The sequence below is a fragment of the Companilactobacillus pabuli genome (assembly GCF_014058425.1).
GTDB classification, from domain to species: Bacteria; Bacillota; Bacilli; order Lactobacillales; family Lactobacillaceae; genus Companilactobacillus; species Companilactobacillus pabuli.
Genome location: NZ_CP049366.1, coordinates 1,614,802 through 1,672,472, shown reverse-complemented (window position 1 = coordinate 1,672,472; position 57,671 = coordinate 1,614,802). Strand labels below are relative to the sequence as shown.

Sequence of the window (57,671 nt, the reverse complement as noted above, 5' to 3'; positions counted from 1 at the left end):
TTTAGCGATTTCTTGATAATTTTTATGTACCAATTGTTCCAAATTGATGTTTAATTTTGATAATTCTGGATAGACAAAAAGCCCACCGTCATCAGAGAATCCTTTCTTAATTGCTGCTTTGGCAGGTAGTTGCACCTGATTGTCACGTGTACTTGTATAATTTTTATTCATAATCATAACTCCTTGCTTTTCGAATATCTATATAGTAGACTGTTCATAAATTAAAAACAAGTGTTTATTGTTGATAGACACAAATAAAAGAAAACAGGAGGTTAAACCTATGAAAATTGCAATCTTAGGATTTGGTACAGTAGGAAAAGGCGTATATGAAATAGTTAAGAAGGCCAATATGCAAACCCAAAACCTCTCTGTAAGTCACATTTTGATTAGGAAAAATAAAGCTCGGACAATGTCAGAGATGACAGATGACATGTCGAAAATTTTAAATGACAAGGACGTTGATGTTGTTGTCGAAGTAATGGGTGGTATCGAACCAGCTCATGAATATATCTTGGCAGCCTTAAATCATGGTAAGAATGTTATTACAGCTAATAAGGCTGTCGTAGCTATTTATTTGAAAGAATTTACAGAAGCAGCTGAAAAAAATCATGTGAAATTTTACTTTGAAGCTTCTGTCGGTGGTGGTATTCCTTGGATCCAGGGGCTGGAAAAAGCTTTACGCATTGATAACGTTAATTCGATTTCTGGTATCTTCAATGGTACAAGTAATTTTATTTTGGATCAGATGAGTAAAAAAGGGCAATCATTTATTGAAGTATTAAAAGAAGCTCAAAAACTCGGCTATGCTGAAGCTGACCCAAGTGCTGATATTGATGGATATGATATTGCCAACAAGTTGTGTATCAGCGCAGATATTGCTTATGACATTGATATTAAAAATCATCAAAAGCTACCTATTTTTGGAATTAGAAATATTACTTGTGAAGATGTGAAGTATTTCCAAAAACGTGGTCTAGCAATTAAATTGATTGGTCGTTCACATCAAAAAGACAACAAGTTCGATTATGTGGTCGAACCAGCACTATTTTTGGATCAGACTTTGGAAGCTAATACTCCCGATAATTACAATTTGATTTCTTTAAATGGGGAGACAATTGGCAAGCTCGACTTCTTTGGTCAAGGAGCAGGAATGTTACCAACTGCTAATGCAATCGTCCAAGACATTTTGGATGTTAAGGAAAGAAAGAGTCATTTGAAACGTGACTTTGATAAACGAATGGAATATTGTCCAGATTTAACTAAAGGTGATTATCTCTTGCGTACAAAAGTTGATGTCAGTGATTTATTTAAAGACTATCAAGTTTCAAAAGAAGGTTCATATCTAGCTGTTCATCAGATTCCGGTTGGAATGATGCATAAATTAATGAAATTAGTTTTACAAAAGGATAAGACAGCTTTCATGGTCAGCCTTCCAGATCAGGAGGTTGCCTAATGAAAGTTGCAAAATTTGGAGGAAGTTCAGTAGCTGATGCTGGACAATTTAAAAAGGTCAAACAAATCATTGAAGCAGATTCTGATAGACAAATAGTTGTTGTCAGTGCTGCTGGTAAGAGTGTTAGTGAAAAAATCAAGGTTACTGATCTTTTGATAAAAATGGAACAAGCTATTAATGAAGGTAATGACTTTTCTAAGTTATTCTCAAAGATTAGTTCACGGATTTTAAAAATTAGAGATGATTTGAACCTGAATCTCGATATTGAAGCGGATTTAAATGAAATTGCTAAGCATTTAAATGGTTGCTCTCATGATTATTTGATTTCTCGGGGCGAGTTTTTGACAGGTAAGATGATGGCTGAATTCTTAGGTTATTATTTCGTCGATGCCAAAGATATTTTGATTTTTGATGGTGATAATTTAAACTACGAACTATCTCGTCAAAAACTATTAGTAATTTTACAAAATCATCAAAATATTTTAGTTCCTGGTTTTTATGGCAGCAACGAAGATGGTTCAGTTCATCTAATGCCAAGAGGTGGTAGCGACATAACTGGGGCAATTTTGGCTAATTTGGCTGATGCTAAATTGTACGAAAACTGGACTGATGTCTCGGGAATCTTAATGGCAGATCCGCGAATCGTTGATCATTCAAAGAAAATTGACGTTTTAACTTATGAAGAATTACAAGAGTTGTCATATATGGGTGTCGGTGTTTTCCAAGAAGAAGCCGTGCGTCCAGTACGTCAAAAAAATATTCCAACCGAGATTCTCAATACTAATTGTCCTAGTGCTGGTGGAACTTTAGTTGTTGCTAAAGAGAAGCATTTGAACAACAATATCGTAACGGGAATTGCTGGTAAAAAAGATTATATAGTCATTACTATTAAAAAATATCGTTTGAGTAAGCATTTGGAAGTATTGCAAAAGGTATTAGCTGTTTTTCAGAAACAACACATTTCAATTGATTCAACTCCTTCGGGAAATGATGGTTTTAGTTTCTTATGTCAACGTGGAGATATTGGCAATAAATTAAAATTGATCATTCAAGAATTGAAAGCTAATTGTGGCGTTGATGCAGTTAATGTCCGTGAAAATATTGCTTTAGTAGCCGCTGTTTCATTGAAATTAAGTAGTCGTCCAGCCATTGCAGGAAGAATTCTTAATTATTTAGATGAAAGTCTAATTAAAGTGAAATTTGTGTTCCAAGATGGTAGCGATATTAAAGTAGTCTTTGGCGTTAACAATGAAGATTACGAGAAAACAATTGAAAAAATTTATCATGAATCAATTAATTCAATCACACAAAAAATTTCTGCATAGAAAAAGCTCTCAAGGTCATGCCTTGAGAGCTTTTTTTAGTGATTTTGAGTTGAATAAGTGATTGAGTTGGCCAAAAATTCTTTGTCATCAGGATCTGCTCCAACACGTTTATCACTGTCTAATTTCTTGATTTGTTCCATTTCTTCAGGTGTTAAGTCAAAGTGATAGTCGAAAAGATCGATATTTTCTTTGATACGACTTTCGTGAGTTGATTTAGGAATGATTATTTCACCACGTTGAATATGCCAGCGTAGGACAATTTGGGCAGGTGTTTTGTGATGATTTTCAGCTATTTCTTTAATTACTGGATCATCAATGACTTTATTTAAGCCACCACCTAATGGACTCCATGATTCATGAGCAATGTGTTTTTCTTGTAAGTACTCGTGGAGATCAGTCTCTTGTAAATAAGGGTGCGTTTCAATTTGGTCGACCATAGGAGCAATCGTAGCCTTTTCCATTAATTGTTCAATGTGATGAGCTTTGAAGTTAGAAACCCCGATAGCTCTAACTTTACCTTGTTTATAAAGATCTTCCATCGCACGCCAGTTTTCTTCAAAGCCTTCAGCTGGCCAATGAATCAAATAAAGATCCAAATAATCTAAGCCCAATTTTTGTAAAGAATTGTTAAATTGAGCAATTGTTGCATCATATCCTCGAACGTCGTTCCAAATCTTAGTGGTAATGAATAAGTACTTTCTATCAATGCCACTTTCTTTGATAGCTTTGCCAACAGCCGTTTCATTATCGTAAAAACTAGCTGTATCGATGTGACGGTAACCACTTTGGATAGCCCATTTGACACTATTTAGCACTTCATCGTCTGACATTCTAAATACGCCTAGACCTACTTGGGGAATCATTACACCATTGCTTAATTCAATATAAGGAATATTTGTCGCCATAAATTTACCTCCTATGTTTTTTCAAAAACTATTATAGCCCATTTATTTGTATAAAAAATGTATAAAGAATGTAAATGTTATATCTGATTATTTTACAGAAAATATATTTTTATTTTACATTCGTTTGTTACTCTTATGTTGCTCGAAAAAAACAAACAGAAAGTGGGATTTATCTATGAAAAAAGGGCGATTATTAACCGCTGTTTTAGGGGTATTTTTACTACTCGCAGGGGTATTAACTGGATGTTCATCTAACAGTTCAGCATCACAAAAAGCTGGTAGTAAGGATAATAAGGAGATCACAATGGTCTTCTATCCAAATGAATCAGCTAAGAACTTCACTGCTTCACGTAAAGCTTTACAAGAAGAATTACACAAGGCTACAGGTAAGAAGATCAATATTCAAACAACAACTGATTACAACGTGGCGATTGCTGCTATCGCTTCAGGTAAAGCACAATTAGCATTCATGGGTGCCGATGGTTATATTCAAGCACATGCACAAAACAAAAAAGTTGTTCCTTTGCTTCTACAATCAGGTCCAGATGGAACTACAAAGGGTGCAAGTTATCGTTCATATCTAATGGTTCAAAAAGATAAGGCCGATCAATACAAAAAAGATGGCAAGTACAATATCGACAAGATCAAGGGTGAAAAGATTTCATTCGTTTCAGCTAGTTCAACATCAGGTTTTGCCGTACCAACAGACGAAATTGCTAAGCATTTCAAACTAAAGAACAAAGATGAACTATCAGAAGGTGGCAAGTTCTTCAGTAAAGTATTGTATGGAACAACTCACCCAGGTTCAGCTATTAACTTATTAAAGGGTGACGCTGACGTTGCTGCATTTGATGATGGTGATTTGACACCATTCTTGAAAGTTACAGAAGGTAGTTACGATAAGGTTGGTTCAACATTTACAGTTCGTGATGATGCCGATGCACCATTTGCTGAATTCAAAGGTAAGCAATTAGTTAACCTATCAGTATTACCAGTTCAAAATGGACCTTTCGTAGTAAACTCAGGTGCATTAAGCAAGAAAGATATTGATGCAATTACAAAACGTTTCACAACTAAAGAATTTACAGAAACAAAGGGTCTATTCTCAGATGGTAAGGGTAAGACACCAACACTATGGCAAAAGAAGAGTGACAAGACAATTCTTCTAAAAGTTGATGATGACTGGTACAAACCTACACATGAACTAGTTGGTAAATAAGAGAGGTATCTTATGTTAGAGGTTAAGAATTTACAAAAGAGTTACGAGAAAGACAAGCCAGCTTTGACAGACATTTCTTTCGACATTAAACCGGGGACTTTTGTTGCGATTATTGGTCCTTCTGGCGCTGGTAAGACAACAATTTTAAGAAGTTTAAATCAATTGATCAAAGATGATGACGGTCAAATCCTCCTCGATGGCAAGGATATTCGCAGTGCTAACAAAGAGCAACTACGTAAGTTTCGCCGTCAAATCGGGATGGTTTTCCAAAATTATAATTTGGTTGAAAGATTGACAGTTATTGAAAATGTTTTACATGGTCGATTAGGTTATAAGTCAACTTTGGCGGGTGTTTTTGGTAGATATACTCAAGAGGAAAAAGAAGAAGCAATGTCTCTTTTGAAAAAAGTTGGTTTAGAGAATTTTGCTTTAAAGAGATGTTCCGAATTGAGTGGTGGTCAAAAACAACGTGTTGGGATTGCCAGATCATTGATTCAACATCCAAAGGTTATTCTCTGTGATGAACCGATTGCTTCTCTGGATCCGGCCTCTGCACAAAATGTCATGGAATTACTTAAGAGATTGACTGATGAGTACAACTTAATTTGTATAGCTAATTTGCATCAAATCAATATGGCAAAAAAATATGCTGATCAAATTATTGGCATTAGAAAAGGACATTTAGTTTTTGATGAAGATGCTGATTTATTGTCAGAAGATATTTTGAGGACTCTTTATGATCAAGATATTACAAAGGAGCTTGAATAATGCAATCTCCTACAAATTTTTTAAAACACAAAGGATGGCATCAGACAGCGATAATCGCAATTATTGGCGGTACTTATATATTCGCTAGTTGGATTTTGAGCTTTGATAATTTAGCTGGTTTTACTGCAATTCCCAGGGCTTTTGCTTGGTTAGGGGTTAATTTCAAACCAACGGCTAGTTCAACAGAATTCCTACCTAAAATATGGCAAAAATTGCTACAAACTGTTCTTTTAGCAATTTCTTCTACGGTAGTGGCATCAGCTATTTCCATCTTCGTGGCTCTATTAGGATCCAAGGTTACTGGAATCAACGGAACGGTTCAGACAATTGTGCGAGGAATCGCATCTTTCTTTAGAAATATTCCGTTAGTAGCTTGGTCTATGATTCTTTTGTTCTCATTTAAGCAGAGTGATTTTACTGGTTTTCTAGCACTTCTATTGCTATCGATTGGTTACTTGATCCGTGCTTTTATGGAAATTATTGAGGACGAAGCTAGTGAAACAATGTTGGCTTTAAAAGCTACTGGTGCAAGCTACTTCCAAGTTATTTTTCAAGCAGTTTTGCCACAAATCTTACCAAGTATTTTAAGTTGGATTCTTTACATGATTGAAAATAATGTACGTGATGCGACTTTGGTTGGTATTTTGACAGGTACAGGAATTGGTTTTATCTTTGATGTTTACTTTAAGAGTTTTCGATACGATGCTGCCGGAATGACTGTTTTAGCAATTATTATTGTTGTTATTGCTTTAGAAACTATTTCCAATCAAATTAGGAGGGTGATTTTATGATTAATGCAGACGAACAAATTATTCAACAACCTAATCCACCCAAGTCTCCTGAGATCAAGTTGCATGAGAATAGTTTATCAAGAACAATGATCGTGGTAGTTTTTGCTAGTTTAGTAATCATTACTGGCTATACATTGATGCATTTAGACGCAGCGGGCATTCAATTGAACACTGCTTTTAAAGAATTAGCTACAAATTTGCAACAAATGTTTTTACAGCCTAGTGCCGGAACTGATGGCTTTACGCCTTTATTGCAAGCTTTGGCTGGCAGTGTTTTACTTTCGATTCTAACAACGATTATTGGTGCAGTTTTTGGATTCTTCTTTGCCGTTCTGGCATCTAAGAATTTAACTAACGCATACTTAGGAGCCGGAATAAGAGTAGTTATGGCGGTTGTGCGAGCAATTCCAACTATCATCTGGGCTTTGATCTTTTCTATTATTTGTGGACTGGGTACTACAGCTGCAGTTTTAGGCTTGAGTTTTCATAGTGTGGCTTATTTAACTAAGGCGTATTCAGAAAGTATTGAAGGAATTGACAAATCGACAATTGAATCATTAAAAGTAACCGGAGCAAAATTTTGGGTCGTTGTCTTCCAAGCAATTTGGCCTACAATTATTGCCTCATTCGTTTCATGGACGTTCATTCGTCTAGAAATCAATTTTGCTAATGCGATTGCTGTTGGTGCTGCCGCCGGTGCCGGTGGAATTGGTTATCAACTGTTTGTCGCTAGTGGGATGAGTTTTGATTTCCACGAAACAGGATTGATCGTTTATCTAGTTATTTTTGTAACGTTTGTACTTGAGTTTATAGCGGTTAAAATTCGTCAGATGTATTTAAACCGTTAATTAGGGAGAAGATTTTATGATTGAAGCAGTTATATTTGATTGGGCAGGAACGACCGTTGATTATGGTAGTTTGGCACCTGTCATTGCCTTTAAAAATGCCTTTAAGAATGCTGGTATTTCATTGACAGACGATGAAATCCGTCGTGATATGGGGATGGCTAAATGGGATCATATCGGCAAGATATTGGAACTAGAAGATGTCAAACAACAATGGAAAAAAATGTATTCTAAATTGCCAATGGATGATGATCGTAAGAAAATTTACGAAGATTTTCAACAATCGTTGTTACATTATTTGAGAGAAGATACTGACTTAAAAGCTGGTGTTTTGAAAACTTTCAATTATTTGAAGGAATATGGAATCAAGGTTGCCACGACAACAGGATATACTGCTGAAATGATGAAAATCGTTCAAGAAAAGGCTGCTGACCGTGGCTATACCCCTGAGTTAGTGGTGACGTCAGAAGATGTTGACGGGGTTGGCAGACCATCACCAGCAATGATCCAATTCATTATGAAAAAGTTCAATATTAGTGATCCTAAAAAAATTATCAAAGTTGGGGATACTTTGGTAGATATTAAAGAAGGTCAAAATGCTGGCGTCAAAACAGTTGGGATAGTTGAAGGAAGCAGTTTGATGGGATTAACGCAGGTTGAATTCGATGAGTTGAACAATGAAGAACAAATCGCTAAACGTAACGAAGTTAAACGTAAATTTGAATCAGTAAATGCTGATTTTGTGATTGATAGCATTTTGGATTTAGTCCAAATTGTAGAATATTTAAATGAATCGATGGATAAAAAATGGTAGAAAAAAATTATTTACTCTTAACTCCTGGACCCTTAACAACCAGCGAAGAAGTAAAGCAAGCAATGGACTTTGATTACTGTACTTGGGATGATGATTATAAAAAAATCACTCAATCATTTCGCCATTCGCTTTTAGAAGTTGCACAAGTAAGTGACGAAGAGTATACGGCAGTCCCTATCCAAGGTAGTGGTACTTACGGTGTCGAATCAGTAATTAGTTCTACAATTTCAGATGATGATACTTTATTGATTGCCATGAATGGTGCTTATGGTAAGCGTATTGGAGAAATGGCAGATATATACGGTATCAATCATGTTGATCTAGTCGTTGATGAAAGACAACCAATTACTTTAGAAGCAGTTACAAAATGTTTGGATGCTAATCCTGACGTAACTCATTTTGCGATGATCCACTGTGAAACTACAACTGGAATTTTGAATCCGATTGAAGATATAGTTCCTTACGTTAGTGGCAGAGGAGTAACAACAATTGTAGATGCTATGAGTAGTTTTGGTGGCATTCCAATTGATGTTAAGGCTAATAAGATTGATTATTTAATCAGTAGTTCTAATAAATGTATCCAAGGTGTACCAGGATTCTCATTTGTGATTGCCAGAAAAGAAGTTTTGGAAAAAGCTAAAGGGATGGCAAGAACTTTATCCTTAGACCTTTATGGACAATACATTGAAATGGAACGTAACAATGGTAAATGGAGATTTACTTCACCAACTCATGTTGTTCATGCTTTCTATGAAGCTCTTAAAGAACTAAAAGAAGAAGGTGGCGTACAAGCTCGTCATCAACGTTATGAGAATAATCAAAAGCATCTTGCTAGGGGAATGGAAGAACTTGGATTTAAAGTTTTGATCGATGAAAAATTCCAATCACCAATCATTACATCTTTCATTTATCCAACCGAAGATTTTGATTTTCGTGCATTCTATCAACAATTAAAATCAGATGGCTTTGTGATTTATCCGGGAAAAATATCACAAGTTCCTACATTTAGAATTGGTAATATCGGTGAAGTTTATGATGAGGACATCACCAAGTTGCTTCTTGCAATTAAAGAAATTACTGAATAAATAAAAAGGGCTTGGCAAATTGCCAAGTCCTTTTTATTCAACCGGTATATCAATTTTGGATTTTTCTTCGAAATATCGTAGATACAGTAATTCACTGCTTTCCCACCAAGCTCCAGCAAGTAGAGCACTACCAATTACATCAGTAGGAAAATGTCCATGTAAGTAAACTCTAGAAATAGCAACCAATATCAACCAAAGAATCAAAATAGTTTTATAGATCCAATTAAATGATTGATTCTTCAGGTAAGGCAAGATGAACAAAATGATAGCTAAGATGACTAAAGTAGTACCAAAGACGTGACCACTAGGAAAACTATATCCAGTTGCAGGAATGATTTTTCCTGTGGGGCGAGTTCTTCTGACAGTAATCTTTACTAGGAAAGCAATAATGTTACCTGATATTAAAACGAATCCTAACCACAAAGCACTTTTTCTGCGTTTAACAAACCACAGGAAAACCATAATGATTATTAAATAAAGCACATCCATTACGGGTTTACCTAAAAATGTGATAAACTCAAAAATCTTGTTGTTAGTGCTATTAGTGATGTTGGCTAATAAATTTTGGATTGAATAATCAAAATTCGAAGTGATCTGACTGTTAGTTACAATCATCAGTTCTAATAAAAAGAATACGATGATATAACTGAGAGCAAACCATTTTCGAGAGGAATTTTTTTTGAATATCAAAATAAGCGCTCCTTTTTCCTTAAGCCTTGATTGTAATATGTTTTTCATTATAATAAAAGTTTTTTATTATAAAATTTGAAATAATTTCCTCAAATTATGATTACATGATATAATCAGTCTTACTAAAAAGGAGGCTTAAAATGCTCACATTAATGGCAGCCAGCTCAAGTAGTTCGGCACCTTTATTAATTGCTATTGGAGTGGCAATTTTAGTTATCATTTGGTTATTTATCAAAACCGGAATTGCTTTACTTCATCATCCAATAATTGGAATTATCTTGATTCTTTTAGGGGTATTAGGATTATGGAACTACTTAATTATTGGTATCGGGGTAATTGTAGGTGGGATAGTTTTCTTAGTCATATCACAATTCTTTAATAATTAATTTGGAGCAGGACAAATTGTCCTGCTTTTTTTAATCAAAAAAATATCGTTTAAAAACACTTAAATCTATATTAAAGATGTGAAGGTGAAAAAATGTTAACGATATTAATTGGTTTGATAATTGGAATTGGGTTACCGATTCAAACGAGCATTAATTCTCGACTAAAATTCTCAGTGGAATCACCCTTTGTAGCTTCATTGATTTCATTTTCCTTAGGAACATTGTTTTTAGCACTTATTACGATATTGATTGATAAGTCACTGTTCTTTTCCTTAAATTTATTTGAAAAAGAACCAATTTGGTTATGGCTAGGCGGTTTGCTGGGAGTGATTTATTTAACATCCAATATTCTATTGTTTCCTAAACTTGGCAGTGTGCAGACTGTGATCATGCCAATTTTAGGACAGATAATTATGGGATTAATAATTGATAATTTTGGATTATTCGGTTCACCAGTTCAGCCATTGAAATGGAATAGAGTTATTGGAGCAGTATTGGTAATTGTTGGTGTGATTGGAGCGGTATCCATCAATCAAATCATTGTGTATCGTCATAAGAAATTTTTACCTGATAAGGCAAATAATCTTTGGATTTATCGGTTAATTGGAATTGTGGTAGGGATGTTTAGTGCCACGCAAACTGCTATCAATGGACATCTAGGAATAGTTTTAAAATCTTCGGTTAAAGCAGCTTTTATTTCATTTTTTGTTGGGACAATTTCTCTGATTATCATCGTTACAATAATTCATCCGCGTTTGCATTTTCAAAAAAGCAAAGAGACCCCTTGGTGGATTTGGTTAGGGGGATTTATTGGGGCATTATTTGTTTTAGGAAATGTTTATTTGGTACCAAAAATCGGTACTGGTTTGGCAGTGGTGATTGTCTTAGTAGGATTAATTGTCGGCAGTTTGTTGATAGATCAATTTGGCTGGTTTAATTCAACTAAGAATCCCATTACTTTTGCTCAAATAGTTAGTTTATTAATTATGATTTTTGGTGTAATTACTATCCGACTTTTGTAAGTAACAAGTTAAAAAATTAACAAGAAAGATTATTTGATTTTTTAACAGAAGTATTCGATGATAGCGTTTACAAGGGTAGACAATAAACCCATTAAAAAAAGAGGGAAAGTGTAATTATGACAAAAATGATAGCTGGACAAGCTTTGGTAAAAGTTCTTGAAGATTGGGGCGTTGATCATATTTATGGCGTACCTGGCGGTTCCATTAATCATACTGTTGAAGGTCTATATTTAGAAAAAGATAAAATCAAATATATTCAGGTTCGTCATGAAGAAGTCGGTGCTATTGCCGCTTCAGCCGATGCCAAATTCACTGGAAAAATTGGTGTTGCTTTTGGTTCAGCAGGTCCTGGTGCCACTCATCTATTTAATGGTTTGTATGATGCCAAGATGGATCATGTTCCTGTATTAGCTTTGGTAGGACAAGTTCCTCAAGAAAATATGAATACTAATTACTTCCAAGAAATGGATGAAGGACCTATGTTTGAAGATGTGGCAGTTTACAATCGTACCGTAACCACATCAGAACAAATCCCTTATGTAATCAATCAAGCAATTCGTGAAGCTTACCGTCAGAATGGTGTAGCAGTGGTAATTTTGCCAGAAAATTTGACGACTGAAGAAATTGATTATGTACCTGCTAAAACTCCTAAAATTGTTAAAAATAATTACTCACAAAAAATTGATCAAAAAGATATTGATAACACTTTGAAACTACTCAAAGAAGCTAAGCATCCACTAGTTTATGCAGGTCGTGGTTTGTTAGGTGCAAAAGAAGTTTTAACTAAATTCTCAGAACAATTCAATATTCCGGTGATGAATACTGTTCCAGCAACTGGAGTAATCAGTACTGATCATCCTAATTTCATTGGAACTTTTGGACGATTAGGAAGTAAATCAGGTTTTGAAGCTTTGCAACATACAGATTTGATTCTCTTTATCGGTTCAGAATTTCCATTTGCAAGATTTTGGCCTGAGGGTGTCAAAATTATTGACGTTAATAATAATCCTTACGATATTGGAAAGACAGTCGATGTTGACTATGCTGTAATTGCTGATGCTAAGAGTTATTTACAAGCTTTGATCGATACTAAAGAAACTTTGCCAACAAGCACTTGGTTAAAAGCTAATCAAGAGAACAAGGCTAACTGGGATAAATGGTTGGATAAATTAGCCGAAGATGACAGTCAAGGTTTGAACCCAGAAACTGTTACCAAGAAAATTACCGAAATGGCTGGTCCTAATGATACTTATGGTGTTGATACTGGTAATGTTTCCGAATTTGGTGTTCGCGGATTGCCAATGAATCATAATCAACGTTTTGCCTTGTCAGGTTTATTTGCCACAATGGGCTTTGGTCTACCTGCGGGATTGGCTGGAGCTTTGAGTGTGCCTGAAGGACAAGCTTGGACATTGTCAGGTGACGGTGGTTTCTCAATGGTCGCACCAGATATCATTACTGAAGCTAGATATGGATTGCCAGTAATTAATGTAGTTCTTTCAAATGAAAGATTAGGTTTTATTTACTATGAACAAGTGGCCTCTAAACAACATTTGTATGGAGTTGATTTAACTGGTGCTGATTGGGCCAAAGTTGCTGAAGGTTTAGGTGGAATTGGATTCACTATTAAATCCATCAAAGATGCTGATGAAGTTTTTGCCAAAATCAAAGAATTACAGGCCAGTGGTAACAAGAAACCAATCGTAGTCAATGCTGTTATCAAACAAGATGATCCAGTTGCTACAGCCTTTATGCCACTAGATCCAAAATTGTATGGTCAAGAAGCTGTCGATGCCTATGCTAAGAAGTATCACATTGATGTTAAAGAACAACCATCTTTGGGAGAAATTCTAAGAGCTCAAGGCGATAATGATTAAATTGAACTATCAGAATTACTAATAAACAAGTAAAATAAAAGATGAGATACTTTTATTTCGTCTTTTATTTTTTTTACGAGGTATTTATATGGATATTAGTAATATAGAGGATTTAAAAAAGGCTATTGATAATAGAGAAAGCGGCTTTGAAGTAGGGCAATCTGCTTTTGAATTTTGTGATGAAATTCATCGTGAACAAGTAATGGGTAGCGGCGCTGAATGGTCGATTGCTACAACAGCTGGTTGGATGGGACTAGTAACTGGATTTAATCACTGGATCCATCGTAAGTTTATGAGTGAAGCGAAGAAGCAGCGTGAAGATATGAAACACATTATTATCAAAGAATACATTATTAAAAAGACTGACCAAACTGACAAGTATGAATTAGTTTTGAGGAAATAAAAAATGGTAGCATATTCAAACTTAATTGAATGGCTACCATTTTTTTAACCAAAATTACCAGAAACATAATCTTCAGTGGCTTGCATTTTAGGTTTAGTAAAGACATTTGCGGTCGTATTGTATTCAATAATATGACCTAGATGTAGAAAAGCAGTGTAGTCACTAATACGAGAAGCTTGCTGCAAATTATGTGTAACGATAATAATCGTGTAATTTTTCTTCAAAGTTTCTAGTGTTTCTTCAATTTTTGAAGTGGAAATTGGATCCAAAGCACTGGCTGGTTCATCCAATAGTAAGATATCAGGATGCATGGCAATCGAACGAGCAATGCAGAGACGTTGTTGCTGACCACCTGATAAAGCCAAAGCACTTTTATCAAGATCGTCTTTTACTTCATCCCAAAGTGCCGCATCTTTTAAACTTTGTTCCAATCGTTGTTCCAGAATCTCTTTTTTATTGATACCGGCGTTTTTCAAAGCAAAAGTGATATTTTCTCGAATTGATTTGGCAAAGGGATTAGGTCTTTGAAAGACCATTCCAACATGCTTTCTAACTTCATAAACGTTGATTTTTGGTGAATTGATATTGAGATTACGGTACATTATTTCACCATCAACGCGAGCACGTTTATCATTCATACGATTTAGGCAACGTAAGAACGTTGATTTACCACATCCGGAAGCACCAATCAGAGCAGTGATTTCGAAACGTGGGAATTCAAGATTAGCATCAAAGATAGCGTGATTGTTACCATAATATACTTGTAAATCTTTAGTTGTAAGTGCCTTTTCTTCTGCAATATTAGTTATAAAGGATTCGTTTAAATTGTATTCTTTCAAAAATGAGACCTCATTTCGTAGCAGTAATTTTTTTGTAGAGTTGGTTTCCTAAGAAACGAGCACCTAGGTTAAAAATCAGAATAACGATAATTAATACGGCAGAAGAGGCGCTAGAAATCAGGTGAGAATCAGGAGTGACACTCTCAGTATTAACTTTCCAAATATGGACTGCTAAAGTTTCAGCTGGACGCATAGGATTCAAAAAACTCGTACTGGAGAAGATGTTCCAATTGGTGTAATCAACAGTAGGAGCACTTTGACCAGCAGTATAAATCAAAGCGGCAGCTTCACCAAAAATTCTTCCGGCACTAAGAATCAAACCAGTTAAAATACCAGGTAAAGCAGCTGGTAAAACAATTTTAGTAGTAGTTTTCCAATTTGAAAGTCCTAGAGACATTCCAGCTTCTCTTTGTAAATCGGGTACACTACGTAATGATTCTTCAATATTTCTCGTTAAAAGAGGCAAATTGAAGAAGGTTAAAGCGATTGCCCCAGAAAGAATGGAGAAACCAAGATTTAATTTGATAACAAATAGCAAGTAGCCGAATAATCCAACTACAACGGAGGGCAGAGAACTTAAAACTTCGACACTAGTTCTAATCAAATCAGTGAACCAGTTGTCTTTGGCGTATTCAGATAAGTAAATTCCTGCTCCTAAACCAATTGGTAAAGAAACGATGATTGTAAGTACTAATAAGTAAAGAGAATTGAAGAGCTGGTCTCTAATTCCACCACCGGCACTAAAAGATTGAGCAGCGGAAGTTAGAAAATGCCATGAAATATCGGGAACACCATTGAAAAGAATGTACCCCAAAATGGCGACTAGAATTAAAATAACTGCCACGACTAAAGCATAGATAATGCCCGTGGCTAGATGATCGTATTTTTTAGCATTCATTTAGAAACGACCTCTCTTTCCAATGAATTTAACTAGCATATTTAAAATCAAAGACATCAATAACAGAATTAGAGCTAATGACCAAAGTGCGTTGTTGGGCAAAGTTCCCATAACTGTATTACCAATATCAGTAGTTAATTTACTAGTCAAAGTTGATGCGGGTGAAACTAAGTTTTTAGGCAATAGAGCCGCATTACCGATAACCATTTGTACGGCCAAAGCTTCACCAAAAGCTCGTGCCATTCCAAAGATAATAGCTGTCAAAATACCCGGAACAGCAGCTCTTAAAACAACTTTATAGATAGTTTGCCATCTAGTTGCTCCAAGGGCTAGTGAAGCTTGACGATAGAAAAGTGGAACGGAGTTTAAACTATCAACTGATAGAGAAGTTATCGTAGGTAAGATCATGACGAAGAGGACTAGAGTACCTGAAAGAATACCAAATCCAGTTCCACCAAAAATATCTCTAATAAAAGGAACGATAACTGACAAGCCGATGAATCCATAAACGACAGAAGGGATACCAACTAGTAATTCGATAACTGGTTGAAGAATCTTACTGCCTCGTTTGCTGGAGAATTCAGCCATGAAGATTGCAACTCCTAAAGCAAACGGCGTTGCTAATAGTGCAGCTAACAAAGTGACACTGAAAGAAGTAACAATCATTGGTAAAGCACCAATATCGGGATGTCCTTTAGCATCGGTGGCACCAGGATTCCAATTTGTTTTGGTTAAGAAATCAAAGACGTTTACATGATTTTGTGTAAAGGTAGCTAAACCTTTAGAAGCGATAAAGTAAAGAATACAAGTAACTAATAAAATTATTAAACCAATACAGACGTAACAAATTCCTTTACCAAAGTAATCTTGGAAGGTGGCCTTAGATTTTGTTTGTAATTTTTTTTGAATATCATCCATAGGGAGAACCTCCTATATAAAAATATAAAAAAAGAACCTCGACCAAGATTGGGCAAGGTTGAAGTTCTCTTTTTTCAGTTATTTAACGTCACTAACTGTTCCTTTAGAATCTTTTTGAACCTTCATATTGTGAATACTGATGTAACCCATGTCTTTAACAAGTGAGCTTTGAACATCTTTAGAATTCATGTAGTCTAGGAACTTAGCAGTAGCACCTTCAGCTTTACCGTTAGTGTACATGTGTTCATATGACCAGATCTTCCACTTGCCTGATTCAACATTTTCGTCAGTAGGTTGTACTTTATCGATTGAGATTGATTGTACTTTATCAGTAATGTATGAGAATGCTAGATAACTAATAGCACCTGGTGTACTTTCAACAATCTTTTGAACGGTACCATTTGAATCTTGTTCTTGTGATTTAACAGCTTCGGCACCTTTTAGAACAGCTGCTTCGAATGTTGCACGAGTACCACTACCTTTGGCACGGTTAACAACAGTGATTTTTTCATCTTTACCACCAACTTCTTTCCAGTTAGTGATCTTGCCAGTAAAGATTTGTTTTACTTGATCCATTGTCAATGATTTAACGTTTGCATCTTTATTAACTACTGGAGCCATACCAACAACAGCAACCTTGTGGTCAACAAGCTTCTTAGCATCGATACCGTCTTTTTCTTCAGCAAAGATATCTGAGTTACCGATTGTAACTGATTTGTCTTGAACTTGACTCAAACCAGTACCAGAGCCACCACCTTGAACAGTGATATCAACTTTGCTGTTACTCTTTTGGAAGTTAGCAGCAGCTTTTTCAACTAGTGGTTGTAAAGCAGTTGAACCAACGGCTGTAATCTTGCCTGATGTTGTGTTGCTATCGCTCTTTGAAGTAGCACTGGTTTTGCTATTCCCATTACCGCAACCAGTTAGAACGAGCATTAAAGCGGCGAAACCTAATACCAATGAAATAATAGTTTTCTTTTTCATTTCTAAAACCCCTATTCAAATTCGTATTGATAAAATCATTTACCTAACACTTATAAAGATAAAGGTGACGTGTATATATAATGTTTATTTAGTGTAAAAGTTTTGTAAAGTTGTGAAAAAAATATACATTTGCTTTGTAGACTAAAAAGGTGACCTGAGACGGCAAATAATGCAATATAACAACATTTGTAAATGTATATATTAAAATACAATATCAAATTTAGCTAATGTAAATGACCACCATTATTTACATTGCTATAATCAAGTTGTGATGTAGCTACAGTTAGTGTTTGTTTCAGGAAACCTCATGTAAAGATTCCTTAGTATTGTAAAGATGAAAAATGCGATATTAAGGATTTGGAAGGAAGTCGAGTACATGCAACCGCTAGTATTGTTGAGTAATAAACTACTACTATTTATAGAAATCAATCGAAGCTTTAATAAACAAGGTTGGTTTTTACAAAATATTACTGATCCCGAAGAAGTAGAAGAATTAGCCGAAAAGGAAGAAATTGCAGGCCTATTATGGGATTTCACAATTACGGATTTGAATAGTTCGATTAAGATTTTGAAGTCTTTGCGTAATAAGATTTCTGGTCCCATCATTGTTTTGGCTCCGGCAAAAGATAAAAAAAGACGTTCTTTGTTTTACAACATTAATATTGATAGCTTCATCACTAAACCATTTGAATATCCCGAATTGGTTGCTAAAGTTAAGCAATTGTTTTGGGTTTATAACAAGTTCTCTATTAGAAGAGAAAAGCATCCAATTAAAAAAAGCTCCAAAAAAAACACTATTAAATATAATGATATTGTGATTGATTTTAAGCATTATCGTGTCACACATAATGGCTATGATATTGGTCTGACACCTAAAGAATTCAGTTTGTTTTGGTATTTGATCCAACACCGTGGCAAAGTAATGAGTCGAGATCAACTCTTAGAAGGAGTATGGGGATATGATTCGATAGGTTCTAGTCGAACGGTTGATATCCACATTAGTCATTTGCGTGATAAGTTGGCAGAGAAATCAAAATCGCAAAATTGCATTAAAACAGTTCGAGGTTTTGGGTACGTTTTGGATAATAAGTATCCGTTAGTATCTGAAAGCTAAAAAAGCGTTCGCTATAAAATTTTAGCGGACGCTTTTTGGTATTATCTATTAATTTTTAAACGGATCATTTTGTCGATTTCAGTAATCAAGAGGACTACTGCACCTGCGACGATTGCCATGCCCCATTCGACTAAACCGATATTTCCAGTATAGAAGATTTTTTGCATGAATGGTACGTAAGTTAAGAACAATTGTAGTAGTAACATCAAGCCAACGAATACGAAGACTTTGGAGTTAGAGAAGAGTTCTTTTGATAATGCGAGTTTTGGAGTTCTGATGTTAAATAGGTAGAAAATCTTACCTAAGATTAAAGTGTTGACCATGGTTGTACTTGAAATAGCATCACTGACACCGATGTTATTGAGATAAGTATCGATGATCAAACTGACTGCTGCAATCAGAATCGCTACGTAAGTCATTTGGAAAATATCGTGGCGATTCATCAATTTACTACCAGTTTTACGCGGTTTACGAGTCATGATGCCTTCTTCAGCCGGTTCAAAGATCAAAGCAAATTGAATGGTAATAGCTGATACCATATTGATCCATAGCAATTGTGAAGGTTGCAATGGAATTTCTTGTTTTGTCAAGATGGCATAAGCTACGATCAAACCTTCAGAAAAGGAGATAGGTAGCAAGTACAAAATACTTTTCTTGATATTGTCGAAAATTCGACGACCTTCTTTAATTGCAGAAGACATTGTGGCAAAGTTATCATCTGTCAAAATCATGTCGGCAGAATCTTTAGCAACGTCAGTTCCCTTGATACCCATGGCGACACCGATATCGGCACGCTTTAAGGCAGGAGCATCATTGACACCGTCACCAGTCATAGCAGTAACTTTGTTGTTCTTTTGTAAGGCTTCGATGATTTCTAGTTTGTTACTTGGAGTAGTTCTAGCAAAGACTTGGTTCTTATCAGCAGCAATGATTTTTTCGTCGTCTGATAAAGCATCCCATTGAACACCAGTAATAGCGTTTATTTCGTCAGCTAAACCAAGTTTTTCACCGATAGCCTTAGCAGTAATGGCGTTGTCACCAGTAATCATTTTAACTTGAACACCGGCAGTACGCATAACTTTCAGTGATTCGATTACTTCTTCACGAGGTGGGTCTATGATTGCCACGACACCTAAGAAATTCAAGCCATCGACAATCATTTCATGGGTAACTTTGTCAGTTGTTGGGGCTTGTTTTTCGTAACCCACGGCAATGACACGTTTACCTTCAGCGGAGAATTGTTGGATTTTTTTAAGCCAGTAATCGTAATTGAAATTAGGATCTTGTTTCTTAGCCATATCCAAAAGCTTATCTGGAGCACCTTTAACAAAAAGTGTTCGTTGATTGTCTTTATCCTTAACTAATTTACCGATATAACGGTAGTCGGAATCGAAAGGTAAAATATCAACTTCTTCATATTCAGGCTTTTGTTCAAAATCAAATACTTTATGATAAAGCGTCAAGAAAGCACCGTCAGTTGGTTCACCATTGATGATCCACTGGCCATTTTCATGTGACAAATTAGTATCGTTAGCATAGTATCCAGCTTCTAAAAAGAGTTTTAGTTCTGGAGTAATTTCTACGGGTTGATTGTTTTGAGTGATTTGACCAGTTGGTTCATAACCAGTTCCACTGACTTGTAGTTCTTGGTCGCCGATTAAAATGTCAGTCACAGTCATTTCATTTTTCGTTAAGGTACCAGTTTTGTCGGTTGCAACGACGTCAACAGAACCTAAAGTTTCAACTGCAGGTAAAGTTTTGACGATGGTATTTTGTTTCTTAGCCATGTCACTGACACCCTTGGCCAAAATAACGGAAGTAGTAGCTGGCATACCTTCAGGAATTGCACCAACCATCATAGCTACAACGGCTAAAGCTAAAACAGGCAGAGCATAAGTATCAAAGACTAAACCAATGATAAAGATCAAAATTGATGCAGCCACGATGAAGTAGGAAACCTTAGTACCTAGACCGTCGATAATTTGCATCAATGGAGTTTTGCGTTGCTTAACGGAACTCACTTCAGTCGAGATTTTACCAATTTCAGTATCTTTGGCTGTGGCAACAACTACACCACTACCACTACCGTTAGTTACAGCGGTCGAAGCAAAAGCCATATTGAGTTGATCAGCTAAAGCAATGTTTTCACTATCAAGTTTGGAATCGATTTTTTCAACCGAGTTAGATTCACCAGTCAAAGCTGATTCTTGAATACGTAGATTATCAGAGTCGATGATTCGAAGGTCGGCTGGAACATTATCACCAGCTTCTAAAAAAACTGTATCGCCGACAACTAAATCTTCAGCTGGAACGTCTTTTCTTTGACCATCACGATAGACAGTCGCTTCGATCGACAACATTTGTTTAATTTTTTCTAAGGCATCTGAAGCATTGGATTCCTGATAGTAACCAATGATAGCGTTGATAACAACTACCAGACCGATGATGATCGAGTCAGAATAGTGACCCATCAATAACGTGATAATGGTAGAGGCAATCAAGACGTAGATGACCATATTGTTGAATTGACGCAAGAAAATTTTCCATTTTGGAGTTTTCTGCGATTCTAGTTTGTTAGGACCATTTTGAGCTAAACGTTTCTTAGCTTCGTCACTTGTAAGTCCTTGTTTGAAATCATTTGTGTTATATGTTTCTTTTATTTCGTTAAATCCTATCTGATAGGGTTTAGTTTTCATTGACATCTCCTAGTTTTTTGAGTTAAAAAAAGCGCATTGCTATAAAAGTAATGTGCTAAACTCAGCAACGGATGCGATAGAAGAAATATATAAGATTCGTTTTCAGTTAAAGTTCACTCCCTCAATTATCTGTATCAATAAAGATATCAGGTTCAACTATATCATGTCAATATTAGAGTTTCTTTAAGAGTATTAGTTTTAGGAATTCGGGATATACCAATCAGAAATTAATCTAGTCCAATTGTATGCTGAAAACGTTTAACTAGCTTACATGCAAGAAAATAAGCATAAAACTATTGCAATTATCAATGTAGACCAGTATTGTTGAATTCGTTATAAAATTCTTTTTATTTGGGGAGGAAAATAGGAAAATGAAAACCTATCTTCAAAGAATGGGTCGATCCCTTCAATTGCCGGTTGCAGTTTTGCCTGCAGCAGCTTTGCTTGAAGGAATTGGTCACTGGCTTCCACAAAATTGGGGCCTAGCACAATTCCTCCAAGTTGGTGGATCTGCCATTTTAGGGCAGTTAGCATTGTTATTCGCTGTTGGATTATCACTTGGGATGTCCAAAGTCAAAGATGGTGCGGCTGCTATGGCTGGGGTAGTTGCTTATATAGTTCCTACCTATGTGTTAGCACCAAATCAAGTTGCACTATTATTAGGAATAAAAGTTAGTGCTGTTAATCCGGCTTTTAATGCAATTGCCGGGAATGTCTTTATTGGCATTATTGCTGGACTGATTGCTGCAGCTTTATTTGATCGTTTCCATGAGACAAAATTACCGATGGCTTTGTCATTTTTCAGTGGAAAACGTTTAGTGCCAATTTTAGCCACGCTAGTAATGTTATTAGTTTCAGTCGTTCTATTATTTGTTTGGCCGGTATTGTATGATGCTTTGATTTCATTTGGTAAATTCATCGTTAACTTAGGCTGGATCGGCGCTGGTTTGTTTGGATTCTTCAACCGTTTGTTGATTCCAACTGGATTGCACCAAGCCTTGAATCAAGTCTTTGAATTTAACATTGCCGGTATCAACGATATTGGTAATTTCTGGGCTAATAAAGGAACCAAGGGAATTACTGGTATGTACTTAGCTGGATACTTCCCAGTTATGATGTTCGGATTACCTGCAGGTGCTTTAGCAATCTATAAAAATGCTTTGCCAGAGAAGAAGAAGACTACAGCCGGTTTGATGTTAGCTGGAGCGTTTGCTTCATTCTTCACTGGTGTAACTGAACCTTTAGAGTTCTCATTCATGTTTGTTGCTTGGCCACTTTATGTGATTCACGCTATCTTTACAGGATTATCAATGGCGTTTGCCGCCTTTATGCATTGGACAGCTGGATTTACATTTAGTGCTGGGTTAGTCGATTATATTTTGAGTTTCCACATGCCGATTGCTAACAAACCTTATATGTTATTAGTTCAAGGTTTAGTTATGGCGGTAATTTATTACTTTGGTTTTGACTTTGCAATCAAGAAGTTTAATTTAATGACTCCTGGTCGTGAGAAAACTGTCGATGATGCACCAGTTGAAGAAGTCGCTACTTCAGATTCTGATGATAAATATATGATTATGGCTAAGAAAGTTTATGCTGGAATCGGTGGTCACGATAATATTAAAGTGATCGATAACTGTACAACTCGTTTACGTCTACAATTAAATGACACCGGAGATGCTAATAAATCTCAAATTATGGATGCCGGTGTTTCTGGAGTTAATGTTCTAGATAAAACAAATATTCAAATTATTGTCGGAACGGAAGTTCAATTCGTAGCTGATGATTTGAAGAAATTGTTCGATCAAAATGCCAAAGTTGAAGCTGTTGATTCAAAACCAACTGAAGCAAAGGAAACAACTACTGATAGTGATGTTAAATCTGGACAAGTCGATACTTTCTATAGTGTTGCTAATGGACAGGTTGAAGATATCGAAGAGGTTTCTGATCCGACCTTTGCTCAAAAGATGCTTGGTGATGGTTATGCAGTTATTCCAAGTGATGGCAAAATTGTTGCACCGGTTGATGGTACGATTGAAAGTATCTTCCCAACTAAGCACGCTTTAGGTATTAAAACGGATAGTGGTTTAGAAGTTTTGGTGCACATGGGAATCGATACAGTTCAACTAAAGGGCGAGCCTTTCGATATTAAAGTCGAAGCTGGCCAAAAGGTTAAACATGGCGATCAATTAGCTCAAGTAGATTTGGATAAGATAACTCAAGCTAACAAAAAGACTGATATGATGGTAATTATTACTAACATGCCAAATGTCGCTTACTTGAAGTATCAAGTTTTGGACCAAAAGACAGAATTGAATCAAATTGTTTTAAAGTCAACAACTAAATAAAGAGTTTTTTCACCCTTCATAATTCGCTTAAAAGCCTACGGAATCTAGTTTCCAAAGGCTTTTTTTATTTGTTAAAAATGATTTTTGCTATTGACTAAAACGTTTTCAACTGTTAGATTATGTTTGAAATGAACATTAACAAACACGGGGGAAAAGTATGAGTACATTAGAAGATTTCCAAAAAAAGAATCCAGATTACAAGATCCTCTCCATTGATGATCCTGATTTTAAGAAATACGGTAAAGTTTATACTAAATACGATATTAGTGAAGTAAAAGACTACATGGACAAGAATGTTAAGATCTCAAGTCCAAGTAACTTCTACACACCATCAAATAAAGATCTCGAAAAAATTCCTGCAATTCAAGAAATGGGCAAGGACATTTATGCATTTATGCCAATTGAAGCTGGTGAATGCACTGGTCAATCAACTAACTTCTCAGCTATCGAATATCACCAAGGTAGCGAAACAAACATTATGTTGACCGATGTCATCATGGTTTTAGGACAACGTTCAACACTTGATACAAAAGGTGAGTACAGTCCCTCAGAAGATGGACAAATTTTCTTTGTTCCTGCAGGGACAGTTGTTGAATTTTATAGTACAACTTTGCATTATGCACCAATCAAAGTTCATGATTCAGGTTTCTCAATCATCGTTATCTTGATTAAAGGTTCAAATGAAGAATTGCCTGCTGACTTTAAGAGTGACAACAAACGTATCGTTAAACAAAACAAATTCCAATTAGTTGATCCTAGTCGTAAAGATAAGATTGCCATTGGTGTTGAAGTTGGTTTGACAGGTAAGATGATTGAAATGACACCTTTAGATAAGTAATTTTTCTAAGATTTAGCTTAATTACTCAAAAAACGCAAAAGAACCTTATTGGAATTGCAGTTGTCCGTACTGCATCTAATGAGGTTCTTTTTTAATTTGAGAAAAATAATGAAGTATCGTTCACAAAAAAGTGAAGAAATGTATTTACTAAAAAAATAAAAGGTATAGTCTACATCATGTTACACACAAAAAACATGTGAAAAATCTTGAATTGAAAAAATTATACTTTATAAACTAAATTGAAAATGCTGATATAAAAGGGTATAGACCCATAAAACTATGAAAATGTTGAAAAGAGAGAAAGGTTTTCAAATGTCACAAACTGCTTAAAATTATTCCTAAAAAAATACAATTGGTTTTGACCATTTAATACCTATTTTTCAAATAACTTGATTTAATAGCTTTAAATTAAGGACCAAAAAGCCAAAAACTATATTGTTAATTTTATAACAAAAGTTTAAATTTGTTTTTATTTGCTTATTTTTGTTAAAAAGGCTGTTTTTTTTCTGAAAAAATGATATTATGTAAGGGTTCACATGAAGGGTGAGCTCTATTAAAGCGGTTTATTTAGAAATTATTCTATTTTTATTGTCAAAATGATCATAAATAGGTGGTCAAAGTAAGCGCTTTAATGACATAAAAATAAAGGAGGATTAAACATGGTTGGAATTGTTATTGCAAGCCATGGTGACTTTGCCGACGGTATCAAGATGTCTGGTTCAATGATTTTCGGTGAACAAAAAGATGTTCAATCCGTTACATTGCAACCAAGCATGGGGCCTGATGACCTTAAAGCAAAATTGGAAAAAGCTGTTTCAGCTCTTGAAGATCAAGAACAAGTTTTGTTCTTAGTTGACCTTTGGGGAGGAACACCTTTTAACCAAGTAAATGGTTTGTTCGAAGCACATAAGGATAAGTGGGCTATCGTTGCTGGTCTAAACTTACCTATGTTGATTGAAGCTTATGCTTCACGTATGTCAATGAATTCTGCACATGAAATTGCTGCACATATCATTGAAACAGCCAAGGAAGGTGTTAAGGTTCGTCCAGAATCTCTACAACCTAAAGAAGCTAAGGCTGCTCCAAAACAACAAGCTGTCTCAGGTGGTAAACCTGGTAAGATGAAGTACGTTTTGGCACGTATCGACTCACGTCTATTGCATGGTCAAGTTGCTACTGCATGGTCTAAGTCAGTTTCACCAACACGTATCATTGTCGTTTCAGATAATGTTGCTAAGGATGATTTGCGTAAACAATTGATTATGCAAGCCGCCCCAGTTGGTATTCACGCACACGTTATTCCAATTGATCAAATGATCAAGATTGCCAAAGATGACAAACACTTTGGTGGCGAACGTGCACTATTGCTTTTCGAAACACCACAAGATGTTAAGAGAGCTATTGACGGAGGAGTTCCATTGGAAACAGTTAATGTTGGTTCAATGGCTCACTCAGTTGGTAAGGTTCAACCTAATAAAGTTTTGGCTTTTGACCAAAATGATATTGATACATTCAAGGATATGGAAAAAGAAGGCATCAAGTTTGATGTTCGTAAAGTTCCTACAGACTCAGAAGATAACCTTGATAATATCATGAAGAAAGCTCAAGACGAGTTGAACAAAAATTAATATATATTCTTATAGAAATAAAACGGAGGATTAATAATCATGCAATTAAATGCTATTCAGATTATTCTTGTCGTTTTAGTATCATTCCTAGCTGGTATGGAAGGTATTTTGGATGAATTCCATTTCCACCAACCAGTTATCGCATGTACTTTAATCGGCTTAGTTACGGGTCAATTGATCCCTTGCCTTATCCTTGGTGGTACATTACAAATGATCGCTTTAGGTTGGGCTAATATCGGTGCTGCCGTAGCACCTGATGCTGCTTTGGCAGCTGTTGCTTCAGCTATTATTTTGGTTCTAGGTGGTAAAGGTCAAGCTGGTGTTGGTTCAGCTATTGCTATTGCTGTTCCTTTGGCTGTTGCTGGTTTACTACTAACAATCCTTGTTCGTACTATCGCAACTGGTATTGTTCACATCATGGATAAAGCTGCCGAAGAAGGTAACTTTAGAAAGATTGATATGTGGCAATATATTGCTATTTGTCTACAAGGTCTACGTATCGCTATTCCTGCCGCAATGATTCTTGCTATCGGTGCTGGTCCTGTGAAAGCATTGCTAGATGCTATGCCTACTTGGTTGACAGATGGTTTGTCAATCGGTGGTGGTATGGTTGTTGCTGTTGGTTACGCAATGGTTATCAATATGATGGCTAGTCGTGAAGTATGGCCATTCTTCGCTATTGGTTTCGTACTTGCTACAGTTACAGACCTAACACTTATCGGTCTTGGTACTATCGGTATTTCTATGGCGCTTATCTACTTGAAATTATCTAAATCAGGTGGTAATGGCGGTTCATCAAATGGTGGTGGAGGAAACTCCAACACAGGTGATCCAGTCGGCGACATCATAGATAACTACTAAGAGGGAGGAACTCATAAAAATGGCAGATCAAGTTAAAATTTCTAAAAGAGATAGAATCGCTGTTTGGTGGCGTTCAACATTCCTTCAAGGTTCATGGAACTACGAACGTATGCAAAATGGTGGCTGGACTTATTCATTAATTCCAGTATTGAAAAAATTATATAAGACAAAAGAAGATCGTGCTGCTGCATTGAAGCGTCACATGGAATTCTTCAACTGTCACCCATACTTAGCTTCACCTATCCTAGGTGTTACTATGGCCTTGGAAGAGGAACGTGCAGGCGGTGCTCCAATCGATGACGTTACTATTCAAGGTGTTAAAGTTGGTATGATGGGTCCTCTAGCTGGTATCGGTGATCCTGTGTTCTGGTTCACTGTTAAGCCAATTATTGGTGCCCTAGCTGCTTCACTTGCTATGACTGGTAATATTCTTGGACCAATCATTTACTTCGTTGCATGGAATGCTATTCGTATGGCCTTCATGTGGTATACACAAGAACTTGGCTACAAAGCCGGTTCAAAGATTACAGAAGATGTTTCTGGTGGTGTTCTACAAGACATCACAAAGGGTGCTTCAATTCTAGGTATGTTTATTCTAGGTTCATTGATCAACCGTTGGGTTACTGTTAAGTTCACACCAACAGTTTCAACTGTTAAGCTAGATAAGGGTGCTTACATTGACTGGTCACATCTACCATCAGGTGCCCAAGGAATCAAAGAAGCTTTGATTCAACAAAAAGCTGGTCTTTCATTGACAGCTCACAAAGTAACAACATTGCAAGATAACTTGGATCAATTGATCCCTGGTTTAGCTGCTTTGCTTCTAACATTATTCTGCATGTGGTTACTAAAGAAGAAAGTTTCACCAATCGTTATTATTCTTGGCTTGTTCGTTGTCGGTGTTGTCCTACACGTACTTCACGTTATGTAATAATTCGAAACTTTCATTTTGGGGTGAACTCTTTGGAGTTCAGCCCCTTTTTTGATAATAAATAAGTTCAGACGTATAATACGATTCAGGAAGTTAAAGGAGTAGATTTTAGATGGTTGAATCAATCAATACGAAAGCAGATCTAGTTGAAAAAGCTACCTCTCATTTGGGAATGACCGATTATGGCAAAATCATGATAGGGGATAAGGGTTTTGAATTTTATGACGATCGTGACGTTAATAATTACATTCAAATTCCTTGGACTGAAGTAGATTTAGTTATTGCTTCAATTATGTTTGGTGGCAAGTGGATACCACGTTTTGCACTTCAAACTAAGAAGAATGGAACTTTCTCTTTTTCTTCACGTGATCCAAAAAAAGTTTTACGTGCAATTAGGGTCTACATCGAACCGGACCGTATTGTACGTTCATTGAGTTTCTTCCAGGTTGTGGCACGGGCATTCAAGCGTAATCCTAATAAGAAGAAAAAAAAATAAAAAGAAATAGAGATAATTAAGAACATTATTGAATGTGTAGTCAATTGCTACATTTCTAATAATGTTCTTTTTTATGCCAAAAGGTATATTTTGTAATAAATCAAAACTTAATTTTGGAAAAAGTGACTAGATTGTCTTACTTTATAGATAGTAAAAAGACAATCTAGGTGGTTGAAATGGATAGAGAATTGAGTTTTGAAAGAAAAATCAGTTTTGAACCATTATTGATCAGTATCTTTTTTGGCATAGTTGTAACATTTATTGTCTATGCTATTTTTCCGATGATACCGATTTTTGCTTTAACGGCTGGAATTTTAGCTTTTGGAGTGGATAGTTTGGTGATTTTTCCTAGGTCATTAGTAAGGTTCTATGATTATTGGAGTATCGGTGAAACTGGAATTTATTATTCCGATTATGACACTTGGTCGAAACAACTACTGGCAATTTTTTTACCGATGAACAATCGATTAAAGGAGATTCCCTTTGAGCAAATTAGAAGTTTTGCAGTTGTTGATGACAGGAACATTATGAATACTCAGAATCCTAATGGTGGTAAGTTAAATAATTCTTTGGTCCGCAAGACACATAGTTTGATTGTTAGTACCGATAATAAAAATATTTGTTTACACTGTGCTTGGACGAGTAGTAATCTTCCGGTATCTGAAAAAGAGTTAAGAAGATTAATTAGTTTTTTAAATTCAAAAATGTAAAAAGGCGAGTGCCCTGTTGGGATGCTCGTCTTTTTTTAAACAAACAAATTTTTGAAATACGGCTTTGAAGGGTAAGCTCTACAAGGAAGATAACAGTGTTTTCATGCAGAACAAGTATTTCAACAATCAAAGAATACTTTATAGAACGCGTTTCATGTCAAGCAATTTTTCTATATAATTTACTTAAAAGAAATTAAAGGGAGTTTATATGAAGTTATTCAAAAATAACATTACAAAAATCATCATTGCAAGTTTGATTTTTCCTATTACTTTGACAGTTATCGGTCTAATTTTGAGTAAACAATCAGTTAACAGTCTTGCTCAAGCATTGGCGGATCTAGTAGTTTTTTTAGTGGCTTATTTATTGAATCGACAATATTTTCAAGAGAAAGTCTTTTGGTTTAATCAAAAAAATGGTTTAGCACAGTTATCGACAGCTTTTCCAGCTTTGATTATTGTGGCTTTTCTAAATTCACCAGTCCTATTAGTAAATGATTTTCAAGTTAAATTCCAAGTGATTTTAATCTGTTTATTAGTTGGTTTAGCTGAAGAGTATATTTTTAGGGGAGTGTTGATCAGTCTATTTTTAAAAGCTAATCACAACAACGCTTTTGGTGCCGTGATTGGTTCGAGTATCTTATTTGGACTGATTCACATTACGAATTTAAAAGCTTTGCCACTCGGTTACGTTTCCGCTCAGATGATCTTTGCGGCTGCAATTGGAATTTTATTTGGGACAATTTACGTCAAAAACCGCAATTTATCGATTGTCATCGTTTTGCATGCCTTTCGAGACATGTTCCCAATGTTTTCTAATAAATTGATGAAACAAGTTTCTCAGACGAGTTTTAACATGGCCAGTTTGTACGTCATGGTCGTCTTTTTAGGAATCGCTTTGTTCATTTCGTATATTCAATTACAAAATTTTGATATAAAAAAAGCTGAATAAGAATTCAGCTTTTTTTAGTCTAATTTGAGTGGTTGAGTGCTGTCTAACCAAGCATTAGTTTGAATGTTTTTGAAGTACATTGTGACTTCAGAAGTGGTGTCATTAACCTTTACTAGTAAAGCACCATCGAAACTCTTGCCTGGTAGGACTTGGCCGTTGTTAGTGGAATTGATCAAACTAGCGTTGTCGCCGGTAGCAGTGGTAGGACTCAATTGTTTATCGTTTTGCTTAAGCATGATGGCATTATTTTGAACTTGTTGAGGTATTTCATTATTGTTGGTCTTGTTAGTATAGTTGTATTTGACCATTAAGGCAGCATCCCCATTAGCATCCTTGATCAATTTAACTTCATTAGAGATTTTAAAAGTATACCAATCAGTGTCATAAACTAAATCATTATAAGTCCCAGGATTTTGAATTTTAGTTTGTTGTTTAGGTTCTTCTTGTTTTTGAACCTTTTGTTCCGGTTGTTCTTTAGTTACTTTTTCGGCTTGCTTGGTCTTGGTAGACTTTTTAGTAGATTTTTTCTTTTTGGTAGTCTTCTTTGGCTTAACCTTTTCAATCTTGTGCTCAGTTGGTTCAGTATTTTCAGTGCTGTTATTATTAGAAGAATTAACCTTCCACATAATAAATAAGCCAATTATGATAACTAAGATTAAAATAATTGAAATCAGGAATGATTTCTTTTTATAAAATGGTTGTTTTCTACGTCGAAATGCTTCACGAGTCATACGAGATCTATTGTTATTATTTTCCCTTTTCATAAATACTGGCTCCCCTGTGAATAAATCGTTACGTTTATAATATCATAATTGACTCTTAGAAATTAATTATCAAAAATATGCTTAGTTTTTTTTAAACAATACGATTTTTACATAGAGTGTTGAACTGCTATTTGAAAAGTGGTATAAATATCTGGTCGAAGTTAATGAGATAGTTATTTTGCATAGAAGGGGGTCACAATGATGTTGTTTTTTGGTAATCATGGCGATTATGAAGTTACTTGTAATTTTTTGAGCAAAGAAGGCCAAACAATTGCTGAGAAGCGCATTTGTCACAACACTTCCAAGAAGGAGGCACGTGACGGTATGAGAGAATATATTACAAACAGATTCTCTGATATCATTGATGTAGCTCATCCCATTAAAGTTGTTGCTAAGCTAACAACTAAATAGAAGGATATATAATTAAGAAGGCGAGGTTTTGACCTCGTCTTTTTTTATACATTTTTACAATTATTAGCTATGATAGATGAGGAGGCAGAAATATGGATCATGAAAAAATAACCGGTAAACGTTTCTTTTATGTCACAGCTTTGAATATCATTATTACAATCACTGAGTTCGTTGGTGGCTTTGTTTCAGGAAGTTTAGGGTTGATTTCTGATGCCTTTCACAATTTGGAGGACTCTTTATCAATTGTCATTTCGTATGTTGCTAATGTGATTGGACAAAGAAAGAATAACGCCAAGAAGACTTTTGGCTATAAAAGGGCTGAGATTTTGGCAGCCTTTGTCAATTCAATTATTTTAGTTATTATCACAGTTATGATGGTTTTTGAATCTTTTAAGCGCTTGAATCAACCGCAGCATATCGATGGTAAATTGATGATGATCGTGTCAGTCATTGGTTTGGTGGCTAATTTGGTTTCGATGCTGATGTTGATGTCAGGCTCGAAGCATAATTTAAATATCAAAGCGACCTTTCTACATATGTTGACTGACACTTTATCTTCAGTCGGAGTCTTTGTTGCATCTATTTTTGTTATTTTATTCAATTGGAATTGGGTCGATCCAGTAATTACAATCGTCATTGCCATTTGGCTCTTAAAAGAAGCCTATACAGTAGTTTCAGAAACTATCAACATCCTTATGGAGGCTAGTCCAAAAATTAATTTAACAGCAGTTGAAGCCGAAATTATGACAATTCCAGAAATCGTTAGAGTTCATCACATGCATGTTTGGATGATTGATGAAAATCATATTATGCTCGATGCCCATATTAATGTTTTGAAAAATTGCAATATGAAAGAATTAGATACTCTATACGATCAAGTAGATAAATTGTTGCTTGATAAATTCAATATTACCCATGTAACTTTGCAAGCAGAGTGTTCCAGAGGCCTTGATAATTCATTGATCGATTAATTTAGAAACTAAACTGTGCTAAGATTAAAAGGTAATTTTATATGAAAGTTGGGAATGTCATAATATGGTAAAACTTGTCATGGTGAGACATGGAGAGAGTATTGCTAATGCTTTGAATCAATATACGGGATGGAATGATGTTGATTTGACGCATGAAGGTGTAATGCAAGCACATGAAGCTGCAAAAAAACTCAAGGGTTTTTATTTTGATCACGTACATACATCAGTTTTACGGCGTGCTATTAAGACAGCCTACATTATTCAAGATGATTTAAACCTTAATTATGTGCCAATAACTAAGACTTGGCGCTTAAATGAACGTCACTATGGAGCTTTGAGAGGGCTTAACAAAGATGACACAAGAAGAGAGTACGGCTTGGAACAAGTTCACTTGTGGCGTCGAAGCTTTTATTCAGTCCCACCAGCTCTAAGTAAACCAGATCCAACGACTGGTCCTTACAAGTATTTTGATAAAAATATGATGCCAGTTGCAGAAAGTCTTTATGAAGCATATCAGCGAATAGTTCCTTATTACGTTGATCATGTGGCTCCAAGACTTTTAGATGGGAAGGATCAATTGATTGTAGCTCATGGAAGTACGATTAGAGCTTTGATCAAATATGTTGAAGGTATTAGTGATAAAGATATCGATGGAGTAGAAGTAGCCAATGGAACTCCGCTGATTTATGATTTTGACGATAAATTGAATATTATTACTGATAATCGTCAACGTTATTGATAATAAGATTATATAAATAAAATAATTTTGGAAATATTTGAAAGTGCTTGCTAGTCTAAGAACGGCGATGAATGCACTTTCATTTTTTTTGCTTTTTTGAGAGAAAATGCTTTCTTTTTTCAAATAATGTTGTAAACTATTTAAATGGTCTAGATGAGTTTCACACATTTTTTTGTGCCAAAAAGACTTATTTAGCTAAATTTGTTCGTAATAATATTCATTTTTTGTCTGAGTAATAGATATTGTATGATGAGAAACACAGTTCCTTATATATGAAATATATGCCACGTTAAAAAAATAATTATTACTAATATTCGCTTGCTGAAAAGGAGTTTGCTATGAATATTTTAATTGCTTTAATACCAGCCTTGGGTTGGGGTTTCATGCCAATCATCACTGGAAAAGTGGGTGGCTCTCCAGTTAATCAAATGTTTGGTATTGGTGCCGGGGCAACTATTGTCGGATTGATTTCCTACTTAGTTACTCAACCAAGTGTTAGTACACAGGCTTTCTGGTTCTCTGTCTTATGTGGAGCCTTATGGACTATCGGTCAAATCGGTCAGTTCATTTCTTTCAAGCGTATCGGTGTATCTGGTACAGTTCCCTTGTCAACAGTTTTTCAACTAGTTGGTAATTCAATTATCGGGATGTTGATTTTTGGTGATTGGAATAGTGCTCATGCCAAAATCATCGGAATCACAGCCTTATTGATCGTCGTCGTTGGTGCCTTATTGACATCAGTTACTGACAGTTCAACATCTCAAAAGATGGAATTTAAGGATGCCTTATTCCTTCTATGTACTACAGTAGGATTTTGGATTTATTCTTCATTTCCAAACATGTCAATTGTTAAGAATGAAAGCAGTACAGGGATTTTCCTACCTGAAATGTTAGGTATCTTATTAGGTGCTATTATTTATGCCTTGTTTACAGATCGTAATTCTTTCAAACAAAAGCAACAATATCAAAATATTATTGCCGGTATTGCTTGGGGAATCGCGGCTTTTGCTTATATTTTCTCAGCTAAGGCTAACGGTAATACATCAGCCTTCATCTGGACTCAATTAAATGTTGTGATCGGTACATTTGGGGGAATTATCGTCTTGCATGAACATAAGAGTCACCGCGAGTTGACCTTTACGATTTTAGGTATCGTTTTAATCGTTATCGGTAGTGTCGCTACATCATTTGCATCTTAAACTAGCAGCTAATCAGTCGATTGGCTGTTTTTTTATGCCTTTGTAGAAAAATGTATTCGCTTCCATTATAATGAGAATTAACTCAAAGTAGGAGGAATGATTTTGATCAAACATATTTTTTCCGATATGGATGGAACTCTTTTACAAAGTGATTGTAAAATCAGTGAAAACAACGTCCAAACTATTAAGGAAAGTCAAATTCCATTTACATTAGTTTCTGCCCGTTCACCAATGGAAATGACCGAAGTCATTGATAAACTTGACTTAAATGAACCCCAAATTGGATTTAATGGTGGATTGATTTTTCAAAAACAAGATCAAGGGTTGAAAATTCTCAGTGAACACACATTAAATATTGATAGCGTAAAGAAAGTGATTGCTTTAGTCGATCAACAATTTCCTAAAGTTAGCCGAAGTTTTTACGATATTGACACTTGGTATGTCGATAAATTCGATAAAGGTGTTAAATATGAGCAAGAAATGGGAGGGCAAACACCGAAATTAGTCGATTATGTTTCTTTGTTAAAACAACCTGACATAAAAGTCTTTAAGATTATGTTGTTGTCATTTGATGCGCTTGAAATGAAACAATTGATTGAAAAATTGGAATCTATTAACTCTGGCGATATGAGCATTAAGCAATCTGGTGAATATTACCTCGAGATTACTAGTCATTTAGCTCAGAAGTCACGTGGCATCAAATACATTCAAGACTTAGAAAAGTTGCTTAAAAAGGATATGGCGGCTTTTGGCGACGGTTTCAATGATTTGTCGATGTTAGAAATGGTCGGGACGCCAGTTGTCATGGATAATGCCTTGGAAGGCGTTAAAGAATATGGCAAGTACATTACGAAGAATAATGATGAAGATGGTGTAGCCTACGGTATAAAAATGTTTCTACAATAACGCAAAAAAGGTCTTACTAGAGTGAAAAATTCTAGTAAGACCTTTTATTAATTAAGCATAGTAGCTTTTAACATATGCTTTTGTAAGTATTGAGATTCACCATACCCAGTGTTGAGGAATGAGAATTTTTGAGCCTTATAAATAAAGTTGACACGGCCTTCGCCATAAAATTTATCGATAGTTAAGTCGGTGATCTCTGAAAAGGGAATAACGATATGACGTAAAGCTTTCATACCTCTGACTAGAGTCATTGATAATTTATCTTTTCCAAATTCGTAATCAACGTACCCTTTAAATACTTTTGAATCACGATCAGTAATTTGAATATAAGTGAACATAATAATCACTTGCTTCCTTCTACAATCATAATTAATCAACGACAAATAAATTAATATCATTGATTAACTTTAATTATATTTAGCTAATGAAAAAACGAAAGATTGTTAACCCTTTCTATTACAAGTTGTCTATTTCAGAGCAATTTCTTTGATATAACGGTTATTTTAATTTAAATTTATTAACGAAATAATAAATGACTAAGAATTTAGAAGTAGGCGATTAAGATGGAAAAAAGTTTTGCAAGAAAATTGAATTGGAAACCATTGTTGAATAGTTTGATCTTTGGAGCCGCCATTGGTTCCTTTGTTTTTATTGTTTCTAAACATGATTTAACTATGGGAATAATCTTTGGCCTAATAGGATTTTTGATTCAAAGCATAGTGATTTATCCACGCTATTTGCCTAGTCTCTATGGACAATGGAAAATCACAGAAGGAAATGTTTCTTACTATGATTACAGTACTTGGACTAAAAGGATTCAGGCAATCTTTTTACCATTAGCTAAGAAACAAAAAGTAATTTCCTTCGATGATATTTTGTCCTATTCATTGGTCGTAACTAAGAAATCTAACAAGTGGACGCCGCATTATATCGTCTTGAAAGTCGATGATGGACATGATGTGGCTCTGGATTTATCTTGGAACCTATTGAAGTCGGGCGCCCCACAAAAAGATGTTGAATGGGTAGTCGATTTTATTACTAATAAGTTAAATCAAAAAACAGTTAAAGTCTTACAAGCATAGAAAAAAGCCCTCACAATTTGTGAAGGCTTTTTGTTATTCGTCGTCATCGTCATCGATTTCGTCGTCAATTTGAATATCTTTCAAAGCAGAACGATCTTTTCTAACAAGACGTAAACGATTAAGTGATACTTTACCAAGAACTAATGGAACACGCTCTTCAACAACATCACTATAAGAAAGTCCAAACCAAGTAGCAGGTGAGATGAACTTTTGTAAAATCAAGCGCATATTAATGATGCTCTTGTTCAAACTACTGATCTTAGTGTCTGGTGAAATAACTTCTTTGATAATAACAAAGGAGAAGTCACCAACTTCACGATCTGGAATAGTTGTATATTTCTGTGGTTGTGGTTTGATTTCACCGTTTGACATCATGTCATTAACAACTTGACGAAGGTAAACATTAACCTTTTGATCAACCCTAAATCCTAAGTAAAGCTGTACGCTGACCATGTAGTCAGTATCGAAAGTTTCGACACTATAAGCAGCCGTATAAGGTTCATCGGTAACATTAACTGTTACGAACCAATATACTTGAGCACGTTTTGGACGCTTATCAAGAATTGAATAAAGAATGTTTTTCTTAATACGATAACCATCATGAATCTTAGTCAAATAAACTAAGTTAGTTGTATATAGTGGATAACTAGGATCTTTTCTCAAGTCGTTTAATTGATGTTTAAAAGCTAGTAGGGAAACGAAATGGCTTCTAAATGTATTGTCATCCTTGAGTCTTTCACCGTATCTCCAGACGAACATAACGATAATAAGTAAAGCAGCGATGAACATTGTAATGTAAGCACCGTGAATGAACTTACTACTGTTAGTTACGAAGAAAATACTTTCAATGATGAAGAAGAAACTGATGATAACGGTAGTAAAGAAGCGATTAGCACGTTTCATCAACAACCATTGATGCAAGAGGATCGTAGTCATTAACATAGTAATAGTAATTTCTAGACCATAAGCATTAGACATATTTTCTGAAGTTTTGAAATAGAAAACGATGAATAAACAAACGACCCAGATAATTGAGTTGACAGTTGGGATATAAAGTTGGCCCTTGAAGTTTGTAGGATAATAAGTCTTCAAACGAGGGAACATTCTCAACTTCGTAGCTTCTGATACTAAGGTATATGAACCAGAAATCAAAGCTTGAGAAGCAATGATAGCTGCCATGGCTGATAAGAAGATTCCAAAGAGTCTAAAATCGGCTGGAATGGATTGGTAGAAAGGATTCATTGAAGAACCCATTTGTTGCAAGGTGTGGTTATCACGAACACCAATAATCCAAGCAGCTTGACCTAAGTAACTAAGTAATAGACAAATTTTTACAAAAGGCCAACTAGTATAAATATTAGGACGACCGACGTGTCCCATATCGGAGTACAGAGCTTCGGCACCAGTAGTAGCCAAGAAGATACTACCTAGGATGAAAATCCCTCTGATGTTGACAGGACTTCTGAGTAATTCAAAAGCGTAATAAGGGTTCAAGGCTCTGATGATAGTCCAGTCTGAAGACAGATTGAAAATACCAATTACACCTAAGAAACCAAACCAAATCAACATGATAGGACCAAAAGCACGGCCGATAAGTTGTGTCCCAAATCTTTGAATAAAGAAGAGGGTCGACAAGATGATGATTGTTACGATAATAACTTGGTTTTGAGTACTGATTAAGATCATATTATTGATTTTAATCCCCTTTAAACCTTCAATCGCAGCAGTAACAGTAACTGCTGGAGTCATCATTCCATCGGCTAAGAAAGTTGCTCCACCAATCATCGCTGGAATGATCAACCATTTAGCACGTTTTCTAACCAAGGTGTAGAGGGCAAAGATACCACCTTCACCACGGTTATCGGCACGTAGAGCAATCAAAACATACTTGATTGTCGTTACCAAAGTCAGTGTCCAGAAAATTAATGAAACACTACCTAAAATAAAATTAGTGGACATTTTTTCTAGTCCACCATTCCCAACCATCAAAGAATGCATAACATATAGAGGAGATGTACCAATATCCCCATAGACGATTCCTAAAGCAATTAGGAATCCAGCTATGCTCATCTTTGAATGGGGGTTATTTTTCAAAGAATTCAGTTGTGTCTTTTCCATATAAATAATCTCCAAAATTAAACAGTTCAACCGGAATTATAACATTGAAATTGATAGTATGAAACCACATAATTTTGGTCTAGTGAGATTCCATATATATCAAGGCATTTATGAACTTTTGGTACTATTTGTGAATTGGAACGATCAATGATGAATCCTTGGTTTGAACTGTATATTTAATGTCTTGATTACCACGAACCGTCGTTCCAAAATCAGTTGCGTAGACAATCAATCCAAGTTGATGCCCCTTTAATAGTTTATAAAATGTTGGTTGTAATTCAACATTCACATTATAGAAAACATCTGGTTTTAGTTCATCTACTTTATAGTTATTTTCTCGATTTTGTAAATTAAGATGACCTTTAGATATCATTTTGAAAGGAGTTTCTTTGTCATAAGTGAATTCACGTAAGTCATCTTCACGCCAGTCAAAAGTTCCCGCTAGGCTATTTTTGGAAAGTAGTGTAGGTGAAACGTTTAATCGCTTAGCTGATCCATAGTCGACTAATTGAAAACTCAAAAGGCCGATATTTTGACTTGAAGAAACTTTCAGATTGACTAATGTTTTACCATCAATCGTTAAATCATTGTCTAATGGTGCCGTCTTAAAGAGCAGGCGATTCTTAAGTAACTTCTCATTAGAAGATAGTAGTTCATTTTCCCAAGTATCGTTATGCTTAGCGTAAAAATCAAAAGACCTTTTGTCTAATTGATCATTAAAGGATAGTTCTTGCTCTTTTGAAGCATCAGTAGTTAGTTTATCATTTGATAAATTATATTTAATTTGCTCATTTTCACTGTTAGCCCAATCTTGATAAGCATTCCAAGTTTCTGTTTCAGTGTTGTCTTGAATGATAACGTTAGGGATGATTTCCTTAGCTTGATTATCTACTCCAAGCAACTCATGAGTGAGCCATAAGTTGATGATATCGTTATAGTCGATTGATCTAAAAGCGTTGATGTAAATATGTTGACCTTGATGTAAGATTAATTTTTGTGTAACGCCGTTATGTTTGATTCCGTTCCACAAACGTTCAACATTTCGTGGCTTAACATTCCAGTCATTAAGACCGTGAACCATGAAGACATCAGCAGTGATATTCTTGAAGTTTTTGTGGTAATTTCTAGCATCCCAGAAGGTATTGTAATCACCAGTTGTTCGATCTTGTCCGTGATTGATTTTTTCAATTTGATTTTTCCAAATATCTTTAACATTGTGAAAGTCACCCGGTTGAAGACGGCGACTGAATGTTTCCTCGGCTAAGACATCAGCATCTTCGCCAGGGAATCCACCAGGGGCAACGACAAGTCCACCATCACGGTAGTAATCATACCAACTAGAAATAGCAGCCTCACTAATGATTGTCTTTAAGCCGTAAACACCAGTTGTAGCTGCAGCAGTAGCCAAAGTCCCTAAATATGATCTACCCGTCATAGCGATACGTTTATTAGACCACCAAGCCTTAATTTCAATATTGTCGATTCGATTTGTAAAGGCAGGTAGTTCACCAGTCAACCATTTGATGATAGAAATAGTTGAAGTAGTTTCGTCAGGGTCACCAGTAGTTCTTAGACCTTCGGAATCTTTAGTACCAATTCCCGCCATATAGACGACCGCAAAACCACGAGCTAGAAAATAATCATTCATTGTATAAGAACTTTCACGAGAGAAATCCTCTTCAGCTCGCTTGGTTTGCCCGTTAACGACACGTGGGTGAGGGAGTTTTGTTTCTGGTGCATGATACTCAATATCACTGTATTGTAAGTTGTTAGGTTTTTTATGTTGAAGCGTTACGTTAACGTTATGAGTTAATTTTTCGCCGGTTTCGTCGTTAGTTCCTTGATTGTAAGGACTGGCTGTGTAAAGAACTGGTACTTTTAAGCCATTCTCAGTAGCTTGAGGACGCAATACCTCAGCTTTTAACAAATCACGTTTGCCGTCATGGTCGGTATCTTGAGGAGATTCAACATAGACGACTTCACGAATTAGTTTATGTGGATCAAAGACAGGTAAAGTTTTGCCATTGAAAAGTAAGGGATGGTTGACTTTGCCATAAAATCTTACAAAAAATCCTTTGGTGGCTAGAAAGTCGATGAAGGTTTGACCATTTTTGTTGTGAGTGGCTAATAACCAGTACCAAGCCGATTTTAATTCATCGATTGAAAATGAATCGGTATTGTGGTCGGCAATCATTAATTGGATTTTCTTCATTGCGCCTAACGGATCACTAAAACTGAAATCTACATCAGGATTGAATTTTAATAATTGTAAGGCGACATTATAAAAAGCACTGACAGAAACATTTGTTGCAGAATCTAAGTATTCGTTTAAATTCAAAGAGTCAGTTGCCATATAGGTTTTTAATTTTTCCTCAAAAGCTGATGATGTTTTAGCTTCTAAAAAACTTTTACTTAAAAAACTTTTCCATAATTTAATAGGGTCGGTCTCTGATTCGTTATCTTTGTCTAGAAAGCCGATTGTTTGAAGTTCAACCAATTGATCTTTGTATTCAGTTGGACGAATTGCAAATTGATTATTTTTCATTAAACAGACAACTCCTTCTTTGATATTAATTTCATTATAAGACAGTGAAAGGGTTTTACATAGGTATTACGATAGAATTTGGGTACACAAAAACCTCGCTAGAATATTCTAACGAGGTTAATTTACTTAATAGTTAAGCAAGAGCACCCATTGGATCCCATGGTGCAAGAACTTTAGGTTCTTTGGATTCTTTTTCGAAAGTATCCTTTAAGTCTTCTGGTAAGTACTTCTTGTTGATGACTAGTTGATAAACGTATTCGTCAAACCATGAGTCGCTCATAACAAAGTAACCCTTGTTTCCGACTTTTTCACCCCATGAGTTTTCAACTTTCCACTTCAATGGGTTGCCGTTTTCGTCCAAATCAACACCAGTAATAACCATAGCGTGTGTCATCATGCTTTCAATGTAATCAAGACGTTCTGCTTTAGTCATTGAAAGATCAGTGTTTAATAAACCTTCAAGGTCATAGATGTTTGTGTCCATAATACCAATCTTACGATCAGAACTTTGACCAACGTCACTACCGAACCAAACTGTCTCACCAGCTTGAAGTTGTTTGATGGCAAGTTTCTTGAAGTCATTGATTTCAAGATTCAAGTGACGAACTTGACGGCCGCCAACGACGTTGCCAAGCATTTCAACGGTATAAACGTGGTTGTATGGCTTGTCAGCCGTTGGAGCGTTGATAGTTGAGATGTAGCTGTCTAAGTCCCAGCCAACGTATTTCTTGAAGAATTCTTGAGGTGTAATACCAACTTCTTTGTGATAGTTCTTATCGTCATCACGGTAAGCCCAGTCAAATTTAGTTGGAGGAACGCCAACTGTGTAAACTAAAATCTTGTAGATTTCGCTTAAAAGTTCATTCTTTTTACGTTCGATATCTTCTTCTGATTTGTTGTCGTTAACTAAGTTACGTAAGATGATGGCACCTTTACGTAATTTCTTGTTAAGAACGTTGTTTAGTTCAGATGAATTCTTACGACTGAAAGTATCTGGCATAACGCTCTTAGGAACTAGTCCATATTTTTGAACGAGTGCCATGACCATATCCCATTGACCACCGTCTTGTTGAGGTGTTGTCATTAAGAAGTCGACTTTACGGTCACCAGTTGGAAGAGCAGCAGTGTTAATAACGTTTTCGAAGAAGTAGTTAGATTTTTCTAACTTATCCCAGAAAAGCATGTAGCCTTGTGATAGTTCAAAACCTTTGATTTTGAATTCATTTTGAACAGGGTGTCTCATAGTATTCAAAGCAGCGAAGACCCAGCAGAGTCCAGAACGCATTTGGTCAGCAACTTTACCAGTATCTAATTCAACTGAAAAAGTTGGATCCATAGCAATTTTAGATTCGATAGTTTCACTTGATTTGAAAAGTCCGTTGTTGATTACAGCGTTTTTAATAGCTGCAGAAGCTGGTGTCTTTTCAAATGCTGTTTGAAAGTTAGTTAAATCTGATGATGTAATTTCTTTAGTCATGCAATATTCTCCTCTGTTTGAAATTTATCTAATATTATCGATTACCTTTGGACCATCCTCGTAACCGACGATAATAGTATTAACTATATCAAGAAATAGGCCATGTGCAACTATTCCAACTTGATGATCTAACCAATCAGCTAGAAGATGAGGATGATTGATCGTACCAACTTTTAAGTCGATAACGTAATTTTTATTGTGAGTTAAGACGCGTTTGCCATTTTCATCGAGACGGAATTCTGGCTTTAAATCTTCTTTTTGCAAGTCTTCAAAAGTCTTCTCGCAACCAAATGGAATTACTTCCAAAGGTAATGGGAAACTGCCTAATGTGTCAGCCATTTTTGATTGGTCAACGATCCAAATATTTTTAGTTGAGTTAGTAGCGACCATTTTTTCTAACAAGTGGGCAGCACCGCCACCTTTGATTCCTTGATAGTTTTTGTCGATTTGGTCAGCACCATCGATTGTTAAGTCGATGTGATCAACGTCGTTCAAATCTTTGGTTGGAATGCCTAGGGATTGAGCTTGCTTTTCAGAACGGGATGAAGTAGTTACTGCTACGATATTCTTGATTTCACCACTTTGATATCTCTTGCCCAATTCTTCAATCATGTAGTAAACAGTAGAACCTGTACCTAGACCAACTACGGTGTCACTCTTGATGTAATCGACTGATTTAACACCAACGGCTTTCTTTAATTCATCTTGATTCAACTAATTTTCCCCCTTCAATAGCTCTTGGTAATTATCAGCTAAAAGAAATCTAATTTCTGGCTTCTTTTCAAAAGCAGCTTTGGCATATTCACAAACTGGAACTACCTTGAGACCTTTTAAATCGGAAAAATCCAACATAGCATTCAAAAGTTTACCAGCTAGACCTTGACCTCGATAATTGTCGTCAACGTAAGTGTGGTCGATTGAGACAACGCCATCTTTAACAGTTGAGTAAGTGATCTCACCAATCATTTTGTCATCGTCTTCAAAGTAAAAACGACCGTCCTCATGTTTCATTTCCATATAATTACCTCCTGCTAGATTAATTTAATTTTATATTACTCTATTATAAGTAGAAAGTCAGTGTAATGAATAGTTTTATAGCGCCTAAAATGCTATTATTTTAGTTATCTAATGCTGAAGGAGTTTTCGATTTGACAAAAAAACGTGGATTTGAAATTGTGAAGAAATACGAGGGACGAGGTATTAATTTGCCAGTTCGTCAGACTAAAAACGCTGCTGGTTATGATATTGAAAGTGCACAGGATTTCGTGGTGCCTTCAATTTGGAAATTTGGAGTTTTAAATGTTTTGAAATTTATTTTGAATAAAGGCAAGATGGATGACTCAAAACTTGCTGAAGTTCAAAAATCAATCAAGCCAGTTCTAGTTCCAACTGGTATCAAAGCTTACATGCAAGATGACGAAGTTTTGATTATTGCCAGCCGTTCAAGCAATCCTTTGAAACGTGGACTTTCAATCCCTAATGGTATTGGTGTAGTTGACGCAGACTACTATAATAATGATAGTAATGAAGGTGAATTGTTTGTTCAATTGATCAACTTTTTCCCAATGGATTATAAGGTCAAAAAGGGTGAACGATTGGCGCAAGGAATTTTCATTAAATATCTTACAACCGATGATGATGAAGGTGGATTAAAGAAACGCCTTGGTGGATTTGGTTCTTCAGGAATATAATTAAGAAAGGAACTATTTTATTGGCTAAAGCTAAAACAAAATTCGTATGTCAAAATTGTGGTTACGTTTCACCAAAGTATTTAGGTCGTTGTCCTAACTGTGGCGTTTGGAATCAAATGGTCGAAGAAGTTGATCAAGCAACTGTCAAAGCCAGTGTCACACCTAGTCGTCGTGTCAGTGATTTGGAATCTAAACCAGTTAAAATTGGGGATGTCTCTTTTGAAAAAGAACCTCGAATCAAGACTGATATGGATGAATTGAATCGAGTTCTTGGTGGCGGAATCGTACCGGGTTCTTTGATTTTAATTGGTGGAGATCCGGGAATTGGTAAATCAACGCTTTTGACTCAAGTTTCAGGACAACTTCAAAAGACCGGTGGCAAGGTTTTGTACGTTTCTGGTGAAGAGAGCGCTTCACAAATTAAAATGCGAGCTGATCGTCTAGGCATTAAGGGTGATAACTTGTACATTTACCCACAGACTGATATGAGTTATATTCGTCAAACCATCGATGATATGAAGCCAGACTTTTTGATTATCGATTCGGTACAAACAATGGATGAACCAGAAATTTCTTCTGCTGTTGGTAGTATTTCACAAATTCGTGAAGTAACGGCAGAATTGATGAATATCGCTAAACAACAAAATATCACCGTCTTCGTTGTGGGACATGTGACCAAGGGTGGTGCCATCGCTGGACCAAAGATTTTGGAACACATGGTAGATACAGTTTTGTATTTTGAAGGTGACACTCATCACAGTTATCGAATCTTACGTTCAGTCAAGAATCGTTTTGGCTCAACTAACGAAATCGGTATTTTTGAAATGCGAACGAAAGGATTAGTTGAAGTAGCTAATCCTTCGGAGATTTTCTTGGAAGAACGTTTAGCTAATGCCAATGGTTCTGCGGTGGTAGTTTCAATGGAAGGAACGAGACCAATTTTGGTTGAAATTCAATCTTTGATTACCCCAACTGTTTTTGGTAATGCTAAGAGAACCGCAACTGGTTTAGATCATAATCGAGTTTCAGTTATTATGGCGGTACTAGAAAAACGTGGTAATTTGATGCTCCAAAATCAAGATGCTTATTTGAAATCAACTGGTGGCGTAAAATTGGATGAGCCTGCAATCGATTTGGCTTTAGCAATGTCAATTGCCTCCAGTTACAAGAATATGGGTATACCTGGAACTGATTGTTTCGTTGGCGAAGTCGGTTTGACCGGTGAAGTTAGACGAGTCAATAGAATCGATCAACGCGTTAATGAAGCAGAAAAGCTTGGTTTCAAACGAATCTTTATTCCTAAGAATAATCTTGGTGATTGGTCCAAAAATAATAAGATTCAAATCATCGGTGTCAGTACCGTGTCAGACGCTATGAACAAAATATTTTAATTAAGGAGGTTTTTATGCGAAAAATTGTAATAAATATAGTTTTCGCTTTGCTAGGTATTGCAGTCGGAATTACGATTTTGCCTAGTTTGTGGGAAATTTTCGGTTTAGCAGGAATTGCTTTTATCAACAACGGCTATTTTGACGGACTTATTGGATGTATTATATTTTATTTTTTGTCGTTCTTGTTTGTTAGACCAATCATGGAATTAAATCAAAAAATGGAAAAATATCTAAACTCTAGATCCCCCGGTTGGATTATTTATGGAGCTAGTTTCTTAATCGCAGGTCTAGTTTTAGCTAACATCATTTCAATTCCGTTTTACATGATGCACAATATGTTTTCTAATGTGATTCCGGTAATTTTAATGATTGTCTTTGGTTGGATCGGTTTTCGTATGGGAACTAGTCGTCGAAATGATTGGACTAATTTCTCTATTACTAAACGAAACAACAAAACTAATGATAAGAGCGACCAGATTGCTTCTGAAGGTGAAGTAACTCGTCGTTCTGCCAAAAAAGAATTTTATCCATATAAGATTTTGGATACTTCAGTAATTATTGATGGTCGGATTCATCAATTGGCTGAAACTGGATTTTTGGAAGGTAAGTTGATGATTCCGGACTTTGTTGTTCATGAATTGCAACTAATTTCCGATTCCAGTGATAGTCAAAAACGTGAACGCGGACGTCGTGGTTTGGACATTTTGAACGAAATGAAGATGGATCAAACTATTAATTATGAAACAACAACGCGAGATTATGATAATATACCAGAAGTTGACATGAAATTACTTAAATTAGCCAAAGAAATTGGTGGTGCCGTCATGACAAATGATTATAATTTAAGTAAGGTAAGTGAATTTCAAAATGTTCAGGTACTTAACATTAACGAACTAGCCAAAGTCTTGAAACCAATGATTTTGCCAGGAGAGGCAATGACTGTTAAAGTTATAAAAGAGGGTACTGAAAGAGAGCAAGGTGTCGCATACCTAGAAGATGGTACGATGGTCGTTGTTGAAGAAGGTAAATACTTTATCAATAAAGACGTCGAAGTCATCGTAACTAGTGCATTGCAAACTGATGCTGGTAAAATGATATTTGCAAAACCTAAACATTCAATACATGGTATCCAGGAAAAGAGTAGTGCCAAGGAGAATTCAAACAACCATAACGGCAACAATAACCATAATGGCGGCAACCGCAATAATGGAAATCGTAACCGTAACAATGGCAACCGGAATTCGAATAAAAACAACTCGAGAAATAAAAGGGGAGAACACAGAAATGGCAAAAAAGTCAGATAATAAAATTCGTGTAAGATATGCACCAAGTCCAACAGGTCACTTGCACATTGGGAATGCTAGAACAGCTATCTTTAACTACTTGTTCGCACGTAGTCACAAGGGAACTTTCGTTATCCGTATTGAAGATACTGATACAAAGAGAAACGTTAAAGGTGGAACAAAGAGTCAACTAGAAAACCTAAAGTGGCTTGGCGTTGATTGGGATGAAGGTCCAGATGTCGGTGGTGACTATGGTCCATATCGTCAATCAGAAAGAAAAGAAATTTATCAAAAATACATTGATGAATTACTAGAAAAAGGTTTAGCTTACAAATCATATCTGACTGAAGAACAACTACAAGCAATGCGTGAGGATCAAGAAGCTCACGGACAAATGCCTCATTATGAATATGAATTTGAAGGTATGTCTGACGAAGAAAAAGCTGCTAAGATCAAAGAAGCAGAAGATGCTGGTGTTCAACCAGTTGTTAGATTCCACGTACCAGTTGGTAAGAACTACGAATGGGACGATATCGTAAAGGGTAAAGTTTCAATCGGTTCAGATACTATCGGTGGCGATTGGGTTATCCAAAAGCGTGACGGTATGCCAACATACAACTTTGCGGTTGTTATTGATGACCATTTGATGGAAATCAGTCATGTTCTTCGTGGTGATGATCACGTTGCTAACACACCAAAACAATTGATGATTTACGATGCCTTAGGCTGGGAAGCTCCAAAATTTGGTCACATGACATTGATCATCAATACTGAAACTGGTAAGAAGTTAAGTAAACGTGATGAATCAATCCTACAATTTATCGAACAATATCGTGAATTAGGTTACCTACCAGAAGCTATGTTTAACTTCATTACACTTCTTGGTTGGTCACCAGTTGGTGAAGACGAATTATTCACTCGCAAACAATTCATCAAGATTTTTGACGAACACCGTTTGAGCAAATCACCTGCTAAATTTGACCAAAAGAAACTAGAATGGGTCAACAACCAATATGTTAAGCACGCTGATGTTAGTGAAATCACTGACTTAGTACTTGCTAACTTGATTGAAGCAAAACGAGTACCAGCTGATCCATCAACTGACCAAATTCAATGGGTAAGACATTTGACAGAACTTTACATGCCACAAATGTCATACACACAACAAATTATCGATTTGGCTGATGTCTTCTTCAATCAACCAGAACATCTAACTGATGACGAACAAAAAGAATTAGCTGACGATGATGCTAAGACTGCTATCGAAGACTTGAAAGGTAAGTTAGAAAAATTACCACGCTTCACAGCTGCTCAAATCATGGATGCTATTCAATCAGTTCGTGCTGATACTGGTGTTAAGGGTAGAAAACTATACATGCCAGCTAGAATTGCTGCTACTAGAACAATGCATGGTCCAGCAATCGCTGAAACTATCGAATTGTTTGGTAAAGATCAAGCTCTTGCAAATATCGACAAGACTTTGAATGAAATGAAATAAAGCGCGAAAAAACTAAAAGAAAAGAAAAAGAGGTTGAAGGAAAACTTAGTTTGCCTCCAAGCTCTTTTTTATATAGGTGAAGATTATGTTGAAAATTTTCAATACATTGACCCGTGAAAAAGAAGAATTTAAACCAATAACACCTAATCAAGTTAATATGTACGTCTGTGGACCGACTGTGTATAACTACATTCACATTGGTAACGCTCGTTCGATCGTAGCGTTTGATACAGTTCGTCGTTATTTGGAATTCCTAGGTTACAAGGTAAAATTCGTATCTAACTTCACTGATGTCGATGACAAAATGATTAAAGAAGCTAATCGTGAAGGAATTACCGTCCCAGAAGTAGCTGATCGTTTTATCAAAGCCTTTTATGAAGATATTGCAGCTATCAACGTGCAAAAAGCTACTATTAATCCCAGAGCTACTGATAACATTCAAGATATTATCGATTTCGTTAAAGTTTTGATTGATAAAGGCTATGCTTATGAATCTGACGGGGATGTCTTTTATCGAGCTAGAAAGTTCAAACATTATGGTGAGCTTTCTGACCAAAATATCGATCAATTAGTTGAAGGTGCCAGTGAACACATTGGTGAAGCTGAGTTCGATAAGAAGCAAGATCCAATTGACTTTGTTCTTTGGAAAAAAGCTAAACCAGGCGAGATCAAATGGGATTCTCCTTGGGGTGAGGGTCGTCCAGGTTGGCACATCGAATGTTCAGTTATGTCAACTAAGTATTTAGGTGAAACTTTTGACATTCACGGTGGTGGTCAAGACTTAGAGTTCCCACACCACGAAAACGAAATTGCTCAAAGTGAAGCTAAGACTGGTAAGAAATTCGTTAACTATTGGATGCACAATGGTTTTGTAACTGTCGAGAATAACGAAAAGATGAGTAAGTCACTCGGTAACTTTGTCACGGTTCATGATTTGGTCAGAAAGACTAATCCGCAAGTTTTGAGATTCTTCCTTTCATCAACTCATTACCGTCGACCACTCGAATATTCCCAAGCTAATTTGCAAAAAGCGGCTGACAATTTAGATAAGATTAAGACAGCTTACAACAATTTGAAATTTAGATTAGATGATGCTAAGGATACAGATGACGAAGAAATCGTTACTCAAACCCAAGATATTATCGAAGATTTCAAAACGGCTATGAATGATGACTTTAACGTTCAAAATGGTTTGACGGAAATCTTTAATTTGGTCAGTTTAGCTAACAATTACTCATCAAGAGATACAGTTGCTAAAAATGCTGTAAATGTTATCCTAAAAGCTATGGCTGATTTGACAAGTATTCTTGGAATCAACTTGGATAGTCAACAAGACCTTTCTGAAGAAATTCAACAAATGGTCGATCAACGTGACCAAGCTCGTGCAAACAAAGATTTCGCTACGAGTGATAAATTACGTGACCAACTAAAAGATATGGGCGTAATCTTAGAAGATACCCCTCAAGGAACACGGTGGCATATTAATGACTGATGTTAAGAAATTTAACGGTGTAACTTTGGCCTATTTAGGCGATGCGGTTTATGAAGTATTTATTCGTGAACATTTATTGTCTAAAAATATCGTCAAAGTAAATGAATTACAACACCAAGCCAAACATTATGTATCAGCGAAAGCTCAAGCTTCATTGATAACTTTGATGCTCGATAACGATGTTTTGACTGAACAAGAAGTAAGGATTTATAAGAACGGGCGTAATGCCAAGAAGCAAACTAAAGCAAAGAATACAAGTGTTGTCACTTATCATATGTCCACTGGTTTTGAAGCCGTCTTTGGTTACTTGGATATTACTGGAGACAAAGAGCGTGTTAAAGAACTTGCATTGTGGTGTATAAATGAAGTAGAAAGTGGTGCAGCAGATGACCGGAAATTCGAATAGAAATAATAACAATGAAGAAAAAGAATTAGTTTATGGAGTTCATTCAGTAATTGAACTATTGAAGTCTTCAACAGCTGATCAACGTGTCAATAAAGTTTTAGTTCAAAAAGGACTTTCAAGTGAACACATCGCAGAAGCTATCAAATTAGCTAAGCGTGACCGTTTGATCGTTCAAGAAGTACCTAAGAACAAGTTGGACGATATTAGTGAAGGCGGCAATCACCAAGGAATGGCAGCTTACATTGCCCCTTATCAATACGCTGAAATGAAAGATATCTTTGACAATGCTAAGAAGAAAAATGAAGATCCCTTTATTTTGATTTTGGATAAAATTGAAGATCCCCATAACCTCGGTTCAATCATGCGTACAGCCGATGCCGTAGGCGTTCATGGAATCATCGTGCCAAAGCATCGTTCAACTGGACTTACTTCAACGGTTGCTAAGACTTCAACTGGTGCTATCGAACACGTGCCAGTAGTCCGTGTAACTAACTTAGTTAACACAATCAAAGACTTGAAGAAGAAGAATGTTTGGGTCTTTGGTACAGCTATGGAAGGTGACAATTATCGTAACTGGAATGCCAAAGGAGCAGTCGCTCTGATCATTGGTAACGAAGGTAAGGGAATTTCACCACTAGTTCTCAAACAAGCTGATCAAACTTTGAATATTCCGATGGTCGGACACGTGCAAAGTTTGAATGCTTCAGTTGCGACTGGTATTTTGTTGTACCAAGCTTTTGCTTCAAGAAATGCGTAATTTATATTAAGCGAATGATTAAATTTCATTCGTTTTTTTTGTAAACAAATGTTCTCTTTTAATGCAAGAAACAGCAATGTTATTCTAAAAATATAAGATTATTCCCACAACAACACGCCAAATGTATAGCCTAGAATCACTATGGATTGAACAAGTCAGAACTAATAGAGATTCATCAGCCCTAGATAAACTAGTGAAAAAATATCATCCGATGATTGATAATTTAGCTAAACATTACTATATCGTTGGCTTTGATCGTGAAGACTGGTATCAAGAGGCTTTTATAATTTGTTATGAAACTTGCCAAATTTTTGATGGTACCAGTGGTTCAAAATTTGGTAGCTTCTTTAAGATGAAATTTGAACGACGAGTTATTGATTTGATCAGACGTGAAAATGCGAGTAAGAGAAAAATCAATGGGATGACTGAGCCCTTAGAAGTTCATCCGAATCAACGGCCAATTGACGGTCATCGTTATTTAATAGAGGTAAAAGATCAAGTTGAAATTTTGACTGAAAAGATGAGTAAACTGGAATTAACAGCGATGCAATTCATTTTAGGAAAGATAACTATGGACCAAGCTTGTAAGAAAGAATCGTGTACTCCTAAAAAAATTCAAAACGCAATTTATCGCTTGAAGTATTTGATTTTAAAGCAAGACGATTCTGATTTGTCATGAGTTTGCAATGGACAAACAACCTTCCAGAGTTTACAATTAATAAGATTAAGAATAGATTTTGGAGATAAACATGGGATTAAGAAAAGTCGCATTAGCTTGCACTGTTTGTGGTTCACGTAACTACACAATCAGCGAGAACCCAAACCGCACAGAACGTCTAGAAGTTAAAAAGTTCTGTAAGCACTGTGGAAAACACACGTTACATAAAGAAACAAGATAAGCTGGAGGAACAAATGAAACTATTTAAATTTTTTGGTAGTGTCAATAAAGAAATGAAATTAGTTGTTTGGCCTACATTTAAAGAAAACAGACGTGATACATGGACTGTTATCGCTACATCACTAATGTATGCAATCTTCTTTGCCGTAGTTGATTGGGGTCTAATTAAATTATTACAAACCTTTATCATGGGTAAATAGATTGTAAGAATGTCAAAAATTTGCTATGATATTAGCAATCAGAAAAACTTCGACTGTGGTTCGGAGTTTTTTTATTTTGAATTTTGGAGGAAATTATGGCTGAAGCTGGCGAAAAACAATGGTATGTTTTGCATACCTATTCAGGATATGAAAATAAAGTTAAGGAAAATCTAGAATCACGTGCTCAATCAATGGGTATGGAAGATTACATTTTCCAAGCAGTTGTTCCTGAAGAAGAAGAAACAAAAATGAAAAACGGTAAAGAAAAGAAAGAAATGGAAAAAACTTTCCCTGGTTACGTTTTAGTACAAATGGTTATGAGTGATGAGTCATGGTTTATCGTTCGTAATACACCAGGCGTTACTGGATTTGTCGGCAGTCACGGTTCAGGTAGTAAGCCTGCACCACTATTACCCGAGGAAATTGATAGCATCATGAAGCAATATGGCATGAATGCTAATAAGCCATCTGACTTTGAAGTTGGCGAAACAGTTAACATCACTGATGGTGCCTTTTCAGATACAACTGGTAAGATCACAGAAATCGATGATGAACACAGAAAACTTAAAGTTGACGTTGATATGTTTGGTCGTATGACTTCAGCTGAACTTGATTTCACATCAGTTGAAAAACAAAAATAGTTATTGAAAAGACTAGTAGGCCGTGCTACTATATAACGGTATGTTTTTGACACATACATGTGGGAGAGAAAATTTTTATTCTCATCATGACCACATCACGGAACAAGGAGGTATGCACCGTGGCTAAAAAAGTTGCTAACGTAGTAAAATTACAAATCCCTGCTGGACAGGCTACTCCAGCTCCTCCAGTTGGTCCTGCACTAGGACAAGCTGGTATTAACATTGTTGCCTTTACAAAGGACTTCAATGCACGTACACAAGATCAAAAGGGTATGATTATCCCTGTTGTTATCTCAGTATACGAAGACCGTTCATTCGATTTCGTTACTAAGACACCACCAGCTGCAGTTCTATTGAAGAAAGCTGCTGGCGTTGAAAAGGGCTCTGGCGAACCTAACACAAACAAGGTTGCCACAGTTACTGAAGACCAAGTTCGCGAAATTGCTGAAACCAAAATGAAAGACCTAAATGCTGCAGACGTTGATGCTGCAATGCGTATGGTTGCTGGTACTGCAAGAAGTATGGGCTTTGAAGTAAAGTAAAAGACTAGATTGAGCAGTTTACAAAGAATGTGAAAACATTCTTAACAAGTGGGAGGGGAAAACCCCGTAAGACCACAAAGCAAGGAGGAACTTAGCATGGCTAAGCATGGAAAAAAATATACAGAAGCATTAAAACAAGTAGATAAAAACAAAAGTTATACTGCTGAAGAAGCTGTAGAACTATTGAAGAAAGTTGACTACGCTAAATTCGATGCAACTGTTGAAGTTGCTATCAATTTGGATGTTGATCCTAAACAAGCTGATCAACAAATTCGTGGTGCTATTGTACTACCTAACGGTACAGGTAAAACTCAAAAGGTTATCGTCTTCGCTGAAGGACAACAAGCTAAGGATGCAGAAGCAGCCGGCGCTGATATCGTTGGTTCAGACGACCTTGTAGAAAAGATTCAAGACGGCTGGTTAGACTTTGATGTTGCCGTTGCTACACCACCTATGATGGCCAAAGTTGGTCGTTTGGGTCGTGTTCTTGGACCTAAAGGTTTGATGCCTAACCCTAAGACAGGTACAGTTACAATGGATGTTACAAAGGCTGTTAATGATATTAAAGCCGGACAAGTTACATACCGTGTAGATTCAAATGGTCTTATCCACGCACCAATCGGTAAGATGTCATTTGATACAAACAAGTTAGTAGAAAACTTCAGTTCATTCTACGACACAATTGCTAAAGCACGTCCTGCATCATTGAAGGGTAACTATATTGTCAGTGTAAACATGACATCTACATTTGGACCTGGTCTAAAGATCAACGCTTAATAAGTGTTGACTAATTACCAAAATAATGATAAATTATCATAGTTGATTTCTACCGAAGACTCAGGTGATGAAAGTCTTAATATCCTGCCGAGGCCAGAAGATTATTTCACTTAATCTCTGTGTCCTTAGGGCACAGAGATTTTATTTTTAGCCGAATTTGTAGAAGATTAACTAAAAAATTGTGGAGGTGAAACGTAATAATGAAGCAAGAAGTATTAGCACAAAAACAAGCAGAAGTAGATGAAATTGCTAAGCAACTTACAGGCGCAAAATCAGTAATCGTTGTTGATTACTTAGGTCTAACAGTTGAACAAGCAACTGAAATGCGTGCTGAATTACGTGAACAAAATGCTACTATGCAAGTTGTTAAGAATACAATCTTGAGACGTGCAGCTGAAAAAGCTGGTGTTGAAGGTCTAGAGAAGTTCTTCGTTGGACCTACAGCTATCGCTTATTCTGAAGAAGATCCTGTTGGACCTGCTAAGATTGCTGCTAAGTTTGCCAAAGATGTTGACGCCGTTGAAATCAAGGGTGGAATCATCGAAGGTAAAGCTGCATCTCTTGACGAAATTCAAGAATTAGCTACATTACCAGACAGAGATGGCATGCTATCAATGTTGGTATCTGTATTACAAGCTCCTGTACGTGACTTTGCTATGGTTGTTAAAGCACTCGCAGACAAAGAAGACGACGGACAAGAAGCTTAATTAACTAAAAAAACTCATAATATTTGGAGGATACAATAATGGCTTTAGATACACAAAAGATTATCGATGATTTAAAAGATGCTTCAATTCTAGAACTTAACGACCTTGTTAAGGCTATTGAAGACGAATTTGACGTTAAGGCTGCTGCTCCAGTTGCTGCTGCCGGTGCTGCTGGTGGCGACGCTGCTGCAGAAAAGGACTCATTTGACGTTGAACTTACAGAAGCAGGTCAAGAAAAGGTTAAGGTTATCAAGGAAGTTCGTGGTATCACAGGACTTGGCTTGAAGGACTCAAAGGACCTTGTTGATGGTGCTCCTAAGGTTATCAAGGAAGGCGTTGCTAAGGCTGACGCTGACGACATGAAGGCTAAACTAGAAGCTGTTGGTGCAACAGTTACATTGAAGTAATACACTTTATGTTAAAATTAATCCTCGTAAGAGGATTTTTTTTTATCCAAAAAAGGAAGGATGAAACCTATGGCTAATCAATATTTTGAAAATACTCCTAGTGTGGAGCATGAAGTTAAGAATTTCAATTTTACTTTGCGCAAACATAATTTGGATTTTATGTCTGACAGTGGGGTTTTTTCTAGACAAACGATTGATTACGGTTCGCGAGTATTAATTGAAGCAATTGATTTCCAGAACATTCCTAATGGCAATATCTTAGACGTTGGCTGTGGCTACGGTCCGATCGGTTTGGCTTTGGCTAAAGAACAGACAAAACGTGACGTAACTATGGTTGATGTTAATCTAAGAGCATTAGATTTGGCTAAGAAAAATGCCGACAACAATCAAATTAAAAATGTTGAGATCTTTGAATCAGATACTTACGATAAGGTATCAGGCAAGTATGCATTGATCGTTTCCAATCCACCAGTTCGTGCTGGTAAAAAAGTTGTCAATTCAATTTTAGCTGACTCAAAGGATTATCTCGAACCAAATGGTGAATTATGGATCGTCTTGCAAAAGAAACAAGGTGCTCCTTCAGCTAAAAAACTAATGGATGCAACTTTTGGCAACGTTGAAGTGGTTACACGTGATAAAGGATATTATATTTTGAAAAGTAAATTGATTTAAATTACTCCTGAATATGGTATATTCATGTTGGAGGCGTTTACTTATGAAGAAAAAAATCGTAATTGGAATTATTATTTCTGCAATTTCTGCAGGTACAATTTTAACGGTATCATCTGTAATTCATCTTTTGAAAAATAAGACGGTTCAAAAAGATCGTGCGAAATTAGAAGAGTATGTTGATAAATATCTTCACGGTAACGAAAAATTAATGGCTTTTGTCGGTACATTATCCGATGATCAAGTACGTGAATTGATTGATATCTTGGAAACTTTGAAAAAAGAACAGGAACAATTAAAACTCAAAGCACCAGTATTTCCCAAATATTTAGAAAAGAAAGTAACTAATTTAATCGGTTAAAAATGATATTTTCAGAAGATAAAATAAATGAGTACATGGATTTAGCATTAGAGGAAGCAAAAAAAGCTGAATCAAGAAGAGAAGTTCCGATTGGTTGTGTCATAGTGGACAACCAAACCGGAGAAGTGATTGCTAGTGGTTCAAATGAACGCGAAGAAACCCAAAATGCGATTAAGCATGCGGAAATCATTGCAATTGAAGCGGCCTGTGCAAAAGTTGGTAGTTGGCGTTTGGAACACACGAGTTTGTTTGTCACGCTGGAACCTTGTCCAATGTGTGCGGGTGCTATCATCAACAGTCGTATCGAAGAAGTTATTTATGGTGCCAAGGATCCTAAAGCAGGGTCAGTTGGTTCTATCAATAATTTGTTGGCTGAGACCCGCTACAATCACCAACCAGAAGTGCTGAGTGGGGTCAAAGACCAAGAGGCAGCTGACTTACTTCGCAATTTCTTTCGAGAAATTCGTCGCAAAAAGTAGAAAAAATTTGTAATTTATAGTATCATAGTTATTGCCGTAAGGCCTTAGGGCAATGGTGCTCTTGTGAATCGTGTCAGGTTCGGAAGAAAGCAGCACTAAGTAAGGTGTACCATGTGCCTTTTGTTATGTATATTAGCCTCCTAATCTATTCCGGATTAGGAGTTTTTTTGTGTTAAAATTTACATATCAGATTTTTTTGAAGGAGAAAAAATGGCATATCAAGCACTTTATCGAGTTTGGCGTCCCCAAACTTTTTCTGACGTAATTGGCCAAGATGTCATTACTCAGACCCTGAGAAATGCGGTGGCTAGCAATATGACTAGTCATGCGTATTTATTCAGTGGGCCACGTGGTACTGGAAAGACATCCTGTGCAAAGATTTTAGCTAAGGCAGTCAATTGTCTTAACCCCCAAGATGGCGAACCTTGTAATGAATGTGAAATTTGTTTGGCAGCAAATGAAAATCGTTTAAATGATGTGATTGAAATTGATGCCGCCTCAAACAATGGTGTCGAAGAGATCCGTGACATTCGTGACAAAGTTAAATACGCTCCAACTGAAGCCAAATATAAAGTTTATATCATTGATGAAGTTCATATGCTTTCTCAAGGTGCATTCAATGCCTTACTGAAAACATTGGAAGAACCACCAGCAAATGTTATGTTTATTTTGGCAACAACCGAACCGCAAAAGATTCCCGCAACAATTATTTCTAGAACGCAAAGTTTTAATTTCAGAAGAATCTCTAAACAAGATATCCTGAAACGAATGACTTTTATTTTAAATGATAAGAATATTAAGTATGACGAAGAAGGATTGGACATTATCGCTGCTTCTGCTGAAGGTGGAATGCGTGATGCTTTGAGTATTTTGGACCAGGCTTTGTCATATGGCGATGATGAATTAACGCTTAAAAATGCCCAAGAAGTAACCGGCGCTTTGAGCAATGAACAGATTGTTTCTTATATGACGGCTATCGCTGAAAATAAGCCTGCTCAAGCTTTGACGAGTTTGTATCAAATCTTAGAGAGTGGTCGTTCAGCTTTACGATTTACAGAGATGATCATTCGAGTTTGTCGTAATTTGATTTTGTATAATTCCAATTCTGATTTATCTAATCAGATGGATAGTTCAGTCATGACCAAAGAATTGTTGGCAATTGCGGATAAATTTGACAATGACCGCTTGTTTTATATCGTTGATCAAGTTAGTGCAACCCAAAAGAATCTTAAAAATTCCAATCAAACTGATATTTATATGGAAATTTTGACAGTTAAGATTTCTGAGCCTAAGGTAGCTAAAACTAGTGCTCCAGAAGCAGAAGCGCCAGTTGAAAATGAAGTCATCGATAAATTGCGTGATGAAGTTTCTCACCTACAAAATGAGGTCAAAGATTTGTCTAGTGGGGCAGTCGTTCAAAAGAGCAGTTCAAAGCCTAAGCCTCATCATCGTGCCAACAACAATACT

General features: G+C 36.0%; 61 protein-coding genes, 1 other RNA gene and 1 other annotated feature (2 of these 63 only partly in view). Of the genes, 47 read left to right on the top strand and 15 right to left on the bottom strand.

Annotated features, from left to right (window positions below; all coding sequences use genetic code 11):
• A protein-coding gene (gene thrC / locus G6534_RS08130) for a threonine synthase (RefSeq protein WP_182082581.1) crosses the window boundary here: on the bottom strand, positions 1 to 171 show its 5' end (the start). It extends 1,320 nt beyond the left edge of the window; only the first 171 of its 1,491 coding nucleotides appear in the window; it begins with the start codon at positions 169 to 171; the stop codon falls past the left edge of the window.
• A 109-nt stretch (positions 172 to 280) separates the two neighbouring features.
• Here thrC and G6534_RS08125 point away from each other — a divergent pair, with 109 nt between their 5' ends.
• Positions 281 to 1,453 (top strand): homoserine dehydrogenase, encoded by a 1,173-nt coding sequence (locus tag G6534_RS08125; RefSeq protein WP_059073715.1) that lies wholly within the window; start codon positions 281 to 283, stop codon positions 1,451 to 1,453.
• The gene (locus tag G6534_RS08120; protein ID WP_059073716.1) at positions 1,453 to 2,778 is read left to right on the top strand and encodes an aspartate kinase; all 1,326 of its coding nucleotides are present in this window, start codon (positions 1,453 to 1,455) and stop codon (positions 2,776 to 2,778) included. The genes G6534_RS08125 and G6534_RS08120 overlap by 1 nt, the downstream gene beginning before the upstream one ends.
• A gap of 35 nt (positions 2,779 to 2,813) precedes the next feature.
• Here G6534_RS08120 and G6534_RS08115 read toward each other — a convergent pair whose 3' ends face one another.
• A complete protein-coding gene (locus G6534_RS08115) occupies positions 2,814 to 3,683 on the bottom strand; it encodes an aldo/keto reductase (protein ID WP_059073717.1) in 870 nt (289 codons plus the stop codon).
• A 175-nt stretch (positions 3,684 to 3,858) separates the two neighbouring features.
• Here G6534_RS08115 and G6534_RS08110 point away from each other — a divergent pair, with 175 nt between their 5' ends.
• From G6534_RS08110 to phnW, 6 genes are read left to right on the top strand one after another with little or no spacing between them, the layout of a single operon-like run.
• Positions 3,859 to 4,902: a phosphate/phosphite/phosphonate ABC transporter substrate-binding protein gene (locus G6534_RS08110; RefSeq protein WP_119317361.1), complete on the top strand. Its 1,044-nt coding sequence runs from the start codon at positions 3,859 to 3,861 to the stop codon at positions 4,900 to 4,902.
• A gap of 12 nt (positions 4,903 to 4,914) precedes the next feature.
• Positions 4,915 to 5,670, top strand: a complete 756-nt coding sequence (phnC, locus tag G6534_RS08105) for a phosphonate ABC transporter ATP-binding protein (RefSeq protein ID WP_182082580.1) — start codon at positions 4,915 to 4,917, stop codon at positions 5,668 to 5,670.
• Entirely contained in the window at positions 5,670 to 6,461 is a 792-nt protein-coding gene (locus G6534_RS08100) for a phosphate/phosphonate ABC transporter permease (RefSeq protein WP_059073719.1), read from the top strand. Before phnC ends, G6534_RS08100 begins: the two co-directional genes overlap by 1 nt.
• A complete protein-coding gene (locus tag G6534_RS08095) occupies positions 6,458 to 7,309 on the top strand; it encodes a PhnE/PtxC family ABC transporter permease (protein WP_059073720.1) in 852 nt (283 codons plus the stop codon). The genes G6534_RS08100 and G6534_RS08095 overlap by 4 nt, the downstream gene beginning before the upstream one ends.
• A 16-nt stretch (positions 7,310 to 7,325) precedes the next feature.
• Positions 7,326 to 8,120 (top strand): phosphonoacetaldehyde hydrolase, encoded by a 795-nt coding sequence (gene phnX, locus G6534_RS08090; protein WP_059073721.1) that lies wholly within the window; start codon positions 7,326 to 7,328, stop codon positions 8,118 to 8,120.
• Entirely contained in the window at positions 8,114 to 9,205 is a 1,092-nt protein-coding gene (gene phnW, locus G6534_RS08085) for a 2-aminoethylphosphonate--pyruvate transaminase (protein ID WP_059073722.1), read from the top strand. The genes phnX and phnW overlap by 7 nt, the downstream gene beginning before the upstream one ends.
• A 33-nt stretch (positions 9,206 to 9,238) precedes the next feature.
• Here the strand turns inward: phnW and G6534_RS08080 are convergent, their stop codons facing one another.
• Entirely contained in the window at positions 9,239 to 9,895 is a 657-nt protein-coding gene (locus tag G6534_RS08080; RefSeq protein WP_182082579.1) for a phosphatase PAP2 family protein, read from the bottom strand.
• Between the two features lie 140 nt (positions 9,896 to 10,035).
• Here G6534_RS08080 and G6534_RS08075 point away from each other — a divergent pair, with 140 nt between their 5' ends.
• The 4 genes from G6534_RS08075 (at position 10,036) to G6534_RS08060 (ending at position 13,583) form a co-directional block, all read left to right on the top strand.
• Positions 10,036 to 10,281 carry a hypothetical protein gene (locus G6534_RS08075; protein WP_010018619.1) on the top strand — a complete coding sequence of 82 codons (246 nt, stop codon included), beginning with the start codon at positions 10,036 to 10,038 and terminating at the stop codon, positions 10,279 to 10,281.
• A 92-nt stretch (positions 10,282 to 10,373) separates the two neighbouring features.
• Positions 10,374 to 11,303: a DMT family transporter gene (locus G6534_RS08070; protein WP_059073724.1), complete on the top strand. Its 930-nt coding sequence runs from the start codon at positions 10,374 to 10,376 to the stop codon at positions 11,301 to 11,303.
• A 116-nt stretch (positions 11,304 to 11,419) separates the two neighbouring features.
• Entirely contained in the window at positions 11,420 to 13,180 is a 1,761-nt protein-coding gene (gene spxB, locus G6534_RS08065; RefSeq protein WP_182082578.1) for a pyruvate oxidase, read from the top strand.
• 88 nt (positions 13,181 to 13,268) lie between these two features.
• Positions 13,269 to 13,583 (top strand): hypothetical protein, encoded by a 315-nt coding sequence (locus G6534_RS08060; protein ID WP_059073726.1) that lies wholly within the window; start codon positions 13,269 to 13,271, stop codon positions 13,581 to 13,583.
• A gap of 44 nt (positions 13,584 to 13,627) precedes the next feature.
• Here the strand turns inward: G6534_RS08060 and pstB are convergent, their stop codons facing one another.
• The 4 genes from pstB to G6534_RS08040 all read right to left on the bottom strand — a co-directional run bounded on the left by pstB (position 13,628) and on the right by G6534_RS08040 (position 17,222).
• On the bottom strand, positions 13,628 to 14,422 hold the full coding sequence (gene pstB, locus G6534_RS08055; RefSeq protein ID WP_059073727.1) for a phosphate ABC transporter ATP-binding protein PstB: 795 nt from the start codon (positions 14,420 to 14,422) through the stop codon (positions 13,628 to 13,630).
• Between the two features lie 10 nt (positions 14,423 to 14,432).
• On the bottom strand, positions 14,433 to 15,320 hold the full coding sequence (gene pstA, locus G6534_RS08050; RefSeq protein ID WP_059073728.1) for a phosphate ABC transporter permease PstA: 888 nt from the start codon (positions 15,318 to 15,320) through the stop codon (positions 14,433 to 14,435).
• A complete protein-coding gene (pstC, locus tag G6534_RS08045) occupies positions 15,321 to 16,238 on the bottom strand; it encodes a phosphate ABC transporter permease subunit PstC (protein WP_182082577.1) in 918 nt (305 codons plus the stop codon). It abuts the gene before it with no gap.
• Positions 16,239 to 16,316: 78 nt separating this feature from the next.
• Entirely contained in the window at positions 16,317 to 17,222 is a 906-nt protein-coding gene (locus G6534_RS08040) for a phosphate ABC transporter substrate-binding protein PstS family protein (RefSeq protein ID WP_059073730.1), read from the bottom strand.
• 376 nt (positions 17,223 to 17,598) lie between these two features.
• Here G6534_RS08040 and G6534_RS08035 point away from each other — a divergent pair, with 376 nt between their 5' ends.
• Positions 17,599 to 18,336 (top strand): winged helix-turn-helix transcriptional regulator, encoded by a 738-nt coding sequence (locus tag G6534_RS08035; RefSeq protein WP_182082576.1) that lies wholly within the window; start codon positions 17,599 to 17,601, stop codon positions 18,334 to 18,336.
• A 41-nt stretch (positions 18,337 to 18,377) separates the two neighbouring features.
• Here G6534_RS08035 and G6534_RS08030 read toward each other — a convergent pair whose 3' ends face one another.
• Positions 18,378 to 21,032 carry an HAD-IC family P-type ATPase gene (locus G6534_RS08030; RefSeq protein WP_059073732.1) on the bottom strand — a complete coding sequence of 885 codons (2,655 nt, stop codon included), beginning with the start codon at positions 21,030 to 21,032 and terminating at the stop codon, positions 18,378 to 18,380.
• Between the two features lie 371 nt (positions 21,033 to 21,403).
• Here G6534_RS08030 and nagE point away from each other — a divergent pair, with 371 nt between their 5' ends.
• The 8 genes from nagE to G6534_RS07990 all read left to right on the top strand — a co-directional run bounded on the left by nagE (position 21,404) and on the right by G6534_RS07990 (position 29,793).
• On the top strand, positions 21,404 to 23,380 hold the full coding sequence (gene nagE / locus G6534_RS08025) for an N-acetylglucosamine-specific PTS transporter subunit IIBC (protein WP_059073733.1): 1,977 nt from the start codon (positions 21,404 to 21,406) through the stop codon (positions 23,378 to 23,380).
• Between the two features lie 157 nt (positions 23,381 to 23,537).
• Complete coding sequence (locus tag G6534_RS08020) at positions 23,538 to 24,218, top strand: DUF4867 family protein (RefSeq protein ID WP_059073734.1); 681 nt, start codon at positions 23,538 to 23,540, stop codon at positions 24,216 to 24,218.
• Between the two features lie 659 nt (positions 24,219 to 24,877).
• On the top strand, positions 24,878 to 25,846 hold the full coding sequence (locus G6534_RS08015; protein ID WP_059073735.1) for a PTS sugar transporter subunit IIB: 969 nt from the start codon (positions 24,878 to 24,880) through the stop codon (positions 25,844 to 25,846).
• Positions 25,847 to 25,885: 39 nt separating this feature from the next.
• Positions 25,886 to 26,707 (top strand): PTS mannose/fructose/sorbose transporter subunit IIC, encoded by an 822-nt coding sequence (locus G6534_RS08010; protein ID WP_059073736.1) that lies wholly within the window; start codon positions 25,886 to 25,888, stop codon positions 26,705 to 26,707.
• Between the two features lie 19 nt (positions 26,708 to 26,726).
• Positions 26,727 to 27,638 (top strand): PTS system mannose/fructose/sorbose family transporter subunit IID, encoded by a 912-nt coding sequence (locus tag G6534_RS08005; protein ID WP_119317378.1) that lies wholly within the window; start codon positions 26,727 to 26,729, stop codon positions 27,636 to 27,638.
• 112 nt (positions 27,639 to 27,750) lie between these two features.
• Entirely contained in the window at positions 27,751 to 28,134 is a 384-nt protein-coding gene (locus tag G6534_RS08000) for a DUF956 family protein (RefSeq protein ID WP_059073737.1), read from the top strand.
• A gap of 176 nt (positions 28,135 to 28,310) precedes the next feature.
• Positions 28,311 to 28,844 (top strand): hypothetical protein, encoded by a 534-nt coding sequence (locus G6534_RS07995; RefSeq protein WP_059073738.1) that lies wholly within the window; start codon positions 28,311 to 28,313, stop codon positions 28,842 to 28,844.
• 208 nt (positions 28,845 to 29,052) lie between these two features.
• Positions 29,053 to 29,793 carry a CPBP family intramembrane glutamic endopeptidase gene (locus G6534_RS07990; RefSeq protein WP_059073739.1) on the top strand — a complete coding sequence of 247 codons (741 nt, stop codon included), beginning with the start codon at positions 29,053 to 29,055 and terminating at the stop codon, positions 29,791 to 29,793.
• Positions 29,794 to 29,807: 14 nt separating this feature from the next.
• On the opposite strand, the gene G6534_RS07985 is transcribed toward G6534_RS07990, so the two are convergent.
• Positions 29,808 to 30,557: a DUF5067 domain-containing protein gene (locus tag G6534_RS07985; RefSeq protein WP_059073740.1), complete on the bottom strand. Its 750-nt coding sequence runs from the start codon at positions 30,555 to 30,557 to the stop codon at positions 29,808 to 29,810.
• Positions 30,558 to 30,755: 198 nt separating this feature from the next.
• Between G6534_RS07985 and G6534_RS07980 the strand changes: the two genes are divergently transcribed.
• The 5 genes from G6534_RS07980 (at position 30,756) to G6534_RS07960 (ending at position 34,783) form a co-directional block, all read left to right on the top strand.
• The gene (locus tag G6534_RS07980) at positions 30,756 to 30,968 is read left to right on the top strand and encodes a hypothetical protein (protein ID WP_229239878.1); all 213 of its coding nucleotides are present in this window, start codon (positions 30,756 to 30,758) and stop codon (positions 30,966 to 30,968) included.
• Positions 30,969 to 31,060: 92 nt separating this feature from the next.
• Positions 31,061 to 31,939, top strand: coding sequence for a cation diffusion facilitator family transporter (locus tag G6534_RS07975; protein ID WP_059073741.1), 879 nt, complete (start codon positions 31,061 to 31,063; stop codon positions 31,937 to 31,939).
• Between the two features lie 64 nt (positions 31,940 to 32,003).
• Positions 32,004 to 32,678 (top strand): 2,3-bisphosphoglycerate-dependent phosphoglycerate mutase, encoded by a 675-nt coding sequence (locus tag G6534_RS07970; protein ID WP_059073742.1) that lies wholly within the window; start codon positions 32,004 to 32,006, stop codon positions 32,676 to 32,678.
• 338 nt (positions 32,679 to 33,016) lie between these two features.
• Entirely contained in the window at positions 33,017 to 33,877 is an 861-nt protein-coding gene (locus tag G6534_RS07965) for a GRP family sugar transporter (protein WP_059073743.1), read from the top strand.
• A gap of 102 nt (positions 33,878 to 33,979) precedes the next feature.
• Positions 33,980 to 34,783, top strand: coding sequence for an HAD family hydrolase (locus tag G6534_RS07960; RefSeq protein ID WP_182082575.1), 804 nt, complete (start codon positions 33,980 to 33,982; stop codon positions 34,781 to 34,783).
• A gap of 47 nt (positions 34,784 to 34,830) precedes the next feature.
• Here G6534_RS07960 and G6534_RS07955 read toward each other — a convergent pair whose 3' ends face one another.
• Complete coding sequence (locus G6534_RS07955; protein WP_059073745.1) at positions 34,831 to 35,130, bottom strand: hypothetical protein; 300 nt, start codon at positions 35,128 to 35,130, stop codon at positions 34,831 to 34,833.
• A gap of 216 nt (positions 35,131 to 35,346) precedes the next feature.
• On the opposite strand from G6534_RS07955, the gene G6534_RS07950 reads away from it, so the two are divergent.
• A complete protein-coding gene (locus G6534_RS07950; protein WP_059073746.1) occupies positions 35,347 to 35,865 on the top strand; it encodes a hypothetical protein in 519 nt (172 codons plus the stop codon).
• A gap of 33 nt (positions 35,866 to 35,898) precedes the next feature.
• Here the strand turns inward: G6534_RS07950 and G6534_RS07945 are convergent, their stop codons facing one another.
• The 5 genes from G6534_RS07945 to G6534_RS07925 form a co-directional block, all read right to left on the bottom strand.
• Positions 35,899 to 37,983 (bottom strand): KUP/HAK/KT family potassium transporter, encoded by a 2,085-nt coding sequence (locus G6534_RS07945; RefSeq protein WP_059073747.1) that lies wholly within the window; start codon positions 37,981 to 37,983, stop codon positions 35,899 to 35,901.
• Positions 37,984 to 38,107: 124 nt separating this feature from the next.
• On the bottom strand, positions 38,108 to 40,528 hold the full coding sequence (locus G6534_RS07940; protein WP_059073748.1) for a Xaa-Pro dipeptidyl-peptidase: 2,421 nt from the start codon (positions 40,526 to 40,528) through the stop codon (positions 38,108 to 38,110).
• Positions 40,529 to 40,661: 133 nt separating this feature from the next.
• Positions 40,662 to 42,005, bottom strand: a complete 1,344-nt coding sequence (locus G6534_RS07935) for a C1 family peptidase (RefSeq protein WP_059073749.1) — start codon at positions 42,003 to 42,005, stop codon at positions 40,662 to 40,664.
• A 24-nt stretch (positions 42,006 to 42,029) separates the two neighbouring features.
• Positions 42,030 to 42,719 carry a ribose-5-phosphate isomerase RpiA gene (gene rpiA / locus G6534_RS07930; RefSeq protein ID WP_010018658.1) on the bottom strand — a complete coding sequence of 230 codons (690 nt, stop codon included), beginning with the start codon at positions 42,717 to 42,719 and terminating at the stop codon, positions 42,030 to 42,032.
• Positions 42,720 to 43,022 carry a GNAT family N-acetyltransferase gene (locus G6534_RS07925; protein ID WP_059073750.1) on the bottom strand — a complete coding sequence of 101 codons (303 nt, stop codon included), beginning with the start codon at positions 43,020 to 43,022 and terminating at the stop codon, positions 42,720 to 42,722.
• Between the two features lie 131 nt (positions 43,023 to 43,153).
• Here G6534_RS07925 and G6534_RS07920 point away from each other — a divergent pair, with 131 nt between their 5' ends.
• The 20 genes from G6534_RS07920 to dnaX form a co-directional block, all read left to right on the top strand.
• Positions 43,154 to 43,696 (top strand): dCTP deaminase/dUTPase family protein, encoded by a 543-nt coding sequence (locus G6534_RS07920; RefSeq protein ID WP_059073751.1) that lies wholly within the window; start codon positions 43,154 to 43,156, stop codon positions 43,694 to 43,696.
• 20 nt (positions 43,697 to 43,716) lie between these two features.
• A complete protein-coding gene (radA, locus tag G6534_RS07915; RefSeq protein WP_059073752.1) occupies positions 43,717 to 45,087 on the top strand; it encodes a DNA repair protein RadA in 1,371 nt (456 codons plus the stop codon).
• A gap of 14 nt (positions 45,088 to 45,101) precedes the next feature.
• Positions 45,102 to 46,391, top strand: a complete 1,290-nt coding sequence (locus G6534_RS07910) for a PIN/TRAM domain-containing protein (protein ID WP_182082574.1) — start codon at positions 45,102 to 45,104, stop codon at positions 46,389 to 46,391.
• Positions 46,372 to 47,868, top strand: a complete 1,497-nt coding sequence (gltX, locus tag G6534_RS07905; RefSeq protein WP_059073753.1) for a glutamate--tRNA ligase — start codon at positions 46,372 to 46,374, stop codon at positions 47,866 to 47,868. The genes G6534_RS07910 and gltX overlap by 20 nt, the downstream gene beginning before the upstream one ends.
• An 85-nt stretch (positions 47,869 to 47,953) precedes the next feature.
• Entirely contained in the window at positions 47,954 to 49,360 is a 1,407-nt protein-coding gene (gene cysS, locus G6534_RS07900) for a cysteine--tRNA ligase (RefSeq protein ID WP_059073754.1), read from the top strand.
• Positions 49,353 to 49,766: a Mini-ribonuclease 3 gene (locus tag G6534_RS07895; protein ID WP_010018666.1), complete on the top strand. Its 414-nt coding sequence runs from the start codon at positions 49,353 to 49,355 to the stop codon at positions 49,764 to 49,766. The genes cysS and G6534_RS07895 overlap by 8 nt, the downstream gene beginning before the upstream one ends.
• Positions 49,747 to 50,523, top strand: a complete 777-nt coding sequence (gene rlmB / locus G6534_RS07890) for a 23S rRNA (guanosine(2251)-2'-O)-methyltransferase RlmB (RefSeq protein WP_059073755.1) — start codon at positions 49,747 to 49,749, stop codon at positions 50,521 to 50,523. The genes G6534_RS07895 and rlmB overlap by 20 nt, the downstream gene beginning before the upstream one ends.
• Before the next feature lie 193 nt (positions 50,524 to 50,716).
• Complete coding sequence (locus G6534_RS07885; RefSeq protein WP_238788886.1) at positions 50,717 to 51,202, top strand: sigma-70 family RNA polymerase sigma factor; 486 nt, start codon at positions 50,717 to 50,719, stop codon at positions 51,200 to 51,202.
• 70 nt (positions 51,203 to 51,272) lie between these two features.
• Positions 51,273 to 51,422: a 50S ribosomal protein L33 gene (gene rpmG, locus G6534_RS07880; protein ID WP_010018670.1), complete on the top strand. Its 150-nt coding sequence runs from the start codon at positions 51,273 to 51,275 to the stop codon at positions 51,420 to 51,422.
• A 13-nt stretch (positions 51,423 to 51,435) separates the two neighbouring features.
• Positions 51,436 to 51,621 (top strand): preprotein translocase subunit SecE, encoded by a 186-nt coding sequence (secE, locus tag G6534_RS07875; protein WP_057812656.1) that lies wholly within the window; start codon positions 51,436 to 51,438, stop codon positions 51,619 to 51,621.
• 95 nt (positions 51,622 to 51,716) lie between these two features.
• Complete coding sequence (gene nusG / locus G6534_RS07870; protein WP_057812654.1) at positions 51,717 to 52,262, top strand: transcription termination/antitermination protein NusG; 546 nt, start codon at positions 51,717 to 51,719, stop codon at positions 52,260 to 52,262.
• Between the two features lie 119 nt (positions 52,263 to 52,381).
• Positions 52,382 to 52,804, top strand: a complete 423-nt coding sequence (rplK, locus tag G6534_RS07865; RefSeq protein WP_182082573.1) for a 50S ribosomal protein L11 — start codon at positions 52,382 to 52,384, stop codon at positions 52,802 to 52,804.
• Between the two features lie 96 nt (positions 52,805 to 52,900).
• Positions 52,901 to 53,581, top strand: a complete 681-nt coding sequence (gene rplA / locus G6534_RS07860; protein WP_059073758.1) for a 50S ribosomal protein L1 — start codon at positions 52,901 to 52,903, stop codon at positions 53,579 to 53,581.
• A gap of 34 nt (positions 53,582 to 53,615) precedes the next feature.
• Positions 53,616 to 53,735, top strand: a sequence feature (ribosomal protein L10 leader region).
• 46 nt (positions 53,736 to 53,781) lie between these two features.
• A complete protein-coding gene (gene rplJ, locus G6534_RS07855) occupies positions 53,782 to 54,288 on the top strand; it encodes a 50S ribosomal protein L10 (protein WP_057812651.1) in 507 nt (168 codons plus the stop codon).
• Between the two features lie 38 nt (positions 54,289 to 54,326).
• Entirely contained in the window at positions 54,327 to 54,695 is a 369-nt protein-coding gene (gene rplL / locus G6534_RS07850; RefSeq protein ID WP_059073759.1) for a 50S ribosomal protein L7/L12, read from the top strand.
• Between the two features lie 69 nt (positions 54,696 to 54,764).
• Positions 54,765 to 55,367 carry a class I SAM-dependent methyltransferase gene (locus G6534_RS07845; RefSeq protein ID WP_182082572.1) on the top strand — a complete coding sequence of 201 codons (603 nt, stop codon included), beginning with the start codon at positions 54,765 to 54,767 and terminating at the stop codon, positions 55,365 to 55,367.
• Positions 55,368 to 55,410: 43 nt separating this feature from the next.
• Complete coding sequence (locus tag G6534_RS07840) at positions 55,411 to 55,725, top strand: hypothetical protein (RefSeq protein ID WP_059073760.1); 315 nt, start codon at positions 55,411 to 55,413, stop codon at positions 55,723 to 55,725.
• Between the two features lie 2 nt (positions 55,726 to 55,727).
• Positions 55,728 to 56,204 (top strand): nucleoside deaminase, encoded by a 477-nt coding sequence (locus tag G6534_RS07835; RefSeq protein WP_059073761.1) that lies wholly within the window; start codon positions 55,728 to 55,730, stop codon positions 56,202 to 56,204.
• A 43-nt stretch (positions 56,205 to 56,247) separates the two neighbouring features.
• An RNA gene (gene ffs, locus G6534_RS07830) (signal recognition particle sRNA small type) lies at positions 56,248 to 56,330 on the top strand.
• Positions 56,331 to 56,414: 84 nt separating this feature from the next.
• Positions 56,415 to 57,671: the 5' portion of a DNA polymerase III subunit gamma/tau gene (dnaX, locus tag G6534_RS07825; RefSeq protein ID WP_059073762.1), read on the top strand. It continues 450 nt past the right edge of the window; the window shows 1,257 of its 1,707 coding nt (coding positions 1-1,257); its start codon is at positions 56,415 to 56,417; its stop codon lies beyond the right edge, outside the window.

Bases quoted from the DNA above. Each gene is read 5' to 3' on its own strand.
- G6534_RS08125 (WP_059073715.1), top strand. From the start codon at position 281: ATGAAAATTGCAATCTTAGGATTTGGTACAGTAGGAAAAGGCGTATAT.
- G6534_RS08120 (WP_059073716.1), top strand. From the start codon at position 1,453: ATGAAAGTTGCAAAATTTGGAGGAAGTTCAGTAGCTGATGCTGGACAA.
- G6534_RS08115 (WP_059073717.1), bottom strand. From the start codon at position 3,683: ATGGCGACAAATATTCCTTATATTGAATTAAGCAATGGTGTAATGATT.
- G6534_RS08110 (WP_119317361.1), top strand. From the start codon at position 3,859: ATGAAAAAAGGGCGATTATTAACCGCTGTTTTAGGGGTATTTTTACTA.
- phnC (WP_182082580.1), top strand. From the start codon at position 4,915: ATGTTAGAGGTTAAGAATTTACAAAAGAGTTACGAGAAAGACAAGCCA.
- G6534_RS08100 (WP_059073719.1), top strand. From the start codon at position 5,670: ATGCAATCTCCTACAAATTTTTTAAAACACAAAGGATGGCATCAGACA.
- G6534_RS08095 (WP_059073720.1), top strand. From the start codon at position 6,458: ATGATTAATGCAGACGAACAAATTATTCAACAACCTAATCCACCCAAG.
- phnX (WP_059073721.1), top strand. From the start codon at position 7,326: ATGATTGAAGCAGTTATATTTGATTGGGCAGGAACGACCGTTGATTAT.
- phnW (WP_059073722.1), top strand. From the start codon at position 8,114: ATGGTAGAAAAAAATTATTTACTCTTAACTCCTGGACCCTTAACAACC.
- G6534_RS08075 (WP_010018619.1), top strand. From the start codon at position 10,036: ATGCTCACATTAATGGCAGCCAGCTCAAGTAGTTCGGCACCTTTATTA.
- G6534_RS08070 (WP_059073724.1), top strand. From the start codon at position 10,374: ATGTTAACGATATTAATTGGTTTGATAATTGGAATTGGGTTACCGATT.
- spxB (WP_182082578.1), top strand. From the start codon at position 11,420: ATGACAAAAATGATAGCTGGACAAGCTTTGGTAAAAGTTCTTGAAGAT.
- G6534_RS08060 (WP_059073726.1), top strand. From the start codon at position 13,269: ATGGATATTAGTAATATAGAGGATTTAAAAAAGGCTATTGATAATAGA.
- pstA (WP_059073728.1), bottom strand. From the start codon at position 15,320: ATGAATGCTAAAAAATACGATCATCTAGCCACGGGCATTATCTATGCT.
- pstC (WP_182082577.1), bottom strand. From the start codon at position 16,238: ATGGATGATATTCAAAAAAAATTACAAACAAAATCTAAGGCCACCTTC.
- G6534_RS08040 (WP_059073730.1), bottom strand. From the start codon at position 17,222: ATGAAAAAGAAAACTATTATTTCATTGGTATTAGGTTTCGCCGCTTTA.
- G6534_RS08035 (WP_182082576.1), top strand. From the start codon at position 17,599: ATGCAACCGCTAGTATTGTTGAGTAATAAACTACTACTATTTATAGAA.
- G6534_RS08030 (WP_059073732.1), bottom strand. From the start codon at position 21,032: ATGAAAACTAAACCCTATCAGATAGGATTTAACGAAATAAAAGAAACA.
- nagE (WP_059073733.1), top strand. From the start codon at position 21,404: ATGAAAACCTATCTTCAAAGAATGGGTCGATCCCTTCAATTGCCGGTT.
- G6534_RS08020 (WP_059073734.1), top strand. From the start codon at position 23,538: ATGAGTACATTAGAAGATTTCCAAAAAAAGAATCCAGATTACAAGATC.
- G6534_RS08015 (WP_059073735.1), top strand. From the start codon at position 24,878: ATGGTTGGAATTGTTATTGCAAGCCATGGTGACTTTGCCGACGGTATC.
- G6534_RS08010 (WP_059073736.1), top strand. From the start codon at position 25,886: ATGCAATTAAATGCTATTCAGATTATTCTTGTCGTTTTAGTATCATTC.
- G6534_RS08005 (WP_119317378.1), top strand. From the start codon at position 26,727: ATGGCAGATCAAGTTAAAATTTCTAAAAGAGATAGAATCGCTGTTTGG.
- G6534_RS08000 (WP_059073737.1), top strand. From the start codon at position 27,751: ATGGTTGAATCAATCAATACGAAAGCAGATCTAGTTGAAAAAGCTACC.
- G6534_RS07995 (WP_059073738.1), top strand. From the start codon at position 28,311: ATGGATAGAGAATTGAGTTTTGAAAGAAAAATCAGTTTTGAACCATTA.
- G6534_RS07990 (WP_059073739.1), top strand. From the start codon at position 29,053: ATGAAGTTATTCAAAAATAACATTACAAAAATCATCATTGCAAGTTTG.
- G6534_RS07985 (WP_059073740.1), bottom strand. From the start codon at position 30,557: ATGAAAAGGGAAAATAATAACAATAGATCTCGTATGACTCGTGAAGCA.
- G6534_RS07980 (WP_229239878.1), top strand. From the start codon at position 30,756: ATGATGTTGTTTTTTGGTAATCATGGCGATTATGAAGTTACTTGTAAT.
- G6534_RS07975 (WP_059073741.1), top strand. From the start codon at position 31,061: ATGGATCATGAAAAAATAACCGGTAAACGTTTCTTTTATGTCACAGCT.
- G6534_RS07970 (WP_059073742.1), top strand. From the start codon at position 32,004: ATGGTAAAACTTGTCATGGTGAGACATGGAGAGAGTATTGCTAATGCT.
- G6534_RS07965 (WP_059073743.1), top strand. From the start codon at position 33,017: ATGAATATTTTAATTGCTTTAATACCAGCCTTGGGTTGGGGTTTCATG.
- G6534_RS07950 (WP_059073746.1), top strand. From the start codon at position 35,347: ATGGAAAAAAGTTTTGCAAGAAAATTGAATTGGAAACCATTGTTGAAT.
- G6534_RS07945 (WP_059073747.1), bottom strand. From the start codon at position 37,983: ATGGAAAAGACACAACTGAATTCTTTGAAAAATAACCCCCATTCAAAG.
- G6534_RS07940 (WP_059073748.1), bottom strand. From the start codon at position 40,528: ATGAAAAATAATCAATTTGCAATTCGTCCAACTGAATACAAAGATCAA.
- G6534_RS07935 (WP_059073749.1), bottom strand. From the start codon at position 42,005: ATGACTAAAGAAATTACATCATCAGATTTAACTAACTTTCAAACAGCA.
- G6534_RS07925 (WP_059073750.1), bottom strand. From the start codon at position 43,022: ATGGAAATGAAACATGAGGACGGTCGTTTTTACTTTGAAGACGATGAC.
- G6534_RS07910 (WP_182082574.1), top strand. From the start codon at position 45,102: ATGCGAAAAATTGTAATAAATATAGTTTTCGCTTTGCTAGGTATTGCA.
- gltX (WP_059073753.1), top strand. From the start codon at position 46,372: ATGGCAAAAAAGTCAGATAATAAAATTCGTGTAAGATATGCACCAAGT.
- cysS (WP_059073754.1), top strand. From the start codon at position 47,954: ATGTTGAAAATTTTCAATACATTGACCCGTGAAAAAGAAGAATTTAAA.
- G6534_RS07895 (WP_010018666.1), top strand. From the start codon at position 49,353: ATGACTGATGTTAAGAAATTTAACGGTGTAACTTTGGCCTATTTAGGC.
- rlmB (WP_059073755.1), top strand. From the start codon at position 49,747: ATGACCGGAAATTCGAATAGAAATAATAACAATGAAGAAAAAGAATTA.
- rpmG (WP_010018670.1), top strand. From the start codon at position 51,273: ATGGGATTAAGAAAAGTCGCATTAGCTTGCACTGTTTGTGGTTCACGT.
- secE (WP_057812656.1), top strand. From the start codon at position 51,436: ATGAAACTATTTAAATTTTTTGGTAGTGTCAATAAAGAAATGAAATTA.
- nusG (WP_057812654.1), top strand. From the start codon at position 51,717: ATGGCTGAAGCTGGCGAAAAACAATGGTATGTTTTGCATACCTATTCA.
- rplA (WP_059073758.1), top strand. From the start codon at position 52,901: ATGGCTAAGCATGGAAAAAAATATACAGAAGCATTAAAACAAGTAGAT.
- rplJ (WP_057812651.1), top strand. From the start codon at position 53,782: ATGAAGCAAGAAGTATTAGCACAAAAACAAGCAGAAGTAGATGAAATT.
- rplL (WP_059073759.1), top strand. From the start codon at position 54,327: ATGGCTTTAGATACACAAAAGATTATCGATGATTTAAAAGATGCTTCA.
- G6534_RS07845 (WP_182082572.1), top strand. From the start codon at position 54,765: ATGGCTAATCAATATTTTGAAAATACTCCTAGTGTGGAGCATGAAGTT.
- G6534_RS07840 (WP_059073760.1), top strand. From the start codon at position 55,411: ATGAAGAAAAAAATCGTAATTGGAATTATTATTTCTGCAATTTCTGCA.
- G6534_RS07835 (WP_059073761.1), top strand. From the start codon at position 55,728: ATGATATTTTCAGAAGATAAAATAAATGAGTACATGGATTTAGCATTA.